54 protein-coding genes and 2 tRNA genes (2 of these 56 cut by a window edge) are annotated in these 55,532 nt (G+C 65.2%); 34 read left to right on the top strand and 22 right to left on the bottom strand.

Going from position 1 to position 55,532, the window contains the following annotated elements; translation table 11 throughout:
* The 6 genes from narH to B047_RS0114895 all read right to left on the bottom strand — a co-directional run.
* Positions 1–230 carry the beginning of a nitrate reductase subunit beta gene (gene narH, locus B047_RS0114920; RefSeq protein ID WP_026234948.1) on the bottom strand. It extends 1,279 nt beyond the left edge of the window, so 230 of the gene's 1,509 nt are visible here — the first part of the coding sequence; it begins with the start codon at positions 228–230; its stop codon lies off the left edge, out of view.
* A 52-nt stretch (positions 231–282) separates the two neighbouring features.
* Positions 283–3,885 (bottom strand): nitrate reductase subunit alpha, encoded by a 3,603-nt coding sequence (locus tag B047_RS0114915; protein WP_018467777.1) that lies wholly within the window; start codon positions 3,883–3,885, stop codon positions 283–285.
* Positions 3,882–4,706 carry a cytochrome c gene (locus B047_RS0114910; RefSeq protein WP_026234947.1) on the bottom strand — a complete coding sequence of 275 codons (825 nt, stop codon included), beginning with the start codon at positions 4,704–4,706 and terminating at the stop codon, positions 3,882–3,884. The genes B047_RS0114915 and B047_RS0114910 overlap by 4 nt, the downstream gene beginning before the upstream one ends.
* On the bottom strand, positions 4,703–4,858 hold the full coding sequence (locus B047_RS17335) for a hypothetical protein (protein ID WP_018467775.1): 156 nt from the start codon (positions 4,856–4,858) through the stop codon (positions 4,703–4,705). The genes B047_RS0114910 and B047_RS17335 overlap by 4 nt, the downstream gene beginning before the upstream one ends.
* Positions 4,859–5,054: 196 nt before the next feature.
* A complete protein-coding gene (locus B047_RS0114900; protein WP_018467774.1) occupies positions 5,055–5,648 on the bottom strand; it encodes an MBL fold metallo-hydrolase in 594 nt (197 codons plus the stop codon).
* 27 nt (positions 5,649–5,675) lie between these two features.
* Positions 5,676–6,140, bottom strand: coding sequence for a hypothetical protein (locus B047_RS0114895; protein WP_018467773.1), 465 nt, complete (start codon positions 6,138–6,140; stop codon positions 5,676–5,678).
* Positions 6,141–6,367: 227 nt separating this feature from the next.
* On the opposite strand from B047_RS0114895, the gene B047_RS0114890 reads away from it, so the two are divergent.
* The 4 genes from B047_RS0114890 (at position 6,368) to B047_RS0114875 (ending at position 10,363) form a co-directional block, all read left to right on the top strand.
* Positions 6,368–8,425 carry an AfsR/SARP family transcriptional regulator gene (locus B047_RS0114890; protein WP_245533757.1) on the top strand — a complete coding sequence of 686 codons (2,058 nt, stop codon included), beginning with the start codon at positions 6,368–6,370 and terminating at the stop codon, positions 8,423–8,425.
* Positions 8,422–9,102, top strand: coding sequence for a Crp/Fnr family transcriptional regulator (locus tag B047_RS0114885; protein ID WP_018467771.1), 681 nt, complete (start codon positions 8,422–8,424; stop codon positions 9,100–9,102). The genes B047_RS0114890 and B047_RS0114885 overlap by 4 nt, the downstream gene beginning before the upstream one ends.
* Positions 9,103–9,240: 138 nt before the next feature.
* Entirely contained in the window at positions 9,241–9,564 is a 324-nt protein-coding gene (locus B047_RS0114880) for a cupin domain-containing protein (protein ID WP_018467770.1), read from the top strand.
* Between the two features lie 4 nt (positions 9,565–9,568).
* Positions 9,569–10,363, top strand: a complete 795-nt coding sequence (locus tag B047_RS0114875) for a YwiC-like family protein (RefSeq protein WP_018467769.1) — start codon at positions 9,569–9,571, stop codon at positions 10,361–10,363.
* A gap of 9 nt (positions 10,364–10,372) precedes the next feature.
* Here B047_RS0114875 and B047_RS0114870 read toward each other — a convergent pair whose 3' ends face one another.
* Genes B047_RS0114870 through B047_RS0114855 form a run of 4 tightly spaced genes read right to left on the bottom strand, consistent with a single transcriptional unit; the run spans position 10,373 to position 12,145 of the window.
* On the bottom strand, positions 10,373–10,822 hold the full coding sequence (locus tag B047_RS0114870) for a hypothetical protein (RefSeq protein ID WP_018467768.1): 450 nt from the start codon (positions 10,820–10,822) through the stop codon (positions 10,373–10,375).
* A gap of 31 nt (positions 10,823–10,853) precedes the next feature.
* Positions 10,854–11,114 carry an indolepyruvate ferredoxin oxidoreductase subunit alpha gene (locus tag B047_RS0114865; RefSeq protein ID WP_026234945.1) on the bottom strand — a complete coding sequence of 87 codons (261 nt, stop codon included), beginning with the start codon at positions 11,112–11,114 and terminating at the stop codon, positions 10,854–10,856.
* Positions 11,115–11,117: 3 nt separating this feature from the next.
* Positions 11,118–11,909, bottom strand: coding sequence for a DUF2249 domain-containing protein (locus B047_RS0114860; RefSeq protein WP_018467766.1), 792 nt, complete (start codon positions 11,907–11,909; stop codon positions 11,118–11,120).
* 2 nt (positions 11,910–11,911) lie between these two features.
* The gene (locus B047_RS0114855) at positions 11,912–12,145 is read right to left on the bottom strand and encodes a DUF2249 domain-containing protein (RefSeq protein WP_018467765.1); all 234 of its coding nucleotides are present in this window, start codon (positions 12,143–12,145) and stop codon (positions 11,912–11,914) included.
* A gap of 99 nt (positions 12,146–12,244) precedes the next feature.
* On the opposite strand from B047_RS0114855, the gene B047_RS0114850 reads away from it, so the two are divergent.
* The 5 genes from B047_RS0114850 (at position 12,245) to pxpB (ending at position 18,597) form a co-directional block, all read left to right on the top strand.
* Complete coding sequence (locus tag B047_RS0114850; RefSeq protein ID WP_018467764.1) at positions 12,245–13,408, top strand: hypothetical protein; 1,164 nt, start codon at positions 12,245–12,247, stop codon at positions 13,406–13,408.
* The gene (locus tag B047_RS0114845) at positions 13,405–13,707 is read left to right on the top strand and encodes a metal-sulfur cluster assembly factor (RefSeq protein WP_018467763.1); all 303 of its coding nucleotides are present in this window, start codon (positions 13,405–13,407) and stop codon (positions 13,705–13,707) included. The genes B047_RS0114850 and B047_RS0114845 overlap by 4 nt, the downstream gene beginning before the upstream one ends.
* A 357-nt stretch (positions 13,708–14,064) precedes the next feature.
* A complete protein-coding gene (locus tag B047_RS17330; protein WP_169336607.1) occupies positions 14,065–16,185 on the top strand; it encodes a putative bifunctional diguanylate cyclase/phosphodiesterase in 2,121 nt (706 codons plus the stop codon).
* Positions 16,186–16,292: 107 nt separating this feature from the next.
* Entirely contained in the window at positions 16,293–17,045 is a 753-nt protein-coding gene (locus tag B047_RS0114835) for a LamB/YcsF family protein (protein WP_018467761.1), read from the top strand.
* A gap of 19 nt (positions 17,046–17,064) precedes the next feature.
* Positions 17,065–18,597 (top strand): 5-oxoprolinase subunit PxpB, encoded by a 1,533-nt coding sequence (pxpB, locus tag B047_RS0114830; protein WP_018467760.1) that lies wholly within the window; start codon positions 17,065–17,067, stop codon positions 18,595–18,597.
* Between the two features lie 162 nt (positions 18,598–18,759).
* Here the strand turns inward: pxpB and B047_RS0114825 are convergent.
* Both B047_RS0114825 and B047_RS0114820 read right to left on the bottom strand, forming a co-directional pair.
* A tRNA-Phe gene (locus B047_RS0114825) sits at positions 18,760–18,835 on the bottom strand.
* A 52-nt stretch (positions 18,836–18,887) separates the two neighbouring features.
* Positions 18,888–18,964, bottom strand: a tRNA-Asp gene (locus tag B047_RS0114820).
* A gap of 80 nt (positions 18,965–19,044) precedes the next feature.
* On the opposite strand from B047_RS0114820, the gene B047_RS0114815 reads away from it, so the two are divergent.
* Entirely contained in the window at positions 19,045–19,434 is a 390-nt protein-coding gene (locus B047_RS0114815) for an SRA domain-containing endonuclease (protein ID WP_018467759.1), read from the top strand.
* Between the two features lie 17 nt (positions 19,435–19,451).
* On the opposite strand, the gene B047_RS16970 is transcribed toward B047_RS0114815, so the two are convergent.
* Complete coding sequence (locus B047_RS16970) at positions 19,452–20,075, bottom strand: phosphoribosylanthranilate isomerase (RefSeq protein WP_018467758.1); 624 nt, start codon at positions 20,073–20,075, stop codon at positions 19,452–19,454.
* A gap of 81 nt (positions 20,076–20,156) precedes the next feature.
* Between B047_RS16970 and B047_RS0114805 the strand changes: the two genes are divergently transcribed.
* The 3 genes from B047_RS0114805 (at position 20,157) to B047_RS0114795 (ending at position 23,491) form a co-directional block, all read left to right on the top strand.
* Positions 20,157–21,515, top strand: coding sequence for an aspartate aminotransferase family protein (locus B047_RS0114805; protein WP_018467757.1), 1,359 nt, complete (start codon positions 20,157–20,159; stop codon positions 21,513–21,515).
* An 85-nt stretch (positions 21,516–21,600) separates the two neighbouring features.
* Positions 21,601–22,980, top strand: coding sequence for an NAD(P)/FAD-dependent oxidoreductase (locus B047_RS0114800; protein WP_018467756.1), 1,380 nt, complete (start codon positions 21,601–21,603; stop codon positions 22,978–22,980).
* A gap of 34 nt (positions 22,981–23,014) precedes the next feature.
* Complete coding sequence (locus B047_RS0114795; RefSeq protein WP_018467755.1) at positions 23,015–23,491, top strand: PaaI family thioesterase; 477 nt, start codon at positions 23,015–23,017, stop codon at positions 23,489–23,491.
* Positions 23,492–23,560: 69 nt separating this feature from the next.
* Here the strand turns inward: B047_RS0114795 and nrdR are convergent, their stop codons facing one another.
* Entirely contained in the window at positions 23,561–24,088 is a 528-nt protein-coding gene (gene nrdR / locus B047_RS0114790; protein ID WP_026234943.1) for a transcriptional regulator NrdR, read from the bottom strand.
* A gap of 97 nt (positions 24,089–24,185) precedes the next feature.
* Complete coding sequence (locus B047_RS0114785) at positions 24,186–24,914, bottom strand: SDR family NAD(P)-dependent oxidoreductase (RefSeq protein WP_018467753.1); 729 nt, start codon at positions 24,912–24,914, stop codon at positions 24,186–24,188.
* A gap of 284 nt (positions 24,915–25,198) precedes the next feature.
* Here B047_RS0114785 and B047_RS0114780 point away from each other — a divergent pair, with 284 nt between their 5' ends.
* Together B047_RS0114780 and B047_RS0114775 are read left to right on the top strand one after the other, a co-directional pair.
* Positions 25,199–26,944 (top strand): ABC transporter ATP-binding protein, encoded by a 1,746-nt coding sequence (locus B047_RS0114780; RefSeq protein WP_052606169.1) that lies wholly within the window; start codon positions 25,199–25,201, stop codon positions 26,942–26,944.
* A 74-nt stretch (positions 26,945–27,018) separates the two neighbouring features.
* Positions 27,019–28,872, top strand: coding sequence for an ABC transporter ATP-binding protein (locus B047_RS0114775; RefSeq protein ID WP_018467751.1), 1,854 nt, complete (start codon positions 27,019–27,021; stop codon positions 28,870–28,872).
* Between the two features lie 62 nt (positions 28,873–28,934).
* Here B047_RS0114775 and B047_RS0114770 read toward each other — a convergent pair whose 3' ends face one another.
* The 4 genes from B047_RS0114770 to B047_RS0114755 form a co-directional block, all read right to left on the bottom strand.
* Entirely contained in the window at positions 28,935–30,134 is a 1,200-nt protein-coding gene (locus B047_RS0114770; protein WP_018467750.1) for an ABC transporter permease, read from the bottom strand.
* Positions 30,131–30,802: an ABC transporter ATP-binding protein gene (locus tag B047_RS0114765; protein WP_018467749.1), complete on the bottom strand. Its 672-nt coding sequence runs from the start codon at positions 30,800–30,802 to the stop codon at positions 30,131–30,133. The genes B047_RS0114770 and B047_RS0114765 overlap by 4 nt, the downstream gene beginning before the upstream one ends.
* A 9-nt stretch (positions 30,803–30,811) precedes the next feature.
* Entirely contained in the window at positions 30,812–31,258 is a 447-nt protein-coding gene (locus B047_RS0114760) for a hypothetical protein (RefSeq protein ID WP_018467748.1), read from the bottom strand.
* Positions 31,259–31,325: 67 nt separating this feature from the next.
* Positions 31,326–33,083, bottom strand: coding sequence for an alkaline phosphatase (locus B047_RS0114755; RefSeq protein ID WP_026234942.1), 1,758 nt, complete (start codon positions 33,081–33,083; stop codon positions 31,326–31,328).
* Between the two features lie 365 nt (positions 33,084–33,448).
* On the opposite strand from B047_RS0114755, the gene B047_RS0114750 reads away from it, so the two are divergent.
* From B047_RS0114750 to B047_RS0114685, 14 genes are all read left to right on the top strand, one after another.
* A complete protein-coding gene (locus tag B047_RS0114750) occupies positions 33,449–34,486 on the top strand; it encodes a LacI family DNA-binding transcriptional regulator (RefSeq protein WP_026234941.1) in 1,038 nt (345 codons plus the stop codon).
* A 92-nt stretch (positions 34,487–34,578) separates the two neighbouring features.
* Positions 34,579–35,436, top strand: a complete 858-nt coding sequence (locus B047_RS0114745; RefSeq protein WP_018467745.1) for an ABC transporter permease — start codon at positions 34,579–34,581, stop codon at positions 35,434–35,436.
* A gap of 9 nt (positions 35,437–35,445) precedes the next feature.
* Positions 35,446–36,312, top strand: a complete 867-nt coding sequence (locus B047_RS0114740; RefSeq protein ID WP_026234939.1) for a carbohydrate ABC transporter permease — start codon at positions 35,446–35,448, stop codon at positions 36,310–36,312.
* Between the two features lie 9 nt (positions 36,313–36,321).
* Positions 36,322–37,854 (top strand): extracellular solute-binding protein, encoded by a 1,533-nt coding sequence (locus B047_RS0114735; protein WP_157205954.1) that lies wholly within the window; start codon positions 36,322–36,324, stop codon positions 37,852–37,854.
* Between the two features lie 54 nt (positions 37,855–37,908).
* Positions 37,909–38,706 (top strand): 5-deoxy-glucuronate isomerase, encoded by a 798-nt coding sequence (gene iolB, locus B047_RS0114730; RefSeq protein ID WP_018467742.1) that lies wholly within the window; start codon positions 37,909–37,911, stop codon positions 38,704–38,706.
* Between the two features lie 75 nt (positions 38,707–38,781).
* Positions 38,782–39,531 carry a 2-dehydro-3-deoxy-D-gluconate 5-dehydrogenase KduD gene (gene kduD, locus B047_RS0114725; protein WP_018467741.1) on the top strand — a complete coding sequence of 250 codons (750 nt, stop codon included), beginning with the start codon at positions 38,782–38,784 and terminating at the stop codon, positions 39,529–39,531.
* Positions 39,532–39,538: 7 nt separating this feature from the next.
* Entirely contained in the window at positions 39,539–40,180 is a 642-nt protein-coding gene (locus B047_RS0114720) for a bifunctional 4-hydroxy-2-oxoglutarate aldolase/2-dehydro-3-deoxy-phosphogluconate aldolase (protein WP_018467740.1), read from the top strand.
* Positions 40,177–41,103 (top strand): sugar kinase, encoded by a 927-nt coding sequence (locus tag B047_RS0114715; protein ID WP_018467739.1) that lies wholly within the window; start codon positions 40,177–40,179, stop codon positions 41,101–41,103. Before B047_RS0114720 ends, B047_RS0114715 begins: the two co-directional genes overlap by 4 nt.
* Positions 41,104–41,118: 15 nt before the next feature.
* Positions 41,119–41,454, top strand: coding sequence for a cupin domain-containing protein (locus B047_RS0114710; protein WP_018467738.1), 336 nt, complete (start codon positions 41,119–41,121; stop codon positions 41,452–41,454).
* Positions 41,455–41,463: 9 nt separating this feature from the next.
* Positions 41,464–42,600: an oligogalacturonate lyase family protein gene (locus tag B047_RS0114705; protein WP_018467737.1), complete on the top strand. Its 1,137-nt coding sequence runs from the start codon at positions 41,464–41,466 to the stop codon at positions 42,598–42,600.
* A 112-nt stretch (positions 42,601–42,712) separates the two neighbouring features.
* Positions 42,713–44,401: a tetratricopeptide repeat protein gene (locus B047_RS0114700; RefSeq protein WP_018467736.1), complete on the top strand. Its 1,689-nt coding sequence runs from the start codon at positions 42,713–42,715 to the stop codon at positions 44,399–44,401.
* Between the two features lie 154 nt (positions 44,402–44,555).
* On the top strand, positions 44,556–45,815 hold the full coding sequence (locus B047_RS0114695) for a hypothetical protein (RefSeq protein WP_026234937.1): 1,260 nt from the start codon (positions 44,556–44,558) through the stop codon (positions 45,813–45,815).
* Between the two features lie 63 nt (positions 45,816–45,878).
* A complete protein-coding gene (locus tag B047_RS0114690) occupies positions 45,879–47,195 on the top strand; it encodes a S8 family serine peptidase (RefSeq protein WP_026234936.1) in 1,317 nt (438 codons plus the stop codon).
* A gap of 165 nt (positions 47,196–47,360) precedes the next feature.
* Complete coding sequence (locus B047_RS0114685) at positions 47,361–48,527, top strand: hypothetical protein (RefSeq protein WP_018467733.1); 1,167 nt, start codon at positions 47,361–47,363, stop codon at positions 48,525–48,527.
* A 272-nt stretch (positions 48,528–48,799) separates the two neighbouring features.
* Here B047_RS0114685 and B047_RS0114680 read toward each other — a convergent pair whose 3' ends face one another.
* The 3 genes from B047_RS0114680 to B047_RS16965 are packed head-to-tail and all read right to left on the bottom strand — an operon-like array spanning position 48,800 to position 49,416.
* A complete protein-coding gene (locus B047_RS0114680; RefSeq protein WP_018467732.1) occupies positions 48,800–48,997 on the bottom strand; it encodes a hypothetical protein in 198 nt (65 codons plus the stop codon).
* Between the two features lie 39 nt (positions 48,998–49,036).
* The gene (locus tag B047_RS17735) at positions 49,037–49,198 is read right to left on the bottom strand and encodes a hypothetical protein (protein ID WP_018467731.1); all 162 of its coding nucleotides are present in this window, start codon (positions 49,196–49,198) and stop codon (positions 49,037–49,039) included.
* On the bottom strand, positions 49,195–49,416 hold the full coding sequence (locus B047_RS16965; RefSeq protein ID WP_211209162.1) for an AbrB/MazE/SpoVT family DNA-binding domain-containing protein: 222 nt from the start codon (positions 49,414–49,416) through the stop codon (positions 49,195–49,197). The genes B047_RS17735 and B047_RS16965 overlap by 4 nt, the downstream gene beginning before the upstream one ends.
* 213 nt (positions 49,417–49,629) lie before the next feature.
* Here B047_RS16965 and B047_RS0114665 point away from each other — a divergent pair, with 213 nt between their 5' ends.
* The 5 genes from B047_RS0114665 to B047_RS0114645 all read left to right on the top strand — a co-directional run.
* Positions 49,630–50,637 (top strand): LacI family DNA-binding transcriptional regulator, encoded by a 1,008-nt coding sequence (locus tag B047_RS0114665; RefSeq protein ID WP_018467729.1) that lies wholly within the window; start codon positions 49,630–49,632, stop codon positions 50,635–50,637.
* Between the two features lie 205 nt (positions 50,638–50,842).
* Complete coding sequence (locus B047_RS0114660; RefSeq protein ID WP_018467728.1) at positions 50,843–52,582, top strand: alpha-amylase family glycosyl hydrolase; 1,740 nt, start codon at positions 50,843–50,845, stop codon at positions 52,580–52,582.
* A gap of 20 nt (positions 52,583–52,602) precedes the next feature.
* Positions 52,603–53,835: an ABC transporter substrate-binding protein gene (locus B047_RS0114655; protein WP_018467727.1), complete on the top strand. Its 1,233-nt coding sequence runs from the start codon at positions 52,603–52,605 to the stop codon at positions 53,833–53,835.
* Positions 53,836–53,962: 127 nt separating this feature from the next.
* Positions 53,963–54,778 carry a carbohydrate ABC transporter permease gene (locus tag B047_RS0114650; RefSeq protein ID WP_018467726.1) on the top strand — a complete coding sequence of 272 codons (816 nt, stop codon included), beginning with the start codon at positions 53,963–53,965 and terminating at the stop codon, positions 54,776–54,778.
* Positions 54,771–55,532, top strand: partial view of a carbohydrate ABC transporter permease gene (locus tag B047_RS0114645; RefSeq protein WP_026234934.1) — the 5' portion only. Its footprint extends 57 nt past the window's final position; 762 of the gene's 819 nt are visible here — the first part of the coding sequence; its start codon is at positions 54,771–54,773; the stop codon falls past the right edge of the window. Before B047_RS0114650 ends, B047_RS0114645 begins: the two co-directional genes overlap by 8 nt.

Below are 55,532 nucleotides of genomic sequence, written 5' to 3'. Positions count from 1 at the left end.
AGGCGCAGCTCGAGCTCGCCGTTCTTCAGCTCCCAGCCACCCTCAAAGCGCTCCTGCTCTTCCCAGCCGGTGGGGTAGCCCGTGCCGGGGCGGGTCTCGACGTTGTTCCACCACATGTACTCGGTGCCCCGTCTATCGGTCCAGAGGTTCTTGCAGGCCACTGAACAGGTGTGGCAACCGATGCACTTGTCGAGGTGGAAGAGCATGCTCATGTGGGCTCGGACGTTCATTTGGTCTCCTTTGGCTCTGTGTGGGGCCGGGCCTCAGACCCGGCCCCACGAGTCACCACTGCGGCTCCTCGATGCGCCGCACGTAGACGAAGGTGTCGCGGTTGACCCCGGTGGGCCCCCAGTAGTTGAAGGCGTAGGTGAACTGGGCGTAGCCGCCCGACATCAGCACCGGCTTGAGGCGGGCGCGGGTGAGGGAGTTGTTCATGCCCGCGCGCTTGCCGCGCAGGGGGCTCTTGGGGATACCCACGGTGCGCTCGGTGGCGTGGTAGACGAAGACCGTGCCCCTGGGGATGCGGGCCGAAACGATGCAGCGCTGCACGAAGACGCCGTTGTCGTTGAAGACCTCGACCCAGTCGTTGTCGGCGATGCCCATCTCAAGGGCGTCCTTGTCGTTGAGCCACACCGGGTAGCCCCCGCGCGAGAGGGTCATCATGCGGTGGTTCTCGGAGTAGGTGGAGTGGATGCTCCACTTGCCGTGGGGGGTGATGTAGTTGAGCAGCTTGCCCTGGGCCTCCGCCGCGCTCTTCTCGGTCTCCATCAGCATGGTGTGGTCGGGACGGGGCTTGTAGGTGGGCAGGTGCTCGCCCCAGGCCAGGTAGCCCGGGTGGTCGAGGTAGAAGTGCTGCCGCCCGGTGAGGGTGCGCCAGGGGATGAGCCGCTCGACGTTGAGGGTGTAGGGGCTGTAGGCGCGCCCCTGGTTGATCAAGCCGCTCCAGGTGGGCGAGGTGAGCATGCGCCTGGGCTGGGCTACGATGTCCTTGAAGCCGATGCGCACGTCGCGCACGGGCTCGGCCAGGTCGGTGAGCTTCTGCCCGGTCTTCTTCTCCTCGTCCTTGAAGGCGCGGTAGGCCAGCTCGCCGTTGGAGACGGGGTCGAGGAAGAGGATGGCCTCGGCGACCTCACGGGCCTCCTCGAGGCTCGGCAACACCCGCCCATCGAAGGAGCGCCCCTGGCGCCGGGCGAGTTCCTGGTAGAAGTCCTGCACCGGGATCGACAGCCCGTGCATCCCCACCCCGTTCTGCTCCACCACGGGGCCCAGGGTGACCATCTTCTCGTAGAGCTTGCTGTAGTCACGCTCGACGACGCGGAACTTGGGCATGGTCTTGCCGGGGATGGCCTCCACCTCGCCCCGCTTCCAGTCCTTGTCGCTGGGCTGGGCCAGCTCGTCGGGGGTGTCGTGCTGCAGGGGCAGCATCACCACGTCCTTGACGGGCTCGGGGAAGTGGGGCTTGGCCAGCTCACAGACCTTCTGGGCGATGGCCTTGTAGATCTCCCAGTCGGGCTTCGACTCCCAAGCCGGGGGAACTGCCGCCTGCATGGGGTTGATGAAGGTGTGCAAGTCGGTGGTGTTGAGGTCCTCCTTCTCGTACCAGGTGGCCGCCGGGAGCACGAGGTCGGAGTACAGCGCCGAGGTGTCCATGCGGAAGTTGAGGTCGACGACCAGGTCGATCTTGCCCTCGGGGGCCTGCGGGCGGTACTTGACCTCGCTCACCCAGCCCTTGGCTTGCTCGGGGGCGATGGCGTTGGTGTGGGTGCCCAGGTAGTGGCGCAGCATGTACTCGTGGCCTTTCATGCTGGTGCCGATGGCGTTGCCGCGCCAGATGAACCAGGTGCGCGGCCAGTTGGAGGGGGCGTCGGGGTCGTCGATGGCGAACTCGAGCTTGCCGCTCTTGAGCTGCTCGACCACGTACTGCACGATCTCGGCGTCGGTTTTGGCGCCTTTGGCCTGGGCCTCGCGCACGACCTCGAGGCTCGAGCGGTTGAACTGCGGGAAGAAGGGCAGCCAACCCTTGCGCACCGCGCGGGCCTGGTGGTCGATGGTGTGGTCGGCGAGGCGCTCCTCCTCCCGGCCCGGCAGGCTGTCGTAGTCGCGGTAGCCGCGCTCGTAGCGCCACTGGTCGGTGTGGACGTAGTGGAAGCTGGGGGTGTTCTGCTGCCGGGGGGCCATCCCCCAGTCGCCGGCGAAGGCGATGGGGCCCCAGGAAGCCTGATTGGCCAGCTTCTCCTGGCCCACGTAGTGCGCCAGCCCGCCGCCGTTGACCCCCACGCTGCCGGTGAGCATCAGGGCCACGATCCCGGCGCGGTAGAGCAGGTTGTTGTGGTACCAGTGGTTGGCCCCGGCCCCGATGATGATGAGGTTCTTGCCCTTGGTCTTCTCGCCGTTGTCGGCCCACTCGCGCGCGAAGCGGATCACGGTGTCGCGGTGGATGCCGGTGTACTTCTCCTGCCAGGCGGGGGTGTAGAGCCCTTCCTCGTCGTCGTAGCCCCGGGGATAGGCCCCGCCCAGGCCCCTCTCCACGCCGAACTGGGCCAACAGCAGGTCGAAGACGGTGGTGACCGCCACCCGCTCGCCGTCCTTGGTCTGGACGTACTTGACCGGAACGCCGCGCTCGAGCGTCTTGCCGGTGGTGAAGTCGTCGAACTCGAGCAGTCGCACCTCGTCGGCCTGGTCGCGGAAGGAGAGCAGCGGGTCGATGGGCTGGCCGCTGGTGGGGTCCTTGAGCTCGAGGTTCCACTGCCCCTTCTCGCTCTGCCAGCGGAAGCCGATGGTGCCCCCGGGCATGGCGGGCCCGCGCTGGGCGTCCCACATCAACAGCTTCCAGTCGCCGTTCTCGACGTCCTTGTAGGCCTCGAGGCGACCCGCCCGTAGGTAGCGCCCCGGCCTGCGGCCCGCGACCTCGACCAGGAAGGGGTTGTCGGTGTAGCGCTTGAGGTAGTCGCTGAAGTAGGGCACCTGCCGCAGGACGTAGTACTCCTTGAGCAGCACGTGGTTGACCGCCATCCAGAAGGCGGTGTCCTGACCGGGGTTGGAGGGGATCCACCAGTCGGCGTACTTGGCGACCATGGAGAAGTCGGGGCTGAAGACGGTGAGCTTGGCCCCCGCGTGGCGCACCTCGGCGATGAAGTGGGTGTCCGGGGTGCGGGTCATGTTGAGGTTGGAGCCCATCACCGCGATGAAGCGGGCGTTGTACCAATCGGCCGACTCGTGCACGTCGGTCTGCTCACCCCAGATCTCGGGCGAAGCCGGGGGCAGGTCGCAGTACCAGTCGTAAAAGCTCATCGCCACCCCACCCAGCAGCGTCAGGAAGCGCGAGCCCGCCGCGTAGGAGATCTGCGACATGGCGGGGATGGGGCTGAAGCCGATCACCCGGTCGGGGCCGTGCTGCTTGGTGGTGTGGACCACGCTGGCGGCGATGATCTCCAGCGCCTCCTCCCAGGCGACCCGGCGGAAGCCGCCCTTGCCCCGCGCCTTCTGGTAGCGCCGCCGCTTGTCGGGGTTGCTCACGATGCTCTTCCAGGCTTCGACCGGGTCGGCGTGCTGCTGGCGCGCCTCGCGCCACAGATCGAGCAGGGCCCCGCGGGCGTAGGGATACTTCACCCGGATGGGGCTGTAGAGGTACCAGCTAAAGCTGATGCCGCGCTGGCAGCCGCGGGGCTCGTAGGGGGGCAGGCCGGCCTCGAGCTGCGGGTAGTCGGTGGCCTGGAGTTCCCAGGTCACGATGCCATCCTTGACGAAGACCTCCCAACTGCACGAGCCGGTGCAGTTGACACCGTGGGTGGTGCGCACCCGCTTGTCGTGGGCGAAGCGGTTGCGGTAGAACTCCTCCCACTTGCGCTCGGCGGGGGCTTCGATCTCTTTGAACCACTGGTTCATGCTCTCCTCCTGCGAAGGCGTTCGGCCAGGCTGGGCCTGCGGCCCAGCCAGATCAGGGCCATTACCCCAAACAGGGCTAATGCGATGGGAACGGCGGCATACCACATGCGCCCGCCATAGACGGCGCTGGAGTAGTGGCCTTCCTTGCTGGCCTGGGCGAAGAAAGCGACCAGGGCGTCGATCTCGGCTTCGGTGAGGGGCTTGCCCTTGTAGGCTTCACGCATCACCGGGAAGGCGATGTTGGAAAGCGTCCCCTTGATGCCCACCTCACCCAACCGCAGGTAGAGGTCGGTGAGGTCCTTGCCCAGGCTGCCCCCGCCCATGGGGCCGAGGTCGCCCGCGTTGTGGCAGGCCATGCAGGGCGCCCCGCCCTTGGCAAAGGCCTTTTGCCCGGTGAAGAGGGCCCGGCCCACGGCGGCCTGCCCCGCCTTGGGCGCCGGGGACGCGGCAGGTTGGGGTGTGGGAGCGGGCGCTGGGGCCGCAGGCTCAGCTTGGGCACTTCCCCCGGCCAGGCCTTTCAAATAGGCGACGATGGCCTTGGCGTCGGCCTCCGAGACCTGGGCCATGGGGGGCATAACGCCGTTGTAGGTCTGCCCGGCGACCTCGAGCGGCCCGCTCAACCCTTGGCGGATCACCTTCAGCACATAGGCTTCATCGGCCATCCGTGGGTTGGCGGCCAGGGGCGGGAAGGCCCCAGGGATGCCCTGGGCCTGGGCCCCGTGACAGCCCGCGCAGTTGTTCTGGTAGAGGGTTTTGCCGTCTTGGGCCCAGGCCAAACCCAGCAGCGAACCCACTGCCACAGCGAGCAAGGTTCTATTCATGCCGACCTCCTGCTTTCGTCGTTCTTGTGGGCTTCCAGCCAGGACACGAGTTCCTCGATCTCCCCGAAGGGGATCTCGGCCCCGGTCTTGGCGTCCTTGATCCGGCCTTCCCAGTTGCCGGCCCCGTCCGGCCAAAGCAGCACCAAATACACAGGCCCCTGCGCTCTGGGAAGGTTTCTGGGAGTGGGCTCCTGTGCCATACGCCCCCAGCTTCCCCCCCTACCCTTACCGCCCGCTTACACCCTCGGGACGTTTGACCCACTCGAGCCATGCACGAAAAGGCCCTCGAGGCGGGCTCGAGGGCAAACGGGCAATGAACTATGTTGATGGGCTATGCCCTAGCGGTCTTTACTCGAGTGGCCTTACAGGGCCGTGTCCGGGATACACTCGGGTGGCCCCCTTTTCTCGAAGGAATTTCCAACTTGCCACAGCGACAGGGTTATCGGAAGCATAGGCTTCCGATGGGAGATCCCCGGTGAAAACCGAACCATCCTCGAGGAAGAGCGAGACACAATGATCGGTGTGACCGGGCGTATGCAGAATTTCCCCAGCAATCCCCATCTGGCCAAGGAGTTGGCGGCTCTGCTCGGACGAGATGACGACGTTACCTTCTTCTGTAATATCAACGTAGCCGTCCCCGGGCTTCGTCCAAGTTTTCATCACAGGGATGGCAGCCACTTGAACCTCGAGTACGAGAAGGGGAACGCCCTCCCTCTTCAATTCCTCTGCAAGCCCCGCGTGGTCAATGTGGTAATGGGTGGCAAATGCGTAGCGAATCTCGTGAAGGGGTATCCCCATCTTCCTGAGGTTGGCCTTCATGGTCCCGAGAGTCCCTGGCCAGCCGATGTCGACAAGCAAGCGAGAAGAGCCCGCGCTTACAACCCAGTAATTGGTCGAGCGGTAACCAACGTTCACAATGGTTACGGCTTTTGCTATGCCCATAGCATATACACATCACGTCGCTCAAGGTTATGAATGGGTCATGCGCGTCGCGTTCGCTTCGTACCCACCCCCGCCGGGATAGTGCCACGCGCCATTCAAGGTCGTACCATCGCTACTGAAGGTTCCTCGATAATATGCTGGAGAACCGCGTTCGCCAAACCAAATCGTCAGTGTATCCCCGTCCAAGTCGTATACGTAGTCAAGCGTCTCCCCTGTACTGCTGTAGTAGCGGGAGTGAATATCCGGACTTGGCTCCTCGCCGTAGCGGTGGAGGTGTCCAATAATCTCTATGCCCTGTATTCGCTGACCGCCTTGCGCTTCAAGGTTGACGTGCTGAATCAAAAAGAAGCCACCAGCCATCCACTCGTAGCGTACCGTTCCGCTGACATCTCCCGACATCTTCCAGGTTCCAACTAGCCGATCCAACGGCTTGAGGTCGGGATTCGGCGTTACGGGTTGCTTTCCCTGAGTGCTCGTCGTTTCGTCAGCCATACTCCATGTTCCTTCCTAGCCTAGTTGAGTGCTCTTCGCTTGACTTTAACTCATCTGAAGCCCGCACGGGAAGCGTTTGTCCGCACGCCGATGGGAATGCGAATCTTCCCGTGGGGTACTTAGCTGAGTGCGGCCTAACGTCGAAAATAACCGGACGGCAAAAGCTGCGCTTTTGCCGTCCGGTTGTATGCAATAGCGGTGGGACACAACCTTTAGACCCAGCAGACGTGAGGACAAATGACCTGCCGGGGTTGCCTAGGCTAAAGCTGCGGATGAACCGGGTGCGCTGGCAACTCGACAAAGAAGGCCGCATCGCGGCCTGGAGTTCGGGGGCTGCCGCGTTTTTCCGGCTGTCTGCCGAGCAGGTGCTGGGCAAGCGCTGCGCCGAGGTGGTGGCGGGAACCGACGGGTTTGGCCGCCCGCTGTGCGTGCGCTGCCCGGTGCAGCGGGAGATCAAGCACGGGGCGTACCAGGCCAGCACCGCCGTCTCCTGTGGGGGTAAACGCCTGATCTGCCAGGGGCATGTCGGCTTTGGGGTTCACATCGAGCTGAAGCCGGAGAAGCGGACGGACTCGAGCGAACCCCTGGCCTCGCTCTCCTGGGCCGCACGCAAGCTGGCCGCCGAGCCGGGCAGCTTCTTTCAGACCTTGCAGGTCTTCCTGGGCAGCCTGCGGCGGGCGCTGGGGATGGAGGCAGCCGAGCTCTTCCTGGCCGACCCCCAGGAGCACTACCTGGTGCTCAGCGCCTACGACGGCGTGCACCGCGAGGCCTTCCTCGAGAAAGCCTGGTTCGCCTGGGGCGAGGGCTATCCGGGGTTGGTTGCCCTTGAGCACCACCCCCTGCTCACCCACGACCTCCCCTCCGACGCCCGCTACCTGCGGCTCAAGGTCAAGAAGCTGGGCTACAGAACTTATGTCTGCTATCCGCTGGAACTGCCCCTGGGTGAACAGCGAGCTTTGCCCGCCTGTCCCGAAGGGGATCGTCCCCAAGGCCTCATCGGGGTACTCAACCTGGCTAGCCGCGACCCCGACGCCGACGACGAAGTACTGCTCGAGCAACTCACCCTGATCGGGCCCATGCTCGCAGCCTCGCTCTACACCGTACTCACCCGGCTGGGCGAGGCGGGGCTGCGGGCAGTGGCGGGTGCCCTGCACGCGCAGCCCAAAGGGCAGGGGATCGAGGCCTTCCTCGAGCAGAGCGCCCAGCTTAGCGGGGCCGCGTGCGTGCGGCTGCTGCTGACCGATGGCCAGACCTACGTCCACGGCAAGGGCAACCCCCCGAACTGCGGCTTCGCCGAGCGCTGCCCGGTGTGGGAAGGGCAGATCCTGGGTGTGCGCGGCGGAGTGGCCGCCTGTCCCCACGTGGGGACGGGCCAGCCCCGGCAGTGCCTGCCGCTGTGGTCGGGGCCCAGGGTGGTCGGGTTGCAGCAGCTCTTCTTCACCCGCCTACCCCCCATCGCCAGCCAGGCGGTGGCCCCGGTGCTGTGGCTCGAGCGGCTGGGTGCCGAGGTGTTGTGGCCCGAGCAATGCTCTGCTAGCCCCGTGCAGGAGCCCTGGCTCGAGCTGCGCACCTTCGGCGGCTTGCAGGTGCGCAGGGAGGGCAAACTCCTCACGCCCAGAGCTTTTGGCCGCCGCCAGACCCTCACCCTGCTCAAGCTGCTGCTGGCCCACCGGGGCCAGACCCTGTCGCGCGAGGAGCTGTGCGAGCGGCTGTGGCCTGGCGAGGAGCCCGAGGCCACCCAGGCCCGCCTGCACGTGCTGGTCCACGACCTCAGGCAGGCCTTGGAGCCCGATCCCGCTCAGCCCCGGCTCATCCTGCGCGAGGGCGAGGGCTACCGCTTCGCCCCGCAAATCCCCTACTTCCTCGACGTCGAGCGCTTCGAGCAGCTCATCCACCGGGGCGATGGCCTGGAGGGCATGGCGGCCATGGAGGCCTACCGCCAGGCCCTGCTCTTGTACAAGGGCGACTTCCTCAGCGACGAGCCCTATGCCGACTGGGCCGAACTCGAGCGCACCTACCTGCGCGAGCGCGCGGTGGGCGCCCTGCTGCGCAGCGCCGAGATCGCCCGCTCGCTGGGCCAGCCCCGCGAAGCCCTGGAGGCCTACCGCCGCATCCTCAAGCTCGACCCCTGGCGCGAGGAGGCCTACCGCGCCCTGATGCAGCAGCTCGTGGAGCTGGGGCAAAAGCTCGAGGCCAAGAGCCTCTTCAGCCAGTACCAGACCCGCATGCAACGCGAGGGCCTGCCCATCGACCCCAACCTTGCCAGACTGGTGCAACCGGCATGACCCACAGCCCTCAGGTCCAGGAGATCCTGGCCCAGAGCCCCCTCTTCCAGGGCCTCGGCGCGCCCGAGCTCGAGGCCCTGGCCGCCGTGGCCAGCCTGCGCTCCTTGCCCAAGGGAGAGACGCTGTTCCTCGAGGGTGACCCCGTCCACGCGCTGTTCATCGTGGCGCGGGGGGTAATCAAGGTCTACAAGATGGACCCTCAGGGACGGCGCCAGATAGTGCTGCACCTCGAGGGCCCCTACCATGCGGTGGCCGCGGTGGCCGTCTTTCTGGAGAAGCCTCATTACCCAGCCTGTGCCGAAGCCCTGGAGGACAGCCTCCTGCTGGCCATCCCCACCGAAGCCTTCCAACGCCTGCTCGAGACCCACCCCGCCCTCTCCCGCGCCCTCATCCGCTTCCTGGCCCGCCGCCAGGGGCAGCTCGTACACCTGCTCGACCGGCTGGTGTTCCACGAGGTTGCAGCCCGCCTGGCCGAGTACCTGCTGGGGCGGCTGGAGGCTGAGGGCCAGGGCTTTAGCCTGCCCACCAACCCCGAGCTCGCCGCGTTGCTAGGCACCGTCCCCGAGGCGGTGAGCCGCAAACTGGGCGAGCTGTTTCGCCGAGGGCTCATCCGGCTCGCCGAGCGCCGGGTCTGGATCGACGACCCCGCCGCTCTGCGCGAGGTGGCCGAGGCCTGAGCGGCGCCTAAACCCCGTAGGGGCTTGCCCGGCTCAAAGGCAGCGGCGAGGGGTTCTTTGCGCTTGTGGGCGGGTAGAGCAAAGCAACCTTGACCCAGGTCATGGCCCGCACCCGGGCGACGGGAGTGCAATGAGGCCATGACCCTTACCTACCACTACCTCCCCGACCTCCACCAGGAAGCCGCCGTCCAGCCCGACGGCATCTTGAGCCGCGTACTGCACAACGAGGGCGGCGTCCGCACGGTGATCTTCGCCTTCGACGCGGGGCAGGAGCTCACCGAGCACACCGCCAGCAGGCCCGCCATCGTACAAGTTCTCTCCGGCACAGGCACCCTCAGGCTGGGGCCGGATGCGCTCGAGGCCCGCCCCGGCACCTGGGCCTATATGCCCGCCGGGCTGGTCCACGCCATCCGGGCCGAAAGTCCCCTCACCCTGCTGCTAACCTTGCTCCCCAAGGAGTGAAGCCATGGCCGCACAGCCCAAGACCGTCAAAGTTCCGCTCAAGACCGTGGCCTTGCCCAACGAGCACGGAGGCTGGGGATTTACGCTCGAGCCCATCCTGCTGGGCTTGCTGGTTGCCCCCACGCTCGCCGGGCTGGGGCTGGGCCTCTGCGCCTTGGCGGCCTTCTTCACCCGCCACCCGCTCAAGCTCTGGCTGGCCGACGTGCGCAAGGGCCAGCGCTTCCCCCGCACGCCTGTTGCGGGGCGCTTTGCCCTGGCCTATGGCAGCATCGGGGCGCTGGGCCTGCTTTTGGCCTTGGTGAGGGCCGAGGGGCCTTTTTACTGGCCCTTGCTCGCCGCCCTTCCGCTCATCGCCGTGCAGCTGTGGTTCGACGCGCACAACAAGGGCCGCAACCTGCTGCCCGAGCTCGCCGGGGCCATCGCGATGGGCTCGGTGGCAGCGGGGATCGGGCTGGCGGGGGGCTTAGAGCCTTCGCTGGCGCTGGGGTTGTGGCTGGCGCTGGCTGCGCGCGCATATGCCGCCATCCACTACGCCCGCACCCAGGTGATGCGGGCCAGGGGGCTCACCGTTCCCTTCCGCCCCGCCTACCTGGCCCAGCTCATCGCCGTCGGCGGGCTGCTGCTGGGGGCTACCGCCGGCTGGGTTCCTTGGCTGGGCGTGCTGGCGGTGGGGCTGTTGCTGCCCTTCTCGGCCTACACCTTCGCCCGGCCCCCGGTGCCCGCGAGGGTGGTGGGCTGGAGCCAGATGGCCTTTGGGCTGCTGGTGGTGGCCCTTACCGCGCTGGGTGCGCGGATGTAGCCGCAAGCCTCAGGGGGGCGATTGCTGGCGGCGTTTGCGCTCCTCGGCCATCTGGAGCAAGCGCTCTTTGGTGAAAACCCGCTGGCTCATGGCGTAGGCGAACACCGCCACCGCCCCAGCCTGCAACAGCCCGCTCAGCGCCAGGGCCGGGCGCAGGCCGAGGTTGCCGGTGTAGAGCATCAGCGGCTCGAGCACCAGCCGCAGCAGCAACCCGGCGTTGAGCAGCCCGTAGGTCAGGCCCTCGAGCCGCTCCTGGCGGATCTGGCCGGGGCGCGGCATCATCCAGTAGGCCACGCCCATCACCATCGAGAGGAAAAAGCCCACCAGCCCGGCGTGGACGTGGGTGGTCTTGAAGTAGCCCACCAGCGCGGGCCAGAGGTAGAAAGCCGAGCCGGTGAGGGTGGTGTAGAGCAGGTAGAACAGGCTCGAGCGCACGAACAGGAATTGCCAAAACGACACGGTCGCTCCTCGGGGTCGGGTTGAGTCGGGCTTATCCCTCCAGGCGGTGGCGGTTAGGGCCCTGGGAGAGCCGGCGGTTTTTCTCGATGTAGCTCATCCACTGCTCGGGCAGGTCTTCCTCGGGGTAGATGGCCGAAACCGGGCAGGCCGGCACACAAGCCCCGCAGTCGATGCACTCGTCGGGGTGGATGTAAAGCTGATCGCCCCCGTCGTAGATGCACTCTACCGGGCAGACCTCCTGGCAACTGCGGTCCTTCACGCCGATGCATGGCTCAGCGATCACATGGGGCATGGCTTAGCTCCTTTTCTCGATCAGCAGCTCGACCTGGCCCGGGCCGAGCTCGCGCAGGGCATAGGGGTGGCCGTCCTGTGCCAGCCGCGCCAGCAGGTGTACCGGGCGGCGCACGTGATGTACCCGCAGCCGCTGGCCGGGCTCGAGGCGGGCCAAGGCCTCCAGCACCCGCATCATGGGCAGGGGGGGCTCGAGGTTGGCCTCGATGGTGACCTCGGCGGCGTAGCTTGCCCAGTCGGCTTCACCCAGGGTTCGCGCCGCGCGGCCCTTTGCTTCTTGCTCCCGCTCTCGCAGGAAGTGCACCCGGTAGTGCTCGGGGCCCAGCTGCTCGCACCAGGCCACGAAGCCCTGGCGCTGCATCACCCGGTACAGGGGCAGCGGCTCGAAGGGGGCCTCCAGGCACAACCGCTGCCCTGCGGCCACCTCGCGCGCCGCGGCCATGATGGCCCCGAAAGGCTCGCCCCCCGCGGCCAGGATGGGCCGCACGTCCAGGTGAAAGCCCACCGGGGCGGCCAGCCAGTCGGGCGGCGGGGTTCCCAACTTCGACTCGTTGCCCACCGAAGCCTTCTCTCCGGCGACCTCGAGGCCCAGGGCCCGGTTGAGCCGCTCGATCAGCGCGCCGGGCTCGAGCCCCCCAATCCGCGCGGCCTGGGCCAGGGTGACCAACCGGGGCATGGTGCGCCGCAGCAGGGGGTTTTTGAGCTTGGCAAAAGCCGGGCTGGCCTCGATGAGCACCCCCAGAAGCTGGGGATGCGCTTCGAGCAGTTCGCTCACCCGCATCTCGGGCCGGATCACGGCTACCCCTTCTTGCCGATCCTCACCCGCCAGACCTCGGGGCCTTGCTCGAGGTACGCCCAGGCGAAGCGCCCGCTGCGCTCGGCGCTGAACTGGTAGAAGAGCGGCTTGGGGTCGTGGTCGTTGACCAACTCGAAGGCAGTGCCGGGCTCGAGGCTGTCGAAGAGGTTGAAGATGGTGGGGTGGCGTTCGCGGGGAGCGATGGCGCGGACATCCAGGGTTCGCAGGGTCTGCATAGGTGCCTCCTTACACCCCATAGCCTGCCGGCTAGGGCTCGAGCCCGCCATGACCCAAGTCATGGCCCGCGCAGCCGGGTGAGCCCTAGGGTGAAGGCGATGACGAGCCCCTTCCCCAGCCAAAACAAAAGCCTGCCGCTCAGCCTGCCCTTGGGTTTCTTCGGGCTGGCGACGGGCTTTTGGTTGTGGGGCCTGCTGTTGCTGGCCCTGCACCCCGAGGCCTTGCAGGCTGCGCGCCATCCGGTGCTGCTGGCCGCCAGCCACCTGCTGTTCTTGGGCTTTGGCGTGGGGGTGCTGGTGGGGGCCATGCATCCGCTGGTGCCGGTGGTGCTCGAGGCCCCCCTTCCCCACCCCTCCTGGGGCTACCCCACGCTGGCCCTGTGGGGAGCGGGCCTGCCCTTGCAGGCGTGGGGCTTCCTCGAGGCCGAGCCCCGTTGGGTCGCGCTGGGCGGCGGCCTGGTTCTGCTGGGCCTGCTGCTCTTCGCCGCTCACATGGCGCTGGCCTTCCGGCGGGCGGTGCGGTGGAGCCCCGTGGCCACCGCGCTGGCCTGGGTGAGCTTCTACCTGGTGCTCACCCCCCTGCTGGGGATGCTGCAAGCCCTCACCCTGCGAATGGGCTTCTACGACCCCGAGCGGCTGCTCTGGCACGTGCTGGCCGGGCTGGTGGGCGTATTTGTGCTCTCCATTCTGGGCGTCGGACACAAGCTCGTCTCGATGTTCACCCTCAGCCACGGGGTGGATGAAAGCGTGCTGGGGCTTTTGCTGTGGCTGCTCAACCTGGGCCTGCTGGGCTTGGCGCTGAAGCAGCCCATGGGGCTGGGCCTGCTGGCGCTGGGGGTCGGGCTGGCCTGCTACGACACCTTCTGCATCCTGCGCCACCGGGTGAAGCGGGTGCTGGATGTGGGGGTGCGGCACTACCTGGCCGGGCTGGCTTTCCTGGTGCTGGCGCTGCTGGCCCTGCTCGCTGGGCAGACCTTGTGGGCCGGGTTGTGGTTTGGCCTGGGGTTTGTGGCCCTGATCGTGAGCGGGATGCTCTACAAAATCGTGCCCTTCCTGGTCTGGACCTACCGCTATGCGCCCCGGGTGGGCCTGGAAACCGTGCCCGCGCTCAAGGCCATGCTCCCCGAGCAGGCTGCGGGCTGGGCGGGGAGGCTGCTGGGGCTGGGGGCTTTGCTCGCTCCCTTCTGGCCACCCGCCTTCTGGCTGTGCCTGGCTGGGGGCGTGCTGTGCGCGTATGCCCTCGAGGAGGTGCTCCGGTCATGAACCCTTTGGAAGAACAAGCCCGCCGCCTGCTCACCCAGGTCTACGACCCCGAGTTGGGGCTGGACGTGGTCAACCTCGGCCTGATCTACGACCTTCGCGTAGAGCCACCCACCGCCTACGTGCGGATGACCCTCACCACCCCCGGCTGCCCCCTGCACGACTCCCTGCAGGAAGCCGTGCGCCGGGCCCTCGGCGGGCTCCCCGGCGTCGAGGCGGTCAGGGTCGAGCTGGTCTGGAACCCGCCCTGGACCCCCGCGCGGCTTTCGCCCGAGGCCCGCAAGGCGCTGGGCTGGGGCTAAGCCGTGCCCGGGAACGAGGCGCGGAGGGGTCAACGGCAACTACGAGCCGGAAGGGTCAAGTTGCACACGAGGGTGGAAGCGGGCGTGTTATATAGGGTTTGAAAGAGCGACCTTTCCCCGGAGGCGTGGAAGCCTGACCCCTCGAGGCCGCCCCATACGGCGACCGATTGGGCGCTTAGGGCAGGCGGAGCCAGTGGCGCAACCGGCCGGGGGACTTGTCAGCCTGGTCTCCCCTACCGGGTTATGTCGGGTCTCCAGCCGAACCGGGCTGTTCTGAGCCCCAACCAGGAGACCCGTTGCATGACCCTCCCCTTCCGATTCCCTCCCCGGCGGTATTCCTTGCACCTATGGGGCGGCTTGGCCCTGCTTCTCCTCTACATCCTGGCCTTCCCTCAGCTCTACGCGGCTTCTGGCCGAGGGGCCGCAGCCCTATCTGCCATCTGGCTTTTCCTCCTGGGTTGGGCTGGCGGGCCCACCGCGGGCTTGTTGTGGGGCACGGCCAACATCCCCCTGCACCTGGGCCTCTATGACAGGGTGGGATTATCCCCCAACGAACAACTGCTCCACATCTTCTCACCCGGCTTCATCACCGGAGTGCTCACCGGCTGGGCGGCGGGCCAGATACGCCAGCTCGTGGAGGCCTATCGCTTCAAGGAGCGGGCCCTGCGCTTTTTAGCCCGCCTGGGGTCCCTTACGGCCAAGGCCGCGAGCGAGGAAGAGCTCTTGCACATGGTGCCCATCCTGGCCACCGAGGTCGGGAGTTATTGCTGCTCCATCCTCTGGCGAGCCCATCCCGATGGGCGGCTCGAGCCCGTAGCCTGGGCGTCACCGGACGACTGCCTGCAGGTGCGGGAGGGGCACTTCGAGGTCGTGCGCGAGGACAGGGTCCTGGCCCGTGCCGCTCTGGGAGGGCTACGCTGGGATCAGGGCTCGCTCGCCGCCAGCCGAGCAATTCGCGAAGGACGCGCGGTCGTGCAGCCGGACGTCGTCCGCCTACCCGCTTATCCCATGAGCGAACTGGCCCGCGCCCTGCGCTACCGCGCGGTGCTGGGTGCCCCCATTTGGGTAGATGGCCAGATCTGGGGGGCTCTGGTGGTGGCCGCCGCCGAGCCCAGGGCTTTTGCCGATGAGAAAAGCTCGCTCCTGGAGGAGGCAGCCCGCGGGGTGGGCATGGCCCTGGAGCGCCTGGCGTTGCGGCTGACGCTGGAGGAGCTGGCCATGGGGGATGCCCTGACCGGCCTGCTCAACCGGCATGGCTTCCTCGAGCGGGCCTCCGCCGTGCTGGAGGCAGCCAGAGCCGAGGGCAAATCGGCCATACTGCTGTTTTTGGACCTAGACCGCTTCAAGGTGGTCAACGACACCCTGGGCCACGCCGCCGGGGACCGACTGCTGGCCGAAGCAGCCCAGCGGTTACAGGGGGTCATCGGCGGGCAGAATCCCCTGGGCCGGGTGGGCGGGGACGAGTTCGCCGTGCTCCTGTACGGCTCCTCCGATTCGGGAGCCTTGCAGGTAGCGCGGCAGGTGCGTGAAGCTTTGCGACGGCCCTTCAATCAGGCCCAGCAGTTCTTCACCCTCAGCGCCAGCCTGGGGATGGCTCGCTTTCCCCAGGACGGCCTCGAGCTCAACGAGCTGCTGCGTAAAGCCGATATCGCCATGTACCAGGCCAAGCGCTCCGGCGACGGGATGTGCTTCTTCGACGCAAGCAGCGACCGGGTGCTGCACGAGCGGCTGGAGCTGGAACGGGGCTTGCGGCAGGCTCTGGCCGAGGGCGAAATTCAGCTCTACTACCAACCCGTGGTCTCCTTGCCCAGTGGGGCTGTGGCCTTCTTCGAAACCCTGGCCCGCTGGCGGATTCCCCCCGGCGTGTTCGTGCCGCTGGCGGAGGAGGTGGGGCTGTCGTGGGAGCTGGACTGCTACATCCTCTCCCGCGCCCTAGCCCAACTCGCGGCCTGGGAGCACAAAGGCTACCCGGCCACGCTGAGCGTCAACCTCTCCCCCCGCTCCCTCACCGAAGCCGGGCTGCCGGATTTCTTGCAGGCCGAACTGCGGCGCCATCGCCTCTCGCCTCGGCGCCTGATCCTGGAGATCACCGAGGGGGCGGTGGTCAGCCAGGGGGGAAGGGCCGCCCTGAACCGGCTCAAAAGCACCGGGGTGGTCCTGGCCCTCGACGACTTCGGTACCGGCTATTCCTCCCTCGAGCAGCTCAAGACGCTGCCGGTGGAGCTGATCAAGGTGGCCCGGCCCTTCGTCAAAGATGCGGGCCATGGCCCCAAGGACACCGCCGTGGTGCGGGCCGTGCTCACCCTGGCCCAGGAGATGGGTCTGTTGGCCGTAGCGGAGGGCGTGGAGAGCGAGACTCAGCGGGATCTGCTCGAGCGCATCGGCTACCGGCTGTTGCAGGGCTACCTCTTCTCCAAACCCCTCCCTGCCGAGGAGGCCCTGTCCTGGAAGCCACCCGCCCCTTCCGAGCACCCCTGACGCGGCCTTCGCCCCCAAGCCGGGATGGGCCGTGGGGAGCTTTCAGGCCGGGATATACTCTTTATTGTCCTTTCGGCGCTGCTTTTACCCATCCTGCGAGAGCTTCTATGCGAGTAGACCTCAATGCCGATGCCGGCGAATCCTTTGGTCAGTGGAAGTTGGGCCGAGATGAAGCGCTGTTTCCCCTGATCAGCTCGGTCAACGTGGCCTGCGGCTTTCACGCCGGCGACCCCCTGACCATAAAACATACCCTGGCCCTGGCCCAACAAACCGGCCTGGCGGTGGGGGCCCACCCTGGCTTCCCCGACCTGGTGGGCTTTGGGCGGCGCGAGTTGGCGGCCACGCCCGATGAGGTGTATGCCGACGTGCTCTACCAGGTGGGGGCCTTGAGCGCCTTTCTGAAGGCGGTGGGCATCCCCCTGCACCACGTCAAGCCCCACGGCGCGCTGTACAACCGGGCCACCAGAGACCTCCAGACGGCTCGAGCGATCGCCCAAGCAGTCAAGGACTTCGACCCTGGGGTTCCGCTGGTGGTACTACCCGGCACGCCGCTGGAGTCCGAGGCGCAAGAACTGGGGCTCTCCACCGTGGCCGAGGCCTTCCCCGAACGCGGGTACAGCCGCGACGGGCGCTTGGCTCCGCGTGGCAGCGCCGGGGCCTGGATTTACGACCCCGCCCTAGCCGCACGGCGGGCCGTGCAGATGGTGGTCAAAGGCCAGGTGGAGGCGGTGGATGGGGGCCTGGTGCCGATACGCGCACAAACCCTGTGCATCCACGGCGACAACCCGCAGGCGGTGGAGATCGCCATAGCCGTGCGGAGCGCACTGCTGGCCGAAGGCGTCGCAATCGAGAGCTACTGAATCCCACACCCCCGCCCGCATGACCCTCATCGGCTTCTATCTGCGTTTCTCTGAGCGGCTCGACCCATCGGCCAATGCCCGGCTGCTGGCTTTGGTGCAGGCCTTGCTGTCCGACCTGCTGCCGGGGATCAGCGATATCGTGCCCGGATACGTCAACGTGTATGTCGAGTTCGATGCCGAGCGGGTTTCCAGGGGCCAGGTGGAGCGCTGGCTGAAGAGGCATCTGCGAGCCCTTTCCGGAGCAGGGGTGGGAAGGCAGGTGGAAGTACCGGTGCGCTACGACGGAATAGACCTGCCCTGGGTGGCGGCGCAGACGGGTTTGTCCGTGGAAGAGGTGGTTCGCCTGCACAGCCAGCCCGAGTACCGCGTCTTTGCCACCGGCTTCACGCCGGGCTTTCCCTTCCTGGGGCCCCTGGACGAGCGCCTGCGGCTGCCCCGCCGCAGCAACCCGCGTCCGCTGGTACCGGCCCATGCGGTGGCGGTGGCTGGCAACCAGACCGGCATCTATCCGCTACCCTCGCCAGGAGGATGGCATCTCATCGGCACAGCTCTGGTACCAATGTACGATCCCCACCGCGCGGAGCCCTTCTACCTGCAGGCGGGCGACCGGGTGCGCCTGGTACGTGCCGAGGGCCCCCCTCCGGCCCTGCCGCGGGCAATTTCCCTGTTACCCCTCGAGCCGCGCCATCCGGTCTTGCAGGTGGAGGAGCCGGGACTGCTGGACCTGGTCGTGGATCAGGGACGGCGCATGGGGGGTCGCTTGGGGCTGGCGATGGCGGGAGCGCTGGATGGGCGCTCAGCCCGCAACGCCAACGCACTGCTGGGCAACCCCGCCGACGCCCCCTTGCTGGAAATCACCCTCAAAGGCCCCGTCCTGCGCGTGCTCTCGCCGGTGGTGGCGGCTTTTGCAGGCTATGGTCTGGTCCCGCTGGTCAACCATGAACCGGTGGGGCCAGCCCGGAGCTTTGCCCTGCGCAAGGGGGACGTGCTGAGCTTTCGGCAGACCGGAGAGGGGGTGCGGGGCTATCTGGCCCTGGCCGGTGGCATCGAAAGCGGGGTGTTCTGGGGCAGTGCCAGCACCGATGTCAGGGGCCTGATCGGCCAACCCTTGCAGGCTGGGGACGTGCTGGGGGTAGCAGCGCCTAAAGCGGTGCGGGCCGGGTTTGGCTTCCATCAGACTGCCCTGCCTGCCCAGGTGCGCGTCCGACTGCTGCCCGGACCACAGTACAGCCCGGAGGCTCTGCGGGCGCTTTGTGCAGCCCCCTTCACCCTCGAGTCGGGGGATCGCATGGGCTTGCGGCTGGAGGGGCCCGAGGTCCCGGGTGGCGAACTCATCAGCGAGGCCACCCCGCTGGGAGCCTTGCAGATCACCCCCCAGGGCCAGCCCATCGTTTTGCTCAACGACCGGGGGCGCATCGGCGGCTACGCCAAACCGGCACTGGTTCATCCGGCCGATCTGGCCCAACTGGCCCAGTTGCGTCCAGGGCAGCGGGTGTGCTTCGTAAAGCCTGGTTCGTTCGGACACTGGGACACCGAATACACCGTCGCATAGATGCCTGTACGGGTAGATCCTTAAATCCCGGGTTCGCGCTGTCCCTCCCCTGCTAGGAGAGGGTAGTGTCTCTACGACGCCGTACTGAACACCTTTCCAAGGAGGGTCTTGTAAAACGAAAAACCGGGGCTTTTGAAAACCCCGGTTTTTCTCGTCCTGGACTGGTGCCAAGGGGCGGAATCGAACCGCCGACACTGCGATTTTCAGTCGCATGCTCTACCGACTGAGCTACCTTGGCCCGCGGCGCGCCGGGCGCGGCGCGAGCTTCGGCTACGCACGGCACGCGTTTATGGCGGCCCGGACGGGACTTGAACCCGCGATCTCCCACGTGACAGGCGGGTATGTTAACCAACTACACCACCGGGCCAGAATTTCGGCTGCTTTGGGCTTTCCAAAGGCAGCACATAGGATGATAGACGAGGCAGCCGGGCCTGTCAAGGCAAGGCCATGAGCGAGCATCCCTCGAGCCCCTTGAGCTGGCGGGAAGTGCTGGCCCGCCACAAAAGCCTGCGCGGCATCGCGCAGGGCAGCCTCCTGGTCGATAGGGGAGAATCCGGCTACCGTAACCGCTTCCTCGCCGATGGACGGATCGTATATCCGGGCGAGGGCCTCGAGGGCAACCAGCAACCCACCCGGGGGAATGCCATCCTGCTCGAGGCCCTGCAAACCGGGAGCCCTCTGCGGGTCTTTCTGCGCGAGGGAGTCAACCGCTGGCGGGACCTGGGTTTCTACCGGGTCGAGGGGGTGGAGTACCGTTTGGAAGAGGCCGAAAGGCGGTACATCTACTGGTTCACCCTGGCTCCCGTGGAAAACGGTGGAAAGTTTTCCACAGGTTAAGGCAGTTATCCACAGACTTATCCACAGGCTTCCACAATTGACCGGGAATTATCCACAGCTTGCAAAAAAGCCCGCAGCTTATCGGGGGATTTGAGCCCTACAGCCTCTTCGACCCCGCTCGAGACGTCCACGGCGTAGGGCTTGAGGGCCAAAACCGGGCCCAGATTCTCGGGGGTCAGGCCCCCTGCCACGATCAGGCGGGGGTGGTGGCGGAGGGGCTCGAGCCACTCCAGCGGGTAACCCTGGCCGCTGCCGGGACTCGCGCCGTCGAGCAGCAAAGCGTCGGCAGGGTAGTCGGCGAGGCGGGGATCGGCGGGGCCGGAGAGTTTGAAGGCCTTGACGACCGGGAAGTGCGAGCGCAGGGCCTCGGCCCACTCGGGGGGCTCGTCGCCGTGGAGTTGCACCACCTGGAGGCGGGCGGTGCGCATGGCCTCGAGCACCGCCTCGGGGGGCGCATCCTGAAACACCCCCACGCGGGCGACGAAGGGCCCCAGCACCCGGCTGATGAGGGCATAGTGCTCAGGAGGGCGGTAGCGCTTGGAGCTGGGCACCAGGATGAAGCCCAGCGCCCAGGCCCCCCAGCGCTCGGCCAGGAGGGCGTCCTCGAGGCGGGTGATCCCGCAGATCTTGGCCTTGACCACGACTCCCAGTGTAGCGGCTGGAGCTCCCCCCTGCTGGATCTGGCTCAGGTAAAATCGGGCGATCCACGTTGAGGAGAGCCCATGGTCCAGCACGCCCATATCGACCGCAGCAAAGTCCAAGCCCTGATGGAGCGCGAGAAGGCCCTCTTCGCCGAGTGCCACCCTCAGTCCCAGGCGCTCCACCGGCGCAGCCAGGAGTCCCTGCTGGCCGGGGTCCCCATGCACTGGATGACCCGCTGGCCCGGCGGCTTCCCGCTCTTCGTGGCCGAGGCCAGAGGGGCCACCTTCCGCGACGTGGACGGCCTCGAGTATATAGACCTCTGCCTGGGCGACACCGGGGCCATGACCGGGCACTCCCCACCCGCCGTGCTGCCCAAGATCACCGAGCAGCTCGCCAAGGGCATCACCACCATGCTGCCCAGCGAGAACGCCTTCTGGGTCGCCGAGGAGTTGCAGCGCCGCTTCGGCCTGAAGTACTGGCAGTTCGCCCTCAGCGCCACCGACGCCAACCGCTTCGCGCTCAGGCTGGCCCGCGCCGTCACCGCTCGCCCCAAGGTGCTGGTGTTCAACGGCTGCTACCACGGCACGGTGGACGAGGCCTACGTGAGCTTGGTGGGCGGCGAGGCCCGAAGCCGCCCCGGTAACATCGGGCCGCAGGTCGACCCCACCCTCACCTCCAAGGTGGTGGAGTGGAACGACCTGGAAGCCCTCGAGGCCGCCTTAGCCCCCGGCGACGTGGCCGCGGTGCTGGCCGAGCCGGTGATGACCAACGTGGGCATCGTGCACCCCGAGCCGGGCTACCACCAGGCCCTGCGCGAGCTGACCCGCAAGTACGGCACCCTGCTGATCCTCGACGAGACCCACACCCTCTCGGCGGGGCCGGGGGGCTACACCCGCACGCACGGCCTCGAGCCCGACCTGCTCACCGTGGGCAAGCCGCTGGGGAGTGGCATCCCCGCCGCCGCCTACGGCTTCACCGAGGAGTTCGGGCACAGGGCGCAGACCGCCATCCAGCCCCCCTACGCCGATACGGGGGGCATCGGGGGCACCCTGGCCGCCAACGCGCTCTCGCTGGCGGCGATGCGGGCCACGCTCGAGCACGTCCTCACCGAGGAGGCCTACGAGCGCATGATCGCGCTGGCCGAGCGGCTGGAGTGGGGCGTGAAGGGCGTGATCGCCAAGTACAAGCTCCCCTGGCACGTCACCCGCGTGGGCTGCCGCGTCGAGTACCTCTTCCGCCCCAACCCCGCTCGAAACGGCTCCGAGGCCCTGGCCGGCCAGGACCCCGACCTCGACCCCTTCATCCACCTCTACATGCTCAACCGCGGTGTCCTGCTCACCCCCTTCCACAACATGGCGCTGATGTCGCCGGCGACGCTCGAGGAGCACGTGGACCGGCATACCGAGGTGTTCACGCAGGCGGTGAAGGAGTTGCTGTAGGGGCGGTCAGTCCCCTCCCCAACCCTCCCCGCGTGCGGGGAGGGGAATCGTCCCGCCGGCCACGGGCTGTATACTGTATACACTTATGCCCAAGCTCGAGGCCGAGGTGGTCGTCTGCGGAGCCGGGATCGCCGGCATTGCCGTTGCTTACGAACTGGCGGTGAAGCGCGGGGTACGGGACGTGGTGTTGCTCGAGCAAGACACCCCCCTCTCGCTCACCAGCGACAAGTCCACCGAGTGCTACCGCAACTGGTGGCCCGGACCCGACGGGGCCATGATCGCCCTGATGAACCGCAGCATCGAGCGGCTCGAGCAGATCGCCCGGGAGAGCGGCGGTCGCATCGGGCTGAACCGGCGGGGCTACCTCTACGCCACCGCCGAGGCAGGCAAGATTCCGCTGCTGGCAGAAGCCGCCGAGAACGCCGCGCGGATGGGGGCGGGGCCACTGCGGGTCCACGACTGGAAGAGGGAAAGTTACATCCCGGCGCCCGCCCACGGCTTCGAGGGCCAGCCGGACGGGGCCGACCTCATCACCGACAAAGCCCTGATCCGGCGGCACTTCCCCTATTTGGCCGAGGACACCGTGGCCGTGCTGCACGCCCGGCGGGCCGGGTGGTTCTCGGCGCAGCAGTTGGGGATGTGGATGCTCGAGCAATCCCGCGCCCGGGGTGTACGGCTGGTGCGGGGCCGGGTGACAGGGGTCCAGACCACGGCAGGACGGGTGAGCACGGTGGAAGCGCAGCGCGAGGACGGCTCGGCCTTCAGCGTCCAGACCCCCTGCTTCGTCAACGCGGCGGGGCCCATGCAGAAGGCCGTGGGGCGAATGCTGGGGGTCGAGATCCCGGTCTTCGCCGAGCTTCACCTGAAGATGAGCTTCCCCGAGCACCTGGGGGTGGTGCCGCGCGAGGCCCCCATGCTCATCTGGGCCGACGAGGTGCGGCTGCCCTGGAGCCCGGAGGAACAGGAGATGCTGGCCGAGGAGCCCTCCACGCGCTGGCTGCTCGAGCCCTTCCCCCCTGGCGTCCACTGTCGCCCCGACGGGCACGGCGAGAGCAACACCCTGATCGTGCTCTACAACTACCACTTGGAGCCGCTCGAGCCCCGCTTTCCTCTCCCCTCCAACCCCCACTACGCCGACGTCGCCCTGCGGGGCATGTCGGCGATGGTGCCGGGGCTGCGGCGTTACTTCGACAAGGCCCCCAAGCCCTACATTGACGGGGGCTACTACATCAAGACCCGCGAGAACCGCCCGCTCATCGGAGCGCTGGGGGTGCAGGGGGCCTACGTGGTGGGGGCGCTCTCCGGCTTCGGCGTGATGGCGGCCTGCGCGGCGGGCGAGCTGCTGGCGGCGCACATCCTGGGCGATGTATTGCCCGAGTACGCCCCAGCCTTCGCGCTCGAGCGCTACGCAGATCCCGAGTACCGGCAGAAGCTCGAGCAATTCGGTGACGGGGCCCAGCTATAGTCTCGGATTCAAGGTAGGCTTTACACGGTAGCGTATGGAGACCATCTCTTTTCAAGACGCCATGGGCGGCAATCACTGCTGGGGCTGCGGCAAGGACAACCCCAAGGGACTTCAGATCAAGAGTTACTGGGAGGGCGAGGAGGCCGTGTGCACCTTCCATCCCCGCCCCGAGCACATGGCCGGGCCCACCCACATCCTCAACGGCGGCATCATCGCCACCGTACTCGACTGTCACACCGTGTGCACCGCCATGGCCGCGCTCTACCGCGCCGAGGGACGCGAGATCGGTGAGGGGCCCGTCATCTGGTGCGCTACGGCCAGGCTGGACGTGACCTACCTGCGCCCCACCCCCATCGACCGGCCCGTACACCTGCGGGCCAGGGTCGAGGAGATCGCCGGGCGTAAGGTGCGCCTTAGCTGCACGCTGTACTCCGGGGGCCTCGAGTGCGCCCGGGCCGAGGTGCTGGCGGTGCGGGTGCCGGAGGAGTGGCGCACGGGGCAGGGTCAGTAGCCGGGCTTGACCAAAGCCCACCCGGGCTCGGGAATTTTCCTGCTTTGATGAGCCTGGGAGGAGCGGCTTTCAAACCGTCCCCAGCTTGGCGGCCGTCTCGAGGTCTATCTCTTCCTCGGGTTCGTCCGCCTCGACGCGGCGCTGGAGGAGTTCTTGGCCGCCCTCGAGGCGGCGGATCTCCTCGATGAACTGCTCGGGGGAGGCGAACTCGCGGTAGACCGAGGCGAAGCGGATGTAGGCCACGGGGTCGAGCTCGCGCAGGAAGGCCAAAGCCCGCAGCCCAATCTCCTCGGAGGTGATCTCCATCTCCTTGACCGTGTCCTCGAAGCCAAAGGCGAACTTGTAGAGAGCCTCAGGGTCGAGCTTGCGCTTCTGCGTGGCAAGGGTGAGACCGCGCAGCAACTTGTTGGGGTCAAAGGGCTCACGCCGCCCTGAGCGCTTGATGACCATCAGGGGTTCGGCATTGGCACGCTCATAGGTGGTGAAGCGCCGCTTACAGCTCGGGCACTCACGCCGCCGCCGGATGACCGAGCCCTCATCGGAAGGGCGCGAATCGAGCACGCGGGTATCGGGATAGGCGCAGTAAGGGCAGTTCACGAGCGATCCCCAGACTGAAGCAGCGTGGAGCGTGTGGTTTCAGCCATCTCTATTCAGCATACGGTTTGGGGCAATTTTCACAGCGACTTGGGTAACTTTAAGGCAATTCGCGCAATAGGTCGTAAAGTTCGGGCGGCTGAGGTGGCTCGGGAAGCAGCACCTCCATCACCTGCCCGCGGATGCCCTCCGAGACCATCGAACCTAGGCCGATGGTGCCGCGCACGAGGGCCTGGTCATACTCCTCGCTCGAGGGGTCGCGACTGGGCACCACCCCATTGACCCGCACGTTGGAGGGGAAGATGCGAGTAGCCCCTTCGATGAGCCCGGTCACCGCCCCCCGGATGGCCGCCACGTGGGGCTGCTCGCGGTGCAAGGGCGGCAACACGAGGGTCACGAAGCCCCCACCCGAGAGGTAGCGCAAGCCCTGCTGAAGCACGTAGAGGCTCGACTTCACATCGGCGTTGAGGAGGTCGTACCACTCGCCCTCGAGCAGCTCCACGAAGGCCGTCTTGCTCTCGGCGGTGGTCACGTGCACGATGCCATCGAGCATCCCGAACAGCTCCTCGATCTTCTCGAAGGTGGTCATCACGTCCAGCACTACCGACATATCGCCGCGGATGGGAATGGCAGTGGCTCCCAGCGCCTCGACCTCCGAGGCAACTCCGGTGGCCAGCTCCACGTCAGGGTCCACGGTGACCACGGTCGCCCCGTTGCGCCCGTAAGCGTGGGCAATAAAGCGGCCATAGCCCCGTCCAGCCCCCGTGACCATCACGATGCGTCCCGACAGGCCCAGGAGGTCTCGGTCTCGAGGTGGCGTTGTGCTCATCCCAACGAGTTTACCGTGTAAGGGGCCTGAAGGTAATGGCTCGAGGGCTCGAAAATAAGGTAGCTGCTCATGAATCGCCAAAAGGGGCCGGTGGCCACTCGCGCTTTGCGTCTTGCCCACCGACACCCCTATGGCTCCATTGCAATTCAAAAGTTTACTTGGCTCTAGAGTAGAGCTTTGCTAACATCTAAATTCTGGCTACCCGGTATGGTAGGCGGCTAAAAGCGCGACAAGCAAAGTTTTGAGGGCTCCGCACATTAGCGGAGAAGCAGCTTCGGAGGCCAATGAGGACAGATCAGTCGGTATGGGGAATGCTGCGGGAGTTGTCGCCGTACTTCCGCCGCTACGCCCGGCCCTACTTCTGGGGTTTGCTGGCCGGGCTGATGGGCATTGGGTTCAACGTACTCTCTCCTTACTTCCTGGGGCGGGCCATCGACGCCATTCGGGCGGGGGAGGCTTACCTGCCCTACGTGGGCATGATCGTAGGGGCGGCGCTGCTGACGGGCTTGCTCTCTTATGCCAACCGCCAACTCGCCATCGTCGCCAGCCGCTACATCGAGCACGACCTGCGCATGGACCTCTTCAAGCACCTGCTGGCCCTGGATGCCTACTACTACGGCAAGAGCCGGGTGGGCGACCTGGTCAACAAGATGAACACCGACCTGGGCGCGGTACGCGAGATGATGGCGGGGGGGGTGAACATGGGTACGCGCATCGTGGCGGGCCTGCTGTTCGCCTTCGTCTCGATGTACCTGGTCAACTGGAAGCTCGCCGCCGCCCTGACGCTGATCGTGCCCCCCATCATCGCGATCATGCGCTTCGTGCTGCGGGTCATCGACCGGCGCTACCGCGAGAGCCAGGAGGTCTTCGACCAGATCTCCACCCGCGCACAGGAGAACTTCTCGGGCATCCGGGTGGTCAAGGGCTTCGCCCTCGAGCAGCGCGAACTCGCCGCCTTTCAGAAGCTCAACCGCCAGTACATCGAAAAGAGCCTGGCCTTAGCCCGCATCGAAGGCCCCATGCTGTGGTCGCTGATGGGACTGCTGATGGGCTTCGCGGTACTGACGGTGCTGTGGATGGGTGGTGGTTTTGTGATCCGGGGCGAGATGTCGGTAGGGCAGTTGGTGCAGTTCAATGCCTACTTGCTGCAACTGTCCTGGCCGGTGCTGGGGATGGGCTTCGTGCTCTCGATGTTCCAGCGGGCCGCCACGAGCTACAGGCGTCTGCGGGAGTTGCTCGACGAGAAGCCCCGCATCCAGGACCCCGTGACTCCCATAGCTCCTGTAGAGCTTAGCGGTGAGGTCAAGTTCGAGGGGGTGAGCCTCGAGCTCGGCGGGCGCACCCTGCTCAAGGACATCACCCTCACCATCCCCCAGGGCATGACCCTGGGCATCACCGGGCGCACCGGCAGCGGCAAGAGCTTGCTGGTGAGCCTGATTCCCCGGCTGCTCGAGGCCAGCCATGGCCGGGTGCTCGTCGGCGGCCACGACGTGCGCGACCTCCCCCTGGCCACCCTGCGCCAGGCGGTGGGGATGGTGCCGCAGGAGCCCTTCCTCTTCTCCGACACCCTGGCCGAGAACATCGCCTTCGGGCTGGACGCCATCGACCGCGAGCGGGTGGAGTGGGCCGCGAAGCTGGCCGGGGTCCACGACGACATCATGGGCTTCCCCAAAGGCTACGACACCTCGCTGGGCGAGCGCGGCGTGACGCTGTCGGGCGGGCAGCGGCAGCGCACCGCGCTGGCCCGGGCGCTGGCCAAGCGGCCCAAGGTGCTCATCCTCGACGACGCCATGAGCGCGGTGGACACCGAGACCGAAGCGCGCATCCTGGGCGGGCTCAAGCAGGTGCTGGGGCAGCAGACCACGCTGCTCATCACCCACCGCACCAGCACGCTGAGGTATGCCGACTGGATCGTGGTGCTCGAGCAGGGCCGCATCGTCGAGGAGGGCACCCACGAGATGCTGCTGGAGCAAGGCGGCCTCTACGCCGAGCTCGACCGCATCCAGCGGCTGCAGGCGGAGGTGGAATAAGTGCCAATGGCTAATCGCCAATAAGCAATTAACCGCAACGAGAAGCATCGGCTATCAGCAATCCGCGGTGAATCATGCACGAAGAAGAAGCCTTTAAAAAATCCTTCGACGCGCGGCTGGCCCGCCGCATCCTGACCTACGTGCGTCCCTACCGGCTACAGGTGGTGCTCGCGCTCTTGTGCTTGCTGGTGGGCACCCTGACCACGGCGGCCACCCCGCTTTTTTTGAAGTACGCCATCGACAACGCCCTCTTGCCCAAGCAGGCCCTCGAGCTCGCCCAGCGCTACCAACTGTTGCTGTACATCAGCCTGGCCTTCCTGGGCGTGCGCGTCATCGACTTTTTCGCCCGCTACGGCCAGATTTACCTCATCAGTTGGGTCGGCCAGCACGTGCTCTTCGACCTGCGCAGCGAGATCTTCTCCAAACTACAGCGGCTGCACCTGGGCTACTTCGATAAGAACCCGGTGGGCCGCCTGATGACCCGCATCACCTCCGACGTCGATGCCATCAACCAGTTCATCACCGGTGGGCTGGTGGGGCTCATCGCCGACCTGTTCTTGCTGGGCGGCATCATGGGGTTCATGCTCGCGCTCGACTGGAAGCTCTCGCTGGTGGCTTTCACGGTGATCCCGGTGCTCCTGGCGGTGACCACCTGGATTCGCAACGGGATGCGCGAGGCTTACCGCGAGATGCGCCTGCGGCTGGCAAAGCTCAACGCCTCCTTACAGGAGAACCTCTCGGGTGTGCTGACCACCCAGCTCTTCAGCCGCGAGCCGCGCAACGTGGCGGGCTTCGGAGCGCTCTCGCTGGACCTGCGGGCCTCGTGGGTGAGGATCATCTTCTGGTTCTCGCTGTTCTTCCCCATCGTGGGCTTCTTGGGCGAGTCCACGGTGGCGCTGGTGCTGTGGTACGGCGGGGGTCAGGTGGTGCAGCAAGCCCTCACCCTGGGTCTGCTGGTGGCCTTCGTGGACTACGTGCGCCAGTTCTTTCAGCCCCTGCAGGATCTCTCCGACAAGTTCAACATCTTCCAGGCTGCCATGGCTTCCGCTGAGCGCATCTTCGGTCTGCTCGACACCCCCGAGGAAGTCAGCGACCGGCCCGGCGCCAGGCCCGTCGAGCGCTTCCGGGGCCAGATCGACTTCGAGGATGTGTGGTTCGCCTACGGCAAGCGCGGCGAACCCAAGCCCGACGGCACCAGGGCCAACACCCCCAAGCAGCTCGAGGCCGAGGACTGGGACTGGGTGTTGCGTGGGGTATCCTTTCGCATCCGCCCCGGCGAGAAAATCGCCCTGGTGGGGGCCACTGGCGCAGGCAAGACCAGCGTCATCAGCCTGATCGCCCGCTTCTACGACGTACAGCGGGGCGCGGTGAAGATCGACGGCCACGACGTGCGCGACTACCTCCAGCGCGACCTGCGCCGCGCCATCGGCATCGTGTTGCAAGACCCCTTCCTCTTCAGCGGCACCATCGACTACAACCTGCGCCTGGGCGACGAGAGCATCCCCATGCAGCGGGTGGAGGAGGTCGCGAAATTTGTGGGGGCTCACGAGTTCATTGCAGCCCTGCCCAATGGCTACCAGACCATGCTGCACGAGCGCGGCGGCGGCCTCTCCACCGGCCAGAAGCAACTGCTGGCGCTGGTGCGGGCCATCTTGCACAACCCCGACATCCTGCTCATCCTCGACGAGGCCACTGCCAACGTCGATTCCGAGACCGAGGCCAAGATCCAGGAAGCCTTGTGGCGGGTGATGGAAGGGCGCACCTCGGTCATCATCGCCCACCGTCTCTCGACCATCCGCCACGTCGACCGCATTCTGGTCTTCCGCAAGGGGAAGCTGCTCGAGGAGGGCAGCCACGAGGAGCTACTGGCGAAGGGCGGGTATTACGCCAAGCTCTACGAGTTGCAGTACGTTGGAGGAAGTACTTAAACCCACATTCCGCCCCCCTCAGGCGAGGGGGTAATACCAGGCCCGGTGACGAACCAACCGCTCTAGAGGTGCTCGAGCGGACTCTGCCGGGTCGCTTGGAGGGCAGGCGGCAGCGCCGCCAAAAGGCCCAGGGGCAGCAAGAGCCCAACCCGGCCCACCAAGTCGGCACCAAGCTGCGGGAGGGGAAGAAAAAAGCCCAACCGCTCTCCTAAGGCCCCCGCCCCGAGAGCAGCCAGGCCCCAGCCCATAGCGATACCCAGCGCCACCCCCAGAGCCACCTCGAGCAAGCTCTCGAGGAGCACTACCCCGAACACCAACCCGCGCCCAGCCCCCATGGCCCGTAGCAAAGCGGTGAAGCGGCGGCGCTCGAGGCTTTGGGCATACACCCCTTGCCAAACCAGCAGCGCTGCCAAAAACAGCACCAACAGCGAAAGGGCCCCGTAAGCCGACTGGCCCTGTAGGAAGAATTCCCTGGCCTGGGCAAAGACCTGCCCGGGGAACACCGCCTGGGCCTGTCCGCTGCGGTTGATCTCCTGGGCCACCTGGTAGATGTCGGAAAGCCGATAGCCCGTGAAGAGCACCGCAGTCACTTGCCGATGGGCCACGTCTTCTTGATGCACTTCCCAGTACGCCTCGATGGGCACCAAGATAGCCCGGTCCCAAGGGCCGCCGGTAGCCTCGAGCACCCCCACCACACGGTATTTCTCTTCCTGGTGGTGTTCGCCAGCTTCTGCTGCCTCTTGCTGGGTGACAAAGAAGCCATGGGCGCTCAGGAATTCATCTCCCAACCGCAAGCCGGTGGCCTGGGCGGCTCGAGCCCCCAGCACCGCCTCGTAGGGGGCCTGGAAGGATCGCCCCTGGCGCAGCCTGAAGTAGGGCGGTAGGGTGGGCTTGAGCCGCAGCTCGAAGAGCTGGGCGTTGGTGCCGAGCAGGGGAAACCCCTGGTAATTGTCGCCGAAGCCCAGCGGGACCACATAGCGGCCACGGGGATCCTGCACAAGCTGTTCGTAGGTGGCGTAGGGCAGATTGGCGATAGGGGGCTGGAGCAGGTAGAGGCTCGAGAGCACCGCCTGGGTGGGGCTGCCCTTGGCTGCGATGAGCAAGTCAAAGACCTGCGCGGCATCGGCAGCGCCACGCTCCAAGGAGCGAAGCACCAGCGGCACCACCAGAGCAGTAGCGGTGGCCAAAGCCACCCCCAGTAAGGTCAAGGAGGTGGACAGTATCCGCACCCGCAGGTTACGTAGGACAACCCACAGGGTCATGACAGAACCTCCTGCTCTGGGGTGGGGGGCTTCAGCTCGATCTGCTGAGGAAAGCGGGCCATCACCCAGGGGTCGTGGGTGGCCACCACCAGCAACGCGCCGAGGGAGAGTGCAGTCTGGATCAGCAAATCCAAGGCGGCAGCAGCTCGAGCGCGGTCTAGGTGGGCAGTGGGCTCGTCGGCTAAAAGCAGCCGGGGGCGGTGGGCCACCGCTCGAGCCAAGGCCACCCGCTGTCGCTCGCCGGTGGAAAGGCGCTTGGGAGTGTGGGACAGGCGGTGCTCCAGGCCCAGCCCGCGTAACACCGCCAGGGCCTCACCCTGGGCAGCTTTACCACGAATCCCGGCTATCCCCAGCCCGAGGAGCACATTCTCAAGCGCGGTGTAGCCCTCCACCAGATGAAAATCCTGGAACAAGTAGCCCACCTTAGTCCGGCGGTACGCGTCGCGCTCGGCCTCGGTCAGTCGGCTCAAGTTCCGACCCTCTACCCAAACCTCTCCCCTGCTGGGCAAACGCAGCCCAGCCAGCAGGTGCAAGAGGGTGGTCTTGCCGCTCCCCGAGGGCCCCAGCAAGGCTACCTGCTGCCCCCAGGAAAGTTCGAGGTCAGGCAGCCTGATCTGGAGATCCTGGCTAAAGCGCTGGCTCACCCCGCGCATGATCACATCGGCCATGACTTCCCCCTAGCGGGCTTCCTCCACCCGCTCGGCGTAGATACGCACCAAACTCACGAAGCCGGTTGACGCATCTTCCTTGACCCCTACCTCGAGCCGCCCGGTAACCTGGATGCGCTTGGTGGTGGGCTCGGCGGTGCGCCCCGGAGGCATGATCACCAGCACGATGTCCGGGGGCCAGTCGGCAGCGGTGGAGCAGAAAGGGCAGGTGGCCAACGGAGCTTTGGTCAGCACGAAGAAGTCCAGCTTGGGTTTGAGCGGCGGGGCCATCCAGCCAGTCATACGCACGCTTTTACCGTTCAGGGCTTGCAGCTTGGGGGAAAACTCCACCCCACGGACGGTGATCTTGCTGTAGAGTTCGCCGAACTCGAGGGGGCTCTGGGCCAACCCCAGCAGGGCGATTCCCCCAATCCAGGCCAGGAGGCCCCAGTGAGCCAGGGTTCTTAGGCGTTTCATAAAAGGCCTTAGGGGGAGCGCCCTGTACCAGGAGACCCCGGTGCAGGGCGCTCAGAGGACGGTGGGGTTAAGGCTTCTCGAGGTGGGGGTTGAACCCTAGGGCCTGGGCCATGCGGAAGAAGATCTCGGTCTGGTCGATGAGGCCATTGAAGAACTGAGACCCCACGCCAAAGGCAAACAGCGGCATGGGATCAGCCGTGTGCACGCCCTGGGCGCTATCTACTGGGAGGTTGCCGGTACGTTGGAAGGCGCCGGGCTCCTTGCAGACCTCAGGGTTGGCCACGTAACCACCTTTGCCGTCGGAGATGGTGGGGTCTTTGTAGACCTCGCGGCCCCGGTAGGTTTCACAGTAATCCGGCGTGGCCCCGAAGCCTACCGCGATTCCCCGAGTGGTGTCGGGCAAGGGAAAGCCGTTGGCGTCTTTTTTGTCGCCGTAGGTGGGGAACTTGGCGGCCTCATAAACCCCCACCCCCTCCCGGCCCTGCTTGGAGTAGTCGTAACCGCCAAACACCGAGATCGAGTGAGCGTGGTCGGCGGTGACAATCACCAGGGTATCGGGGTGGGAGGCCGCATAGCCCTTGGCCCAAGCCACCGCGCGGTCCAGCTCGAGTACATCCCAAAGTGCGCGGGGCCAGTCCAAGGGGTGCTCGTACTTATCCACCATTCCCCCCTCAACCATCAAGAAAAAGCCTTTGTCGTTTCTGGAGAGAGCCTCCACGGCTTTCTGGGTCATCTCCCAGAGGTAGGGCATATCGGTAAAGCTTCCCAGCATCTCGGGCCGCTTCCACACTGCGCGGTCTAGGTAGCTGGGGAAGTTGTCAATGTTGAACAGCCCAAACAGCTTATCGGTGGGTTTGGCCGCCAGCAGCTCGCTGCGGGTGCTGACAAAGGTGTAGCCCAGCTTCTGGGATTCGGCAATCCAGTCCGTGCTATCCTTGCGCCGCGAGCCAGGGGTGCTCTGGGGGATGAAGTCGCGTGAACCACCGAAGAGCATCACATCCAAGGGAACACCGAACCCGCCTCTACCAAAGTACATGTCGGCGATAGCCTGGTAATCACCGCGGCGGCGGGTATGGGCGTTGAGTGAAGCCGGGGTAGCGTCGGTGCCGAAGGTGGTGGTCACTACCCCAATGCTGGCCCCGCGTACCCGCTTGAGCATCTCCGCTAGGGTTTCGATCCGGGGGTAGGCCAGGGTATCTTTGAGGTTTGATGGGTAAACGTTGAGGGCATTCACCTGCACCTTCTGCCCGGTCATGATGGAAGAAGCCGAGTTAGCTGAGTCGGCGATGAAGCTATCAAAGCTGCCGGTAGTGACGGTAGCCATCCCACCGTAACCACTCTCGATCTCGAGGTTTCCGTTGGGCATACCGTTTTCGGGGTTAAAGCCTTTGGCGATGATGCGGGCGGCGTTGAGGGTGTTCCAGCCCATCCCGTCGCCAATGAAGAGAATCACATTCTTGGCCGCTCGGGGCAAGCGAAGGTTCTGCCGAGCCTCCCAACGTACGCTCTTCCTGCTCTCCCCAGCGTCGTCGGTGAGGCTGACCTCGAGGGTGTGGCTTCCAGGGCGCAGGAAGGCACCGCGCAGGGTCCACTCGGCCTGCCCGGCCCCCTGCGCGGTTTGCTCGAGGCCCGCCAGAGGCTGGCCGTCCAGGGTGATGCGGTAAGCCTTTAAATTGCCTTTCAGCTCGGAGGCTTCTATGCGCAAATCGAAGCGCTGCCCCGCCAGCAAAGCGGCTCCGTCGTAGGGGTAGACGGCAACTTTGGCCGCCCAGGCCGACCCTAACAAAGCGGCCAGGGCGCATACAGCGGCGATATTTCTTGGCATTGGGTCTCCCTCCCGGCCCAAACATATGAGGGGACTCTCATAGGATTGTCATCCCAGCAGGCAAGTCCTGAAGGGAAAAGCCCTTACTCTGGCGTGACTGTTACCGCCTTTCTCACGCTTGCGCTACAACTGGTGTCTACAGCAACAAGTCGCTGTAGGCGGTGCTTGCGAAAAACCGTTCCAGTCAGGCCTAAAGATCAGCGCAACGCAGGCGAGCATGCCGCCAATCGCGGGAGTTTTTTATAGCTTTCCCACAACCCCCTCCCCTATATAACCGGGATGGGGTTGACAGGATATGGCTTGAAGGCTATCGTTTGAGTTAACGTTAACTCAAAAAGTTAGTTCGATAAGGACAATGCATCACTATGTCTGATGAAAAGGTTACCCTAGCTCACGTCGCCCGCCTCGCCGGTGTCTCCATGATCACGGTATCCAAGGTGCTCAACAATAAGGGGCGCATCTCCGAGGCCACTCGGGCACGGGTTCTCCAGGCAGCCAGCCAGCTCGGCTACGTGGCCAACACCGCCGCCCGCAGCCTGCGAGGGCGCCCCACCCAGATCCTGGGGATGGTCATACCCGAACTGGTAAGCCCCTACTTTGCCGAAGTAGCGCGCGCCGCGGCCGATGCCGCCAGCCAGATGGGCTACGACCTGGCCGTCTTCACCACCTCGCGTGACCCGGAGCGCGAGCGCGAACGGGTAGGCACCTTGCTAGGGGGGTTGGCCGACGGGTTGGTGTTTGTGGTTCCTATTGGAGCGGCGGGCTTTCTGGCCACCCTCGAGCGCAGCCGCTCTCCGGTGGTGCTGGTCAACCACTTCGGCGCCCCCACCCACCTTCCAGTGGTACGCGCCGATAGTTTCGAGGGTTCTCTAGCCGCCGTGAGGCATCTGATGGCTTTAGGCCATCGGCGTATCGGCTTCGTAGGCGGCGCGAGCCACTCCAGCCAAGCCGCCGAACGCTTGCGGGCCTACCGGGAGTGCATGATGGCCGCCGGGCTATGGGACGAGCAGTTGGTACGCCCCGGGGACTTTACCCAGCAGCGGGGGGTGGAAGCAGGGCACGAGCTGTTGAGTCTCGAGAACCCACCTACCGCCATCTTCGCCGCTAGCGACCTCACGGCCTTCGGAGTGATTGCTGCTGCACGCTCCCGTGGGCTACAAGTGCCCGAAGACCTCTCGGTGGTGGGCTTCGACGACATCCCCGCCGCCGCCCATTCTCACCCCGGCCTGACCACCGTGGCCCACCCCATCCCGGCCATGGCCCAGGCCGCCGTGGAACTTATCGCCCGGGCGATGGCCGGGGAAAAGCTGCAAGACGTGCTTATAGAGTTCCCCAGCGAGCTGGTGGTTCGGGGCTCGAGCGCCCCTCCCCCAGCACTGAGGAGCCGGAGGAGAAACCGATGAATCCTGCCCATCCCAACAGGCCCGCCTCTGCGCTACGCCCGGGCTTAAAACACCTGGCCCGCTCGGTTTGGCGCCACCGAAGCCTCTACCTCATGCTTTTGCCCGGCCTACTGTATTTTCTTATTTTCCGCTATTGGCCGCTGTGGAACGCCCAAATCGCTTTCCGTGACTTCCAGCCCACCCTCGGGGTTTGGGGTAGCCCGTGGGTAGGACTGCAACACTTCCTAGAGTTTTTCAACTCTTACTATTTTGGGCAGCTCCTGACCAATACCCTCGTCATCAGTCTTGCCAAAATCGTACTCGGCATTCCCCCTGCGATACTGCTGGCTATCGCCCTGCATGAAACCAGCCGTCGCTTTCTTGCACGGGTAGTGCAGACCATAAGCTACCTACCGCACTTCCTATCATGGGTCATCGTCTACGGCATCCTACTGGCCATGCTCTCGCCCAGCGAAGGGCTCGTCAACAGCGGGCTGCGGGCGCTGGGGCTCGAGCCGGTGCCCTTCCTCACCTCCACCACCACATTCCAACCCGTGGTGGTGCTCTCAGAGGTCTGGAAGGAGACCGGCTGGAGCGCGATTTTGTTCCTGGCTGCACTGCTCTCCATCAACCCCACCCTCTACGAAGCCGCAGCCATTGACGGAGCCTCACGCTGGCAGCAGGTGCGCCACATCTCCCTCCCCGGCATTATGGACGTGCTGGTGTTGGTGCTGCTGCTAAAAATCGGCAGCATCCTCGATGCGGGCTTCCATCAAATCTTTGTGCTCTACTCGCTGCCGGTGTACAGCGTGGGAGACATCATCGATACCTGGGTCTACCGACAGGGCATCCAGAACTTCCAGTTCAGCCTGGCCACAGCGGTGGGGCTGTTCAAAGGAATCATCGGCCTGGTGCTGATCGTGGTGGCCAACCGCCTGGCGCGGCGCTTTGTGGGGACTGGGCTGTATTAGGAGGAAGCCATGAAAAAAGCAATGTCCCGTAGCGATCGTCTGTTCGAATGGGGAATTGACGCGTTTCTAATCGGGGTTTTGGTAGTGACCCTGGTACCCATGTGGTACGTGGCAATGGTCTCGCTGCTGCCCTTTGGCAAAAGCCCCAGCCTTTTCCTGCCGCCGTGGGAATGGTCCTTCGCATCCTATGCTCAGCTCATCTTCCAACCCACTATCTGGCAGGCTACACTCAACAGCCTGATCCTGACCTTTGGTGGGGTGGCCATCAGCCTCACACTCACCGTCATGGCCGCCTATCCCCTCTCCCGGCGGGAGCTGCCCGGGAGGGGCTTCATCGTGGGCCTGATCCTCTTCACCTTCCTCTTCAACGCCGGCTTGATCCCTACCTTCTTGGTGGTCAAAGACCTTGGGCTACTCAACAGCTACTGGGCGGTGCTACTCAACGGGGCGGTGAGCGTCTACAACCTGCTGGTGATGAAGACCTTCTTCCAAAGCCTTCCGGAAAGCCTAGAGGAGGCCGCTCGCATCGACGGGGCCAACGACTGGCAAATTTTGCGGCATGTCGTTCTGCCGCTCTCCCGGCCCATTCTTCTGACCATCGGTCTGTTTTATGGCGTGGCCAACTGGAACAACTTCTTCGAGCCCATCCTCTTTCTCTCCGACCGCAACCTCATGCCCTTGCCGGTGGTGCTGCGCGATATCCTTACCGGCCTCAACGTGGCGGAGTACGTCGAGGGCGGAGCGGCCCAGGCTGCTCCGGCGGAGGCTTTGAAGATGGCGGCTGTAGTCCTGATCACGCTGCCCATGCTCTTGGTGTATCCCTGGATCCAGCGCTATTTCACCAAGGGTGTGCTCCTGGGCAGTGTGAAGGAATAGGAGGTAGCGATGCGCATAGGCTTTAGGATCTTGTTTTCTTTGATGGTTTGCGGCAGCCTGGGGCAGGCCCAGGCCAACCTCACCGACCTTAGCGTAGCCCTGTATGCGGCCAATCCCGAAGCACCCGCTCCCCCGGCCAATTGGGAGGTTTATCGCATCGTGCGGGATAAGCTGGGTATCAACCTCAAGTTCACCATGCTGCCTACCGGGGCCGACGGCGACAACCGCCTGGGAGCACTAGCCGCAGCCAACGACCTCCCCGACCTCTTCGAGGTGCGCAGCCTGGCCCTCTTCGACCGCCTGGTACAGCAAGGCCAGCTTGCTCCGGTGAATAACCTCTTCTCCTTGATGCCCAAGCGTACTGCTGACCGTTATAGCAACACCCGGCGCAACCTATTGGTCACCAGCAACGGCCAGATCTACGGCTTTTTAGAACCCGTAACCCTAAGCCGTCAGTACGGTATCTGGGTGCGCAAGGACTGGCTCGATAAGCTGGGGCTTAAAGCTCCCACCACCCTCGAGGAGTTCTTCGAGGTAGCCAAGGCCTTCACCGAGCGCGACCCCGATGGCAACGGGCGCAACGACACCTACGGCTTTGGTGGGGTGATCGACTTTGACACTGCCGGTATCCTGCCGGGTCTGGGCCTGGGCAACCACTTCCAGTGGGTCTATGGCGCTTACGGCGTGGCCGGCACCTGGAACTATAACCCCAAGGCTTTTGCCGCCAACGTTCGTGAGGCCAACTTCCGCAAGGCTACCGAGTACGTCCGGCGGTTGGTCGAGGCTAAGGTCATTGACCCGGACTGGGTCACCATGCGCCGGGCCGACCTGCGCACCCGCTGGCAGCAGGGGCGCTACGGAATGTTTTTCGAGAGCGTGGGCGGCCTGCAAGCAGGCTTACAGAACTTCCACGCCAACAACCCCAATGCCGAGCTGCTTCTGCTGCCGCCGCCCAAAGGCCCCGAGGGCAAGAGTTCGATGGGCACCTACTCCTCAGCCGGGTGGTTATATGCGGTCTCCAAGCGGGCCATGGATGCCGGTAAGGGTTCGGCCATTGCGCGCTTCCTCGAGTGGGCCCATAGCGGCGAAGGCTACTTCCTGCTGGGCTGGGGCCGCTACAAGACCGATTACACCCTGCCCAACAACGTGCCTACCGTCAACACCCAAATCCCCATCAGCGTGCGCGGAAGCTATACCCAGATGCGCTGGCTGGCCTTCAACGGCAACCCCCTGGAGATGCGGGGCCGCTACCCCGAGATCAGCGTCGGCGGACGCAAGTACGTGATGTACCAGCTTATGGCTCAAGCTCAGCGCCAGGGTAACTGGATTGACCGCACCGGCGACCTCATCGTCAAAGCCGCCTCCAACCAAGCCGACCTCGAGCGCTACGTCTCGGAGAACCTGGTGCAGTTCGCCTTGGGTCAGCGGCCCATCAACGACTCGAGCTGGAATCAGTTTTTGAGTGGCCTGCGCAACATCCGCTTCGAGCAATATGAAGCGGCAGCGGAAAAGGCCCTGAGGGAAAGCGGATATCTGAAGTGAGTTCTAGGGGGCAGGTCCGACCAAGCCCTGCCCCCTCCTAAAGTGAGGAGCCTGATGCGCTACTTCCACACCATTCCCCAAGGTCCAGGCTTAAAGCCCCTGGACGATGAAGCCTGCAAGCTGCTGGCTTTCGCCAAGCTCAACCTCGAGGCCGGCCAGAGCTACACCGGCCAGACCGGCGAGCGCGAGGTGCTACTGGTAGCCCTTTCCGGTACTGCCGAGGTCGAGGTGGGAGGGCGGGTGTTTGCACGGGTGGGGGGAAGGCCCAACGTGTTCGCGGGCAACCCTCACAGCGTCTACCTGCCCAAAGGGCAGCTCTACACGGTGCGGGCCCATACCCGCTTCGAAGCCGCCTTGCCTTCAGCACCCAGCGACCTCGAGACCGAGCCCTACGAGATCCGACCCGAGCAGGTCAACACCGGCAAGTGGGGTACCCTCAACTTTACCCGCCACTTCCGCGAGATCCTGGTCGAGCCGGACGGGCGACCGGCCAGCCGATTGATCGTGGGCGAGACCCTCACCCCCAGCGGCAACTGGAGCACATATCCCCCGCATAAACACGAAATCGCACAGGGGAGCGAGGTCTTCCACGAGGAGATGTACTACTTCCGCATCTCCTCTGCGGAAGGTTGGGGGCTCACCCGCCACTACAGCCCCGAGCGCGGCTACGACCAAACTTACCTGGTTAAAGACGAAACCCTGCTCTCCATCCCCCACGGCTACCACACCTACGTCAGCGCACCCGGGTACACCGGCTATTACTTGTGGTTCTTGGCTGGCGAGGGACGGCGGCAGGGGGTACGCTTCGATCCCGACCTGGCCTGGGTGCAGAAAACGGTAGGGATGGTTTAGGGAAAGACATGAACTCGAGGCCCAGCGGGCCATCTTGCCGCTGAAAAACCCAGCACAGGGAGGTTTTACGTGGAGATGTTTTCGATCAAGGGCCGAATAGCCCTAGTTACCGGCGGAGCGGTGGGCATCGGACAAGCCATCGCCATTGGTTTAGCCCAGGCTGGGGCCGATGTGGCCATCGTCAGCCCCACCGCCGACGCCCTCCAGACCCAACAGGCGGTGGAGGCGGCCGGACGGCGTTTTCACGCCGTATACGCGGACTTGATGAAGCCGGAATCGGCGGCGCGGGTGGTTGCTGAAGTTGAAGCCACCCTGGGGCCCGTAGACATCTTGGTCAACAACGCCGGCATCATCCGGCGGGAGTGGGCCGAGCACTTCGGCAACGCCGACTGGCAAGACGTGATCGAACTCAACCTTAACGCAGTGTGGCGCATGTCCCAAACCGTAGGCCGGGAAATGCTGAAGCGCGGAAGAGGCAAAATCATCAACATCGCCTCGCTGCTGTCGTTTCAAGGGGGCATCCGCGTACCCTCCTACACCGCAGCCAAGCACGCCGTAGCGGGCCTCACCAAAGCTTTGGCCAACGAGTGGGCGGCCAAAGGGCTCAACGTCAACGCCATTGCACCGGGCTACATCGCCACCAACAATACCGCGGCTTTGCGGGCCGACCCCGAGCGCTCGAGGCAGATCCTCGAGCGCATCCCCGCCGGGCGCTGGGGCGAGCCCGCAGACCTGGTGGGCGCGGCGGTGTTTCTGGCCTCGCCGGCCTCCGACTACGTCAACGGCCACATCCTGGTAGTGGACGGGGGCTGGATGGCCCGCTAGGAGCGAGATGAGCGCTCAGGATTTCCCTCGCGTACTGGCCCAAGCCCGGGTGGTAGGGGTGCTGCGAGCCCCAGCGGCCTCAGACGCCGTAGAGGCCGCGCAGGCCGCGGCCCGTGGCGGTTTGCGGGCCCTCGAGCTAACCTTCACCACCCCAGGGGTGCTCGAAGCCCTACGCAGATTGCACGAACAGCTACCCAAAGGGGTGCTGCTGGGTGTGGGCACGGTGATGAACGCACAGCAAGGAAGCGCTGCGCTCGAGGCAGGCGCGCAATTCCTGGTCAGCCCCCACCTGGACGAAGCGTTGCTGGAGCTGGGGCGCGAAGCAGGAGTACCCTACGTGCCGGGCGTACTCACCCCTACCGAGATCGCGCAGGCTAGGCGCTTGGGCGCCGAAGTGATCAAGGTTTTCCCGGCAGGCTCGAGCGGGGGAGTCCGCTACCTCAAGGATCTGCTGGGGCCTTTCCCCGACCTACAGATCCTGGCAACCGGGGGGATTAAGCCCAGTGAAGTTCTGGCCTATCGCCAGGCCGGAGCCCTGGCAGTGGGCCTGGGCTCGAATCTCTTCCCCCAAGCCGCGCTCGAGAGCAAGGACTGGGCTGCCATCGAGGCCGCCACCCGCCAGGCGCTGGAGAAGGCAGGCGCAGCATGAAGGTGCTGGACTTAATTGGTGTGGGCGAGTGCATGGTGGAGTTCTTCGCCGAGGAACCCCTGGCCCAGGCCCGCCACTTCACCCGCTCCTTCGGCGGGGATGTGCTCAACGCCCTGGTAGTCGCCTCTCGGCTGGGCTCGCACACCGGCTTCGTGAGCCGCGTGGGTTCCGATCCCTTTGGGCCAGGATTGCTGGCGGCCTGGCGTGCGGAGGGCATCGATACCCGCTGTGCCCCACTGGTTGAGGGTGAGAACGGGGTCTACTTCATCAGCCTGAGGGAAGGGGGGGAGCGCGAGTTCACCTACCGTCGCGCCGGCAGCGCCGCCTCTCGGCTTGCCCCCGAGGACCTCGAAGCCGATTACCTAGCTTCAGCCCGCATACTGCTGCTGTCGGGCATCACCCAGGCCATCTCCCCCTCGGCCCAGGCCGCCACCCTTCGAGCCGCCCAACTGGCCCGCTCGAGCGGGGCCCTGGTAGCCTATGACCCCAACTATCGCCCGGCCTTATGGGAAAAGCGCGGTGGGCTAAGAGCCGCCCAGCAGGCCTTTGAAGAGCTCGCCCCCTACGTGGATGTGCTCCTGCCGAGCTTTCCCGCCGACCTAGCCCTGCAAGGCCTGGAGTCCTTGGAGGCCCCCATAGCCTTGCAGGCCCTGAGCCCCCGCTTTCCACGGGTAGGGCTCAAAGCGGGGGCCGAAGGGGCTTGGCTGGCCTGGGAGGGACAACCTCTGTACGTCCCCGCCACCTCCCCCCGGCACATTCGCGATACCACGGGCGCAGGGGACGCCTGGAACGGGGCCTTCCTGCACAGCCTTCTGCAGGGGCAGGAACCTTGCCAAGCCGCTATCCGGGCGAACCACCTGGCCGCGACCAAGCTGGCCTACAGGGGAGCCATACCGCCCCAACCCTGGCCACTGAACACTTAAGGATAAGGAGTTTGCATGGAGTGCAACAGCGATTGGGAAACGGCTGGGCCAGGCGTCGAGCGACGCTTGGTAGCTTTAGGCGAACGCATGATGGCGGTACGGGTTCGCTTCGCCAAGGGGGCAATCGGCGCCCTGCACGCGCACCCTCACGAGCAACTGACCCAGATTCTGAGCGGGCGTTTTCGCTTTCAGGTAGGAGAAGAAGTGCTCGAGCTTTCCGCCGGCGACCTCTTGTGCATTCCCGGCGGCCTCGAGCACGGCACCCAGGCCTTAGAAGCTGGAGAGTTGTTGGACATCTTTTCTCCCCTTCGGGAAGACCTGCTCGAGGGCCCCACCACCCACCCGGAGTAAGGAGGCCGGATGCGCCAGTTTCGTGACCCCCGAAGCGGTCGGCTCATCACCCAGCTCACCGACCGCGGCAACAATGTACACCTCTACTTCACCGAGAACTCTTTCGACCTTACCCGGCCCGAGATCATCTTTCGTTCGGATCGGGCCTCCAAGCACGAGCGTGCCCCGCACGAAAACCCCCACTACAACATCTTCCGCCTCAACTACCAAACCGGCGAGATCACCCAGCTCACCGACGAAGACCACCCCGTCGGCAGCGTCACCAAAACCCCCGACAGCGAGCTCATCGCCTACCTCACCGCGGGGAAGGTCAAGCTCCTGGATACCCGTACCGGGAAAACCCGCGTGCTCTACGAGGACGACGGGGGGTACAACCTCTATTCCCCCTCGATCAGCCCCAACCGCCGCTACGTAGGCTTCGCCCGCAACGAGCGGGTGCAGGCCGTCAACACCAACGTCAACTACGGAGGCTTCAAGGAGAGCTTCTACCAGATCAAGGACGGACGCATCACCCTAGCCCGCAGCGACGGCTCGGGCTACTTCGACGCCTACTGCGACACCCACTGGCTGGGACACTTCCAGTTCTGTCCGGACGACCCTACCCTGGCCATGTTCTGCCACGAAGGCCCCTGGAACCTGGTCACCCAGCGCATCTGGCTGCTCGACCTGGTAGCCCGGCGAGTCCGGCCTATCTTCCGCCAGGACGAAGCCGACTCGGTAGGTCACGAGTTCTGGACCCACGACGGGCTGATCTTCTTCGACAACCGCGGCCCCGGCCACGACGGCACCATCACCTCGAGCAAAACCCAGGCGGTGGTGAAAGAGCCTACCCCCGACCACTTCCGCCCCTACGTGGGCTTCGTAGACCGCGATGGGCAGTTGGTGCGCCAAATCGCGATGCCCTATTACTGCAACCATTACCACGCCAACCCCTCCAACACCCTCCTGGTGGGCGATGACGCGGATTGCCTGGTGCTCATCGACATCGCCGGAGAAGAGGCAAGCCTCGAGCTGCTGTGTGAGCACGGCACTTCCTGGCACACCCAAGCCAGTCACTGTCACCCCACCTTCAGTTGGGATGGGAAGCGCATCCTCTACGCCTCTGACCGGGGAGGGCGGGTCAACTTGTACCTGCTCGAGCTCTGAGGGAGCCCGCCCAAGCCATCGGCTCCACAACCGAAGCCCGCAGCGTCGGCGCGCACCGTGACCATCTTGGCCCGAGCGCCGCTAAAATGGCTTAAACTCGTAAACCGAAGCCATGCTGCGTACACTGGGGGAGTTGTCGCTGGAACAGCCCAAGATCAAGGGCTTTCGCAAGAAAAAACCCTTACTGCTACTGACCTACCTAGCCCTGGAAGGAGCGCGCTCGCGGCGTCACCTCGCCGAGCTGTTGTGGCCCGGGGCTAGCGACGGCCTCAACAGCCTCTCGGTAGCCCTCACCCAACTTCGCGCGGCGGGGGTTCGCATAGAGGGTGAGGAGGTGCTACGGGCCGAGATACCTTGCGACGCCGTAGAGCTGCAAAGTGCTCTGGCCCAAGGGCAGTTGGCACAAGCCCGCCGCCTGTACAAAGGCCGCTTTTTGGAGGGGGCCGACGACGGGCTACCCCCCGAGCTCGAGGAGTGGGTCTGGTCCAAGCGCGAAGCCCTGGCCAAAGCGCTGTGGGCGGCCCACCTGCGGCAGGCCGAGGCCCTGTACGGCCTGGGTTGGACCGAGGAAGCCCAAGCCCTTGTGCAAGAGGCCCGTCGCCTGCCGGGGGTAGAAGAGGTCATCGAAGAAGAACCCACCTTCCTCGCCTTTGCCCCCGAAGTGTGCCGGGCTTTTTTTGCGGTAGAGCTGGTAGGGCTGGCCCGGGCCGTGGAGCTTTTGGGTGTGGGCGCAGAGGCGCTGGATGTGCTCGTTGGGCGGGGGCTGCTGGGAACCCAAGGCCAGCCGATGCTGCAGGTACCCCTTACGGTGGAGGGGCGCAGGGTGGCGCTCGAGCTGGCCCGTAAGCTTCCCCTGGGTGAGGCCGCCCCACTGTACCAGGCGGCCCGTGCCCTCTGGGAAGAGGCCGATGCACCCAGGGGCCGGATGGCCTTGTTGCGGCTGGCCCGCGCCCAGGTGGAAGAGCAGCCTCAAGAAGCGCTGGCCCTGCTGGCCGATCTGGCCCCCGACCCGGAGCTGCTGCTCTTGCGGGCGCGGGCTCTGGAGCGTCTGGGTCGCTACAAGGAAGCCCTGGAGCTGTTGGATGAGCTGCCCCCAAGCCCCGAGCGAAGCGCCCTGCGCGGCAGCGTGCTGCTGCGCTTGGGGCAGTTTGCCGAGGCCCAAGCCGAGGCCGAGGTGGCGGCCCAGGGAGGCGCCTACCCCCAGGCCGAGGCCCTCAATCTGCAGGGCATGATGCTGTTGGGCCAGGGCCGCTTTCAGGAGGCTGCGGAAGCCTTCAGCCGGGCGGCGGTGCGCTTCTTGATGGCCGGGGAGGAGGTGCGCCACCTGGGGGCTTTGGGCAACCGGGCGGTGGCGCTGGCCGAGATGGGCCAGGGGGAAGCGGCTTTTGCCGAGGTGCTCGAGGCCATCGGGGAGCGTGGGGGCTTGCGGGCCCGGGTTTACCTCAACTTAGGGGTGGTCAAGGAGCGCCAAGGCCAGCCTGCTGAAGCAGAACGCCTGTACAAGGAGTCGCTGGCCCTGGCCCAGGGCAACCTCGAGGCCATGGGGCGGGCTTGGAACAACCTAGGCGCCCTCTACCACCGCCAGGGGCGATCGGAGGAGGCCAAGGCAGCCTACCGCGAAGCCTTGCGCCTGGCTCGAGCGGGTCAGGAGTGGGTGCTGACGGCGGCGGTGCTGGCCAACCTGGCCGAACTCACCGGCGAGCGGGCCAGCTTAGAAGAAGCCATCACCCTGCTGGAGGAAGCCCGCTACACCGTGCTGGCCGAGCGGTACAGGAGTCGGTTGCAATCTTTTGCACGCTAAAATAAAGGCGTGAACCTCGCCTAGGAACGGCTGGAGCAGGCCAGGGGCTTCGGGCAACCCAGCGTTCAGACCGCGTTAAGACCCCCTTTGCTACCTTCTAGGCACCTTCGGCAGAACCCGTGTCTGCCGTGGGCTACTTCAAGGAGGTGGAAAGATGCCGAACCCCAAAGCACTTTTAGCCACGGCTGTGGTTCTTTTCCTCGCTGCCTGCGGCGGAGGCACGCCCCCACCCCCCAACAGCATCACCCTCACCGTGGAAGACCCTGGGGGTAGTTTCGGCGCTGCCCTCTACCAGGTGGGTTCGGGGAGCTGGCAGCCCCTCACCCTGAGCGGCACCACCACCAAAACGGGTACTTTTAATCTGGGCAGCCAGAGCAAGTACGGGGTGGCGGTGCGCTGTGGCAGCGGCAGCAGCGCCCAGGTGCAGCTTATCCAGGCCACCAACGCCGAACTCGCCAACCCCAAGGTGGTGTGCAGTACGCTTACCCCTGTTCCCTTCACGGTGCAGGTCAACCTGAGCACGGTGATGGGCGCCTGGGGCATCCAGCCGAGCGATCAGGTGGCCGTTGGACTTGGACCTGGCAATTCCGCAGCCGTAGGCAGCAACACCACCGTAGATGTGAACGCGAATCTCCCGCTTGGCCCGCAGGATCTGGTCATCACGGTGTTTGATCCCAGCGGCCTTACCGTCCGTGGGGCCAAGGTGGTGCGCAACGTCAACGTCACCAACGGCGGCTCAACCAACGTGATGCTGCAAACCTCCGACTCCACCAGCCTGGTCAACTTCACTGCGCCCACCCTGCCCAGCGGATACAGCTTTAACTCGCTTGGTCCGGGAGTTCAAGCAGCCATCTTTTACGTAAGTGGGGACAACAAGGGCACCGGCATGGTAGGTGCAGGTACTTCCTACCGTCCGGTGGCCGGCTTCGGCTCAGGCGACCGCTACATAGCCGCCACAAGCGCCACCAACGCAACCAATACGGGATCGGTGCGCCAGTTCAAGGGCTTCGGCGGCGGCGCCCCTAGCCTCAGCCTGCCTACGCCCTGGCCTGCGGGTAGCTTGGGCGTAACCGCCGCAGCGCACCCCACCATCTCCGGCCTTAGCTACAGCGGAGCCAATCTCAAGGCGTATAGTGTGGCCTTAACCGGTTCGGGCCTAAGCTACCAGGTGACCCTCTCCAACGGCTGGCTGGGCAGCACCTCCAGCTACGCCGTCCCCGATCTGAGCAGCGGCCTGAGCTATACCCCTTTTAGCGGCAGCGTCAGCGTCAAGATTTCGGCGGTGCTTTCGCCGGGCAACCTCCTCAGCCTGGACGCAACCGACCCCGCGGTTTTCACCGCCAGCACCGAGGTGGCCGGGCCCAGCGCAGAGGGTAGCTACACCGTGGGCGGCAGCCCCATCACCCTTCCCTAGCCATGCCCGCCTGGCTGTTGGATCTGAGCGGGTATAGCGTTCCCTACCACGACGAGGTGCCCCATGCGCAGATGGTTCTGGCTAGCGTTGCTCTTGCTTTCGGCCTGTACCCCTTCAGGCCCCAACCTGACGCTCTCTCCCAGCCGGGCGGCGTTGGGGGAGGAAGTAGAAGCCCGGCTCAGCGGGATGAGCCCGGAGGGTACCCAAGTCTTTGTGGGCAGCGTGGAGGCCACGGTGACGGCCCGTGAAGCCGGACGGCTGCGCTTCAAGGTGCCCAGCGTGCCGGGCGGCCCTCAGCCGGTGCGGGTGGTGGCCGGAAGCCGGGAGGCGCGCGCCACCCTGGGCGTACTGGGCCAGGTAGACCCCACGCGGATCCTGCTCCGGCTGCCCCTGGGGCAAACCCCCAAGCTCCCTAAAGACTTCAGCCTGATCCAAAAGGACGACCTCTCGGACTGCGGTTTCGCCTTGGCCGAGCTGGGCTATAGCGGTGAAGCCTTGGGCAAAGCTCTAGAAGAACTGGAGGCCCAGGATCCCAGCTACAAAGCCGACCCCGAGAGCTTGTGGAGCCTATCCGGCACCCCGGGCGGAGAAGCAGTGGGGGCTCCTTTGGCCACGAACCGGGGCTACAAGGGGCAGGGGGTGCAGGTGGCGGTGCTGGACACCGGGGTGGACGCAGCTATTCCCCAGCTCCCGGGCTACAACTTTGTGGACAACGACACCACCCCTCAGGACGCCTTCCCAAACGGCCACGGCACCGGCGCAGCGGGGTTGGTGAGGGAGGTTGCCCCTGAGGCTCAGATCATCCCGGTGCGGGTCTGCGACGGGAACGGGGTCTGCCGGGCCAGCCGGGTGGTGCGGGGGGTGTGCTGGGTGGTGCAAAACCGCCATGGCCCCACCGTCCTAAACCTGAGCCTGGGGGGCGATACCCCAGTGGAAGCGCTGAAGCTGGCCCTGCAAGCCGCGCTGAGCCAAAACATCCCGGTGGCCGCCGCCGCGGGGAACCAGGGGCAGCAGGGCAGCCCCACCCACTACCCGGCGGCCTTCGACCTGCCGGGGCTGGTGGCCGTGGGGGCCTTGGAGGATAACCCTACCCAAGGGGGCCTGAGACCTGCCCCCTACAGCACCCAAGGCCCCTACGTAGACCTGGCCGCACCGGGCACCGACCTTGACTGCATAAAGCCCGGGGGGAGCGTGGGTAGCTGCACCGGCACCTCCTTCGCCACCCCGCTGGTGGCCGGGGCCATGGCGGTGTGGCTTTCGGCCCAGCCCAACCTGAGCCCGGCCCAGCTCCAGCAAGCCCTACAGCAGCACGCCAAGCCCTTGCCTTACCCCAGCCAAGCGGTGGGCGCGGGGATGCTTGACCTGAGCCAGGACCCCTGAGCCGGGCCTGGAATCAAAGGACCCCTGGCCTGTGCCAGGGGCCTTCGCTTTTCGCTCACCCCGTATAGCCTCTCGGCAGTCCGCCCATTCAGAGAGCGTTCAGGCTGGTTTAAGAGCGTTTTTGCTAGCGTTGCCTCCGGAGCCGAAAGACTCCAGGAGGTCGAGATGAAACGAAGCCTGTTGATGGCCCTTATGCTGGCCCTTGGGATACTGGCCGCTTGCAGCCCCAACCCCACCCAGGCCCCCCTCGAACAGCTCACCCAAAACGACGCGGCCCTCTACGACTCCGAGCAGGCCCTGTTGGACGAGGCGGTGAACGCCTTTTCCGACCTCATGCCTCAGAGGGTAAGCCCTCAGGCCGCCGCGCCACGCCCCCTGACGATGGTCAAGGATCGTGAAGAAATCGTGCTCATCGGCGGGCCGTGGCGCCCACCCTTTCCCTGGCCTTTGGTGGACAAACCCCTTTTCATCACCATCAAGCAGCCCTCGCCGCAGTGCACCCCCCCATCCCGTTGCTACCCGCAGGCCAGAATGGCCTACTTGCGGCAGTCCCCTCAAGGAGGCTATGAGCTGGAGTGGTTCGGCGCCCCTGGAACCCCTTCGGTGCGGGTTCCTGCCCAGGTGGAGCAGCAGGGCAACCTCGAGGGTGTCGACACAGCAAAAGTCAGAGTCAAGATCTCCATCAATCCGTTCGAAAAAGAAATCGACATCATCATCGTGTTTGGCAGCAATAACGACCCCAACCCGGCCCGGATGCACATCGTGAGCAGCCTGCCCCCCGACACCCTGCCGGGCCGTCCCCTGAACAGCACCCTAGACACTGGCACCTACGAGGCCAAGTTCAAGGACATTTGCTGCGGCCGGCCCAAACCCTTCCCACCCCTCTGGCCGCCCATTTGGCTCCAGCGGGAAGATGTTTCCGTGGTGGCCGTGCCCTACGACAATCCCAAGCTGCGGGATAGCACCCCCATCGAGGAACTGGTGGGGGAAAACCTGGGCTTCCTGTACCTGCGCAAGAAGCCTTGGCTGCCCGGCCCCACCACCGACTGCGGCCCCGCAAACGTGTGGTGCCCCTCGGAACCGGATCTCTTCCTGAACCTGCGTTTAGTGCGAGACACCGCCGGTGGGTATGCCGTGCAACTCACCAAACTGGCCGATCCCAAACAGGTCATCGCCACCCTACCCGCTCAGGTGCTGCCCAATGATGGCCCCGCCGGCATGGGCATCGAGGACAACATCACCTCACCGGAGGAGCCTACCCTCAAGATCAAATGGCCCAAGATCAAGATCATCATCATCATCTGCAAGAACTGCAACGTGAACATTAACTAGACCATTTTGAGCCCTACAGCAGAGGAGGCGGGGGTCACAACCTCCGCCTCAAACAATGAACTACTTGCAACCAACTACGTTTGGTTGGAGTTTCGCGCGACCATCCTCACAGGCTCAGACGTGTGTAGGGCACTTGCCTGCGGCTCCCTTTACGCGCATTCCCGTTCCAGGGACGACCTACAACAGCATTATACAGGGCTTCGCCCTGGTGGGGCTATCCTTCCCCGACCGACCGAACTGCGGGGGGACTGCCGCCCCACACCCTCTATGGTTCAAAACTGGTATTGGGCGGCAGGAAAATCTTCATGCTCCAGGGCCGCTCTAAACTCGGCCACGTCGGTCTGGGGTGGCTCCAGGCCCAGCAGGTCGCGCTCGGTATGCAGGGCTTTGGCCAGGGGGGGTGTGCCGCAGCCGGTTGAGTTCGCGCCGCAGGTGGCCTTGTCCTGCTCGCTCCAGAACAGTCCGGTCATCGAGCGGCGCAGCCTGCGGGGTGGGGTAATCTGCCAGGCTCAGCTAGACCACAACCCTGGAGACTGCGCTATCCTGCGGGGCAGTAGGTCTACCAGGCCGGTATGAGCGCCTTCCAGCACCCGCTCGAGCCATCTCCAGGCCGCCGGGTGAGCCTCCACAAAGGCGGCCACCAGGCTCGAGGTGTCGAAGAGCAGCCTCATCGGAAAAGCTCGTCCAGACGGTCTTCTCGGAGCCGGGTCAGGGCCTGGCCTAAGTCGCCGGTGGCCTCGCTGGCCACCACCAATACCTTCCCCTTGCGCCGCAGGGGGGGTGGGGTACGCAGGGGTTGCAGGGTGAGCCGGCCCTCCTCCACGCGCACCTCGAGGGTATCCGCTGGCCGCAAGCCCAGCCGCTCACGCAACTTCTTGGGAATGAGCACCCCCAAAGCGGTCCAAGGTGGTCTGCATATTGCCAATATTAGCAGATTTTGCCAAAAGCAGGGCGAAAGCTGCTTCCGAATCAGACTTTTAGAGCGCCTCGTCCTTCGAGACCCTATTGACAACTTGAGGAGCAGGATCTATATTCAAGGCACAAAAACGATTTCGGAAATGATTTTGGCACGTCACCCACGCTACGTCGCCGAAAGGGGGTTATGAACACACGCGTCTCCATCCAGGATGTGGCCCAGCTCGCCGGGGTCGCCGTGAGCACGGTCTCCAGGGTGCTCAACGGCTACCGCGACGTGTCCGAGGAGACCCGGGCCAAGGTGCAGCGCGCCGTCGAGCAGCTCGGCTACCGGCCTAACCAGGCCGCCCGCACCTTCCGCACCGGCAAGACCCAGTCGGTCTCGGTTCTGCTGCCCATGATCGGCACCGACTTCTACAACCGCCTGATCAACGGCATCGACCAGGGGCTCGCCCAGCGCGACTACGATGCCGGGCTCTTCCCCCTGCTGAGCCCGCGCCGCCTCGAGCGCTACCGCAACCCCTCCGCCCCCCCCTACAACGCCGACGGCCTGATCCTGGCCTCGCTCAACCCCGACCGCCTCTTCGAGGGCGGCAAGATCCCCGCCGACCTGCCCACCGTCCTCGTCGACATCGCCCACACCGCCTACGACAGCGTGACGGTGGATCACGTCGAGGGGGGCTACCTCGCGGGTCGGCACCTCCTCGAGCGCCCCGCCCCCACCTTCGTGGTCATGATCGAGGAGCGCTTCGACACCCCCTTCGCCAGCGGCGTCTTCCGCGAGCGCCTCAAGGGCTTCCAAAAAGCCTTCCAGGAAGCCGGGGAGAAATTGTCCAAGGCCAACGTGATCACCGTCGAGTTCAGTTGGGATGGTGGGCGCCTGGCGGCAAAAGAAATTCTCCAGCAGCTCAAGGGTCCGATCAACATCTTCGCCACCTGTGACCTACTGGCTCAGGGTCTCATCGACGAGTTCGCCCACAAGGGGATCAAAGTCGGAGGCGAGGTGCGGCTGGTGGGCTACGACGACCAGCCCTGGGCCGAGGCCTACGGGCTGTCGACCGTGAAGCAGCCCATCGAATCGATGGGGGGGCTGGCCGCGCGGCTACTGCTGCAACGGCTCGAGCGCCCCACCGCCGAGGTCACCCACCGGGTGCTCAGTCCGCGGTTGGTGGTGCGGGAGTCGTCCAGGGTCTAGGGGGTGAGGCAGCTGCACAAAACAACCCGTGGTCGGCCTTAAGCTTCCGCCTCACACTCTCGGAGGACGGCGAGGGGGTGTTGAACGAATGGCACAAAGAACTGCTTGGCAAAAACTGGCGTTGGTACTTGGACTGGCCCTGTTACTGGCGGGGTGTACACAAAAGGAGGGCGTAGGGCCCGCAAACCCCGCCAACCCAGCCGTAGTGACCAGCGAACCGTTCAACGAGGACGACATCGTATACATGGTCCTCACCGACCGCTTCAACGATGGCAATCCCGACAACAACAACCAGGGCTTCAACGAGTACCGACCCGGCAACCTCAAGTTCTATCAGGGCGGGGACTGGCAGGGCCTGATCAACCAGTTCAACTACATCAAGAACCTCGGGGTCACGGCCATCTGGATCTCCCCGGTTTCTGACGATCAGGACGTGAGCAAGGACGGGGGTGAGGCTGGGTATCACGGCTACTTCACCTACGACTACAACGCGCCCAACCCCCACTTCGGCAACACCGCCAAGCTGCAAGAATTCGTCAACTTGGCCCACGCCAACGGCATCGCAGTGATCCTCGACGTAGTCCCCAATCACACCGGCGACTTCCTTGACCCCCAGGCCACCGCGTATAACCCGCCCAACAACGCCCCGGCAGCCCCGTTCAACAACCCCAACTGGTACCACCACAACGGCAACATCACAGACTGGAACAATCAGTACCAGGTCGAGAATTACGATTTAGGCGGCCTTGACGACCTCGACCAGTCCAACCCGGATGCCAAGGCGGCCATCATTGGCGCGTACCAGAATTGGTTTAACACAGTAGGGTTCGATGCTGCACGGGTGGATGTGGCGCGCGGGATGCCCAAATGGTTCCTGCAGGAGTTCGAACAAGCCCTAGGCAAACCCACCTTTGGGGAGGTCTTTGAAGGCAGCGTGGACTACGTCGCCGACTACCAGCGATACGAGTGGGGCGTGCTGGACTTCCCCCTGTTCTTCACCATCCGCGACGTATTCGCCTACGACCAGAGCATGAACAAGCTCGGCGACCTGTTCGCCCAGGATTACAAGTACCAGAACCCACTGCGGCTGGTGACCTTCATCGACAACCACGACCGCGACCGCTTCCTCACCGTGGGCGATGACGACTGGCGTCGCCTGCGCCTGGCGCTAAGCTTCATCTTCGCCGCGCGCGGCATCCCAGACGTCTACTACGGAACTGAGCAGGCCTACTACGGCGATGGCCGGCCTAAGGAATGGTCAGGGATTGCCAACGAGCACAACCGCGAGATGCTCAGCAGCTACAACCAGAACCACAACATCTACAAGCATATCCAGCGCCTCACCCAAATCCGCAAAGACTATGTTGCCCTCCGGCGCGGCACCCAGCGGGAGATGTGGAAGGATAACCAGGTCTACGCCTTCTCCCGGCGCGTCGATTCCAGTGGGGCCGAGGCGATCGCGGCATTCACCAACGCCTGGGATCCGCAAACCCGCACCATCCCCCTGCGTGCGGAGAGCACCCTGGCGGTGGGAACCGTGCTTACCAACCTGCTCGACACCAGCCAGACGGTCACGGTGCAATCCGGCGGCGTGACGGGGAAGCAGATCACCGTGACGCTGGGGGCCAAACAGGCTGCGATCTTCGTGCCCGGAAGCGTCGCTCCCTACAGCCCACCGACCACCACCCTGACCAAGATCAAGGTCCGCTACAACGTCGGCTGGGGAAACTCGATCTTCATCCGCGGCAGCCAGTATCCCCTGTGGTGGGACATGGGCCGGGGCGCGCATAACGAGGGGCCCGACCTGTGGACCTGGCAGACCGAACGCATCCCGGCGGGCACTTGCGTGGAGTACAAGCCTCTTATTAACGACACCACCTGGTCCCAAGGCGTCAATTACACCGTCTGCGGCGGCCAAACGGTCGAGATCTACCCGACGTTCTAGTTCGGTCAAGGAGGAAAAGTATGAAAGCACACTGGCTCAAGGCAATCGCAACCGCCGCCGTCGCGCTCCTCAGTCTGGGTACGGCGCAGAAGCTCACCTTCTGGCACTACTGGGACGGGGCCAACGGGCAGGTTCTGCAGGGCCTCATCGAGCGCTACCAGAAGGAACACCCCGGCGTCATCATCGAGGCAGTGTTCGTGCCCGGCGGGGAGTTGCTGACCAAGCTGCAGACCGCCATCACCGCCCGGCAGACCCCCACCATGGCCATCTCCGACTTGGTCGCCATGCCCCTGCTCACCCAAAGCGGCGCGCTGGCCCCGCTCGATGATTACATCCGCCAGAGCAACCTCAACCTCGCCGACTACTTCCCCGGCCCCCTGGTCTACGGGCTCTACCGGGGCAAGCGCTATAGCCTGCCGGTGAGCGCTTCCAACCTTGGGCTGTTCTGGAACAAAAACCTCTTCCGTCAAGCCGGGCTCGACCCTAACCGACCCCCACGCAATTGGGACGAGCTGTTGCGCTATGCTAAGCAGATCAAGGAGAAAACCGGCAAGTGGGGCATAGAGCTCTTCACCCAGGGCGGCGAGGGCACCACCTGGCAGACCCAGGTGTACTTCTGGGGCGCGGGGGCCGAGTTCCTCAATGCCAATAACATCGCTCCGGCCTTTAACTCGCCCCAGGGGGTGCGGGCCCTGCAGTTCCTGGTGGACCTGGTGCAGAAGGAGAAGGTGGCTCCGGTGGCCCCGTGGGGCCTCTTCGGTCGCGGCGAGGCCGCGATGGTGATGGACGGCTCGTGGATGACCCAGTTCTTCCCGCAGCAGGTCAACTTCGAGCTGGGCGCGGCTGCTTTCCCGTACCCTGCCGGTGGACGCCCGGCTACCAACATGGGTGGGGAACAGATCTTCATCTTCCAGAACGCAGATGCGGCTGCTGCCAAGGCGGCCTGGGACTTCATCAACTGGTTTAGCAGCACCCCCGTACAGGTCGAGTGGGACCGGAGCACCGGCTTCCTGCCGGTGCGGCGTTCGGTGGCGAACGACCCGGCCTACCGGGCCTGGGTGAGCAACGCCCGCCCCCTGATGCGCCCCTTCGTGGACTCGATGGCCTTTGCCAGGCCCCGCCCGCCGGTGGCCCGCTATCCCCAGATCTCGGATATCTTCGCTAAATACGTGCAAGAAGCCTTGCTGGGTCGGCTGAGCCCCAAGGAAGCCCTCGACCGGGCTGCACAAGAAGTCGCGCCGCTGCTGCGCTAAGGCAAGGGAGTGTTTGATGAATGGGGTGCGCCTTCACCAAGTGGGCTCCGCTGCCCATCGGGGTTGGAGGCGTACCCTTGGGGAGTTACCAGCGGCATTATTTTTCCTGCTACCCACCATTGCGGTATTGGGTACCTTCAACTTCTACCCGGCCCTCTACTCGCTCTACCTCTCGCTGTTTGAGTGGAACGGCCTCTCACCCACCCGTGAGTTCGTGGGGCTGGCCAACTACACCAGGCTGCTGGCCTCCGGGGAGTTCTGGAACTCGCTCTGGGTCACCCTGCGCTACGCGGGCGGGGTGACCCTCTTAGCGCTGGCCCTCGGCCTGGGGGTGGCCGTGCTGCTCAACCAGCCCATGCGGGGACAGGCCCTCTACCGGGTGCTCTACTTCCTGCCGGTGATCACCCCCACCGTGGCCAGCGGAGTGGTGTGGAAGTACCTCTTCGACCCCACCCAGGGGGTGGTGAACCGGGGGCTCGCGGAGGTGGGGCTGGTAGGTCCTTCCTGGCTCAGCGACCCCTCCTGGGCCCTGGTGGCTGTGATTGTGGTGGGGGTATGGAAGCGGGTGGGCTTCAACATGGTGGTCTACCTGGCAGCCCTGCAGGGCATCCCCAAGACCTACTACGAGGCGGCCCAGCTCGACGGGGCGGGCCCTTGGCAGCAGTTCCGCTATATCACGCTACCTCTGCTAGCTCCGACCACCTTCTTCCTGGTCGTCACCGCTCTCATCGACGCCTTCCAGGTCTTCGACCTGGTCTACGTGATGACCTCGGGCGGGCCGTTGGGGGGCACCGATGTGCTGGGCTACTACCTCTACCGCCAGGGCTTTCGCTATAGCGAGCTGGGCTTCGCCTCGGCAGTGGCCTACGTGATGTTCGCCCTGATCTTTGTGGTCACGCTGATGCAGTTCCGTTTGACGCGAGGAGGACAAGAGGATGGCTAGGTCTTTGAGAGTCGTGCTGACCCACCTGCTGCTCGCGGGCGGAGCCTTCCTCTCAGCCATGCCCTTTCTGTGGATGCTCACCACCGCGCTCAAGCCCGAAAGCGCGCTGTACCAGCCGCCCCTGCTATTTCCTACGCACTTCCAGTGGGAGAACTTCGCCAAGGCCTGGCAGGCCGCGCCCTTCCCCCGCTTCTTCCTCAACAGCGCGGTGATGACGGTGGGAATCGTCCTCTCCCAGACGCTCTTCTCGGCCATGGCCGGCTACGCCTTCGCCCGGATGCGCTTCGCCGGGCGCAACCTGCTGTTCTTCTTGGTGCTGGGCACCATGATGATCCCCTTCCCCGTGACCCTCATCCCCAGCTTCCTGGTGGTGAACGCCCTGGGCTGGATCGACACCTACAACGCCCTCATCGTCCCGCGGGCGGTCTCGGCCTTCGCGATCTTCCTCTTCCGCCAGTTCTTCCTCTCGCTGCCCAGGGAGCTCGAGGAAGCTGCTTTGATGGACGGAGCTGGGCGCCTGACCCTCTTTTTCCGCATCGTGCTGCCCCTGTCCACCCCGGTGATCGCGGCCAGCGCGATCTTCTCCTTCCTCTTCGCCTGGAACGACTTCCTGTGGCCGCTCTTGGTGACCAACTCACCGGACATGCGCACCGTGCAGGTGGGCCTAGCCATGTTCCAGGGGCAGTACGGGGTGTTCTGGACGTTGCTTTGTGCAGCCGCCACCATCGTCACCTTACCCGCCATCCTGGCCTTC

This window comes from Calidithermus timidus DSM 17022, assembly GCF_000373205.1.
Classification (GTDB): Bacteria; Deinococcota; Deinococci; order Deinococcales; family Thermaceae; genus Calidithermus; species Calidithermus timidus.
The sequence above is the reverse complement of the archived record's forward strand: the minus strand, read 5'-3'. Positions and strand labels throughout refer to the sequence as shown.

Excerpts from the sequence above, each read along its gene's own strand:
- B047_RS0114685 (WP_018467733.1), top strand. The coding sequence starts at position 47,361 with ATGAAACGAAGCCTGTTGATGGCCCTTATGCTGGCCCTTGGGATACTG.
- B047_RS0114745 (WP_018467745.1), top strand. The coding sequence starts at position 34,579 with ATGCTTTTGCCCGGCCTACTGTATTTTCTTATTTTCCGCTATTGGCCG.
- B047_RS0114720 (WP_018467740.1), top strand. The coding sequence starts at position 39,539 with ATGAGCGCTCAGGATTTCCCTCGCGTACTGGCCCAAGCCCGGGTGGTA.
- B047_RS0114655 (WP_018467727.1), top strand. The coding sequence starts at position 52,603 with ATGAAAGCACACTGGCTCAAGGCAATCGCAACCGCCGCCGTCGCGCTC.
- B047_RS0114715 (WP_018467739.1), top strand. The coding sequence starts at position 40,177 with ATGAAGGTGCTGGACTTAATTGGTGTGGGCGAGTGCATGGTGGAGTTC.
- B047_RS0114705 (WP_018467737.1), top strand. The coding sequence starts at position 41,464 with ATGCGCCAGTTTCGTGACCCCCGAAGCGGTCGGCTCATCACCCAGCTC.
- B047_RS0114760 (WP_018467748.1), bottom strand. The coding sequence starts at position 31,258 with ATGAAACGCCTAAGAACCCTGGCTCACTGGGGCCTCCTGGCCTGGATT.
- B047_RS0114815 (WP_018467759.1), top strand. The coding sequence starts at position 19,045 with ATGAGCGAGCATCCCTCGAGCCCCTTGAGCTGGCGGGAAGTGCTGGCC.
- B047_RS0114865 (WP_026234945.1), bottom strand. The coding sequence starts at position 11,114 with ATGCCCCATGTGATCGCTGAGCCATGCATCGGCGTGAAGGACCGCAGT.
- iolB (WP_018467742.1), top strand. The coding sequence starts at position 37,909 with ATGCGCTACTTCCACACCATTCCCCAAGGTCCAGGCTTAAAGCCCCTG.
- B047_RS17735 (WP_018467731.1), bottom strand. The coding sequence starts at position 49,198 with ATGAGGCTGCTCTTCGACACCTCGAGCCTGGTGGCCGCCTTTGTGGAG.
- pxpB (WP_018467760.1), top strand. The coding sequence starts at position 17,065 with ATGACCCTCATCGGCTTCTATCTGCGTTTCTCTGAGCGGCTCGACCCA.
- B047_RS0114755 (WP_026234942.1), bottom strand. The coding sequence starts at position 33,083 with ATGCCAAGAAATATCGCCGCTGTATGCGCCCTGGCCGCTTTGTTAGGG.
- B047_RS0114880 (WP_018467770.1), top strand. The coding sequence starts at position 9,241 with ATGACCCTTACCTACCACTACCTCCCCGACCTCCACCAGGAAGCCGCC.
- B047_RS0114845 (WP_018467763.1), top strand. The coding sequence starts at position 13,405 with ATGAACCCTTTGGAAGAACAAGCCCGCCGCCTGCTCACCCAGGTCTAC.
- B047_RS0114765 (WP_018467749.1), bottom strand. The coding sequence starts at position 30,802 with ATGGCCGATGTGATCATGCGCGGGGTGAGCCAGCGCTTTAGCCAGGAT.
- B047_RS0114785 (WP_018467753.1), bottom strand. The coding sequence starts at position 24,914 with ATGAGCACAACGCCACCTCGAGACCGAGACCTCCTGGGCCTGTCGGGA.
- B047_RS0114770 (WP_018467750.1), bottom strand. The coding sequence starts at position 30,134 with ATGACCCTGTGGGTTGTCCTACGTAACCTGCGGGTGCGGATACTGTCC.
- B047_RS0114855 (WP_018467765.1), bottom strand. The coding sequence starts at position 12,145 with ATGCAGACCCTGCGAACCCTGGATGTCCGCGCCATCGCTCCCCGCGAA.
- B047_RS0114780 (WP_052606169.1), top strand. The coding sequence starts at position 25,199 with ATGAGGACAGATCAGTCGGTATGGGGAATGCTGCGGGAGTTGTCGCCG.
- B047_RS0114775 (WP_018467751.1), top strand. The coding sequence starts at position 27,019 with ATGCACGAAGAAGAAGCCTTTAAAAAATCCTTCGACGCGCGGCTGGCC.
- B047_RS0114800 (WP_018467756.1), top strand. The coding sequence starts at position 21,601 with ATGCCCAAGCTCGAGGCCGAGGTGGTCGTCTGCGGAGCCGGGATCGCC.
- B047_RS0114735 (WP_157205954.1), top strand. The coding sequence starts at position 36,322 with ATGCGCATAGGCTTTAGGATCTTGTTTTCTTTGATGGTTTGCGGCAGC.
- B047_RS0114895 (WP_018467773.1), bottom strand. The coding sequence starts at position 6,140 with ATGGCTGACGAAACGACGAGCACTCAGGGAAAGCAACCCGTAACGCCG.
- B047_RS0114665 (WP_018467729.1), top strand. The coding sequence starts at position 49,630 with ATGAACACACGCGTCTCCATCCAGGATGTGGCCCAGCTCGCCGGGGTC.
- B047_RS0114805 (WP_018467757.1), top strand. The coding sequence starts at position 20,157 with ATGGTCCAGCACGCCCATATCGACCGCAGCAAAGTCCAAGCCCTGATG.
- B047_RS0114910 (WP_026234947.1), bottom strand. The coding sequence starts at position 4,706 with ATGAATAGAACCTTGCTCGCTGTGGCAGTGGGTTCGCTGCTGGGTTTG.
- B047_RS0114690 (WP_026234936.1), top strand. The coding sequence starts at position 45,879 with ATGCGCAGATGGTTCTGGCTAGCGTTGCTCTTGCTTTCGGCCTGTACC.
- B047_RS0114740 (WP_026234939.1), top strand. The coding sequence starts at position 35,446 with ATGAAAAAAGCAATGTCCCGTAGCGATCGTCTGTTCGAATGGGGAATT.
- B047_RS0114695 (WP_026234937.1), top strand. The coding sequence starts at position 44,556 with ATGCCGAACCCCAAAGCACTTTTAGCCACGGCTGTGGTTCTTTTCCTC.
- B047_RS0114750 (WP_026234941.1), top strand. The coding sequence starts at position 33,449 with ATGTCTGATGAAAAGGTTACCCTAGCTCACGTCGCCCGCCTCGCCGGT.
- B047_RS0114875 (WP_018467769.1), top strand. The coding sequence starts at position 9,569 with ATGGCCGCACAGCCCAAGACCGTCAAAGTTCCGCTCAAGACCGTGGCC.
- B047_RS0114885 (WP_018467771.1), top strand. The coding sequence starts at position 8,422 with ATGACCCACAGCCCTCAGGTCCAGGAGATCCTGGCCCAGAGCCCCCTC.
- B047_RS0114700 (WP_018467736.1), top strand. The coding sequence starts at position 42,713 with ATGCTGCGTACACTGGGGGAGTTGTCGCTGGAACAGCCCAAGATCAAG.
- B047_RS0114835 (WP_018467761.1), top strand. The coding sequence starts at position 16,293 with ATGCGAGTAGACCTCAATGCCGATGCCGGCGAATCCTTTGGTCAGTGG.
- B047_RS0114795 (WP_018467755.1), top strand. The coding sequence starts at position 23,015 with ATGGAGACCATCTCTTTTCAAGACGCCATGGGCGGCAATCACTGCTGG.
- B047_RS0114900 (WP_018467774.1), bottom strand. The coding sequence starts at position 5,648 with ATGGGCATAGCAAAAGCCGTAACCATTGTGAACGTTGGTTACCGCTCG.
- kduD (WP_018467741.1), top strand. The coding sequence starts at position 38,782 with ATGTTTTCGATCAAGGGCCGAATAGCCCTAGTTACCGGCGGAGCGGTG.
- B047_RS0114710 (WP_018467738.1), top strand. The coding sequence starts at position 41,119 with ATGGAGTGCAACAGCGATTGGGAAACGGCTGGGCCAGGCGTCGAGCGA.
- B047_RS0114680 (WP_018467732.1), bottom strand. The coding sequence starts at position 48,997 with ATGACCGGACTGTTCTGGAGCGAGCAGGACAAGGCCACCTGCGGCGCG.
- B047_RS0114915 (WP_018467777.1), bottom strand. The coding sequence starts at position 3,885 with ATGAACCAGTGGTTCAAAGAGATCGAAGCCCCCGCCGAGCGCAAGTGG.
- B047_RS0114850 (WP_018467764.1), top strand. The coding sequence starts at position 12,245 with ATGACGAGCCCCTTCCCCAGCCAAAACAAAAGCCTGCCGCTCAGCCTG.